The following is a 57671-nucleotide window of genomic DNA, read 5'->3' on the forward strand; positions in this document are numbered from 1 at the left end:
TTGTCGTTGTGTTCGGCCTCGGCCGGATCCCAGCCGCTCGCGAGGATCGTGATCGAGTCGTCGACGTCCCGCATCGCCGCGGCGTACTCGTCGAAGCCGATCCGCTCCTCGGAGCCGGTGGCGTACTCCGAGGCGTCGGACGTGTGGCCGAACTGCCAGCTGCCCCAGACCTCGTTGCCGACGCCCCAGTGGTCGACGTTCCACGGCTCGGGGTGGCCGTGTTCGGCCCGCAGCGCGCCCATCTCGGTGTCGGTCGAGCCGTTGACGTACTCGACCCAGTCGGCGGCGTCCTCGGGCAGGATCTGCCGTTCCGCGGCCCAGTCGTCGGGATTGTCCCACCAGCCGATCGTGATTTCGGGGGTGAGGTCGGCGACCTCACAGAGTTCGAGGTACTCGGCCGTCCCGAAGAAATTGGGCTGCATCCCCTGCCACGCGTGGTTGAACCGAGGTGTACGCTCCTCGAGGGGGCCGATCCCGTCGCGCCAGTTGTACTGGCTGGTGACGTTGCCGCCCGGCCACTTCAGCCACGTGCCGTTTTGCTCCTTCAGCAGTTCGATCGTGTACGGGTTGAACTTCCCGTTGACGGCGTCGTCGGCCGCGAGCTCGACGAAGTCGATATCGAAGTGGCCGACGTCGTCGGTCACGAACTCGAGGGCGTACCGCCCGTACGGCGTTTCGACGTCGGCGACAGCGCCGCCGACGTACTCGTCGCCGCTCTTCTCGTCGAGTTCGAGCGTCGGCTCGTGACGCGTCCACTCGGCGGAGACGTCCACCTCGGTCGACGCGAGGACGTCGCCCTCGAGGGTCGTGAGCGATGCGGTGACCGCGTCGACGTCGCCGCGAACCGAGAAGCTGAGGTCGTACCCGAGCGTCCGGTTGTCCGGAAGGACGATCCGCTGTTTGAGCCCGCCGCTGTCGGCCGCGTCGTCGACCGCGATCCGCGGATAGCCGACGGTTCCGTGCGGCGAGTCGCCGCCGGCGACGCGGTCACCGTCGGCCCGGTGCTCGAAGGTAACGCCCGAGTCGCCGACCGGTTCCCACGGGAACGGCAGCGTGTCGTGGCGCTCGACCTCGTAGAACGCGTCTATCTCGTCGCTAAACCAATAGTCGGGGACCCGCCAGAACGTCGGGTTCATCACGTGCAGCGAGTACACGCCCGGATAGATCGTCGCGTCCCCGTAGTGTTCGTTCAGCCGGCCGAACAGCGTGTCGTTGACCGGTTCCTCGGATTGGGAATCGGGGTCGACGCTCACCCTGTTCTCGATCGTCTCCTCCGGGTCCGCCGAGACGATCCCGGACCCGACTCCGACCGTCGATCCCGCGACAAGCATCGATTGTGCCGCGAGTAGTTCTCGGCGCGAAACGCCGGCGCTGCCCGGACCGTCGTCTACACTACCGTCGTTCGTTGGATCTGACGACATCCACACATGAATTATTCATAATGTTATTAAATTATTGCCTATAATTTCGGCCGCTTCGGCGACGAACTTAATTCCTGGCACGAAAATCGTAGATCTATGCTCGTCCGGCCGCGGTTACAATCTTGGAGCCCTACTGCCGAATCGGTATCCTAGTGGCTCAAGAGTTCGGTTTCGATCGATTTCCCGGTCGAAACCAGTAGCGGAACGATCTCCTCTTGCAGCCGGCGGGAATCCATCCGCGACTCGGACCCGAAGACCTCCACTGCGGCGATCCCGCGGTCGTCCGCGTTCCGAATCGGCACCGCGATCCGATAGAGCCGCTCGGTCTCGTCCTGCCGGTCGAAGGAGTGCCACCGTTTCTCGAGCACGCCGGCGTTGTACTCCAGCTGGTTGTTCGTATCTCGGTCGATGATGACGCGGTTGTTGCGCGCTTTCTCCAGATCGTCGTAGAAATTCTGTCGGTCGATATCGAACGCGGTGTCCTCGAGGACGTCGTCCACGTAGTCGCGCGATCGGTACGAGAGGAGCGCCTTCCCGCCCGTCGACGCGTGGATCGGCATCCGACTTCCCGCTTCGATCGTCTGTGCGTCGCGGGGCGAGGTGCAGTAGAGATACACCGCGTCGCCGTCCTCCTCGACGATCAGCGAGACCGTTTCGCCGATCTTCTCCGCGAGCGCGTCCAGTTCTGGCTGTGCGATCCGGTAGACCTCGTGGCGAGAGACGACGCGCTGTCCGAAATCAAAGAGGCGAAGCGACGCCGCGTACTTGCCGTCGGATTTCGTGACGTAGCCGAGGTGTCGGAGCGTATCGAGGTACTTGTAGACGGAACTCTTCGCGATCCCCGTTTGTCTCGACAGTTCGGTGACGCCCATCGCGCCCGTCTGCTCGAGCGTCTCGAGGAGGTCGAACGCTTTGACGATGGACTTGACGTGGTGGGACTCCGCCGACCGCGTCGAATCGCGCGAGCGATGGAGCCGGCGCTGCGCGTCCTGGGACGGCGAGCGGTCGCTCAGCTGTCCGTCCGACGACTGCTCGTCCGACCGGTCGCTCGAGTCGTAGTCGAACAGGGACGGCAGCGACGCCCGCGCGTACCTGATCTCGGTTTTGCCGTGGCCGTCGTAGGTCGACGTCAGCTGCAGGAGCGACGTTCCGTCCGCCGACGGGAGCAACGCGGTCGTCCAGCCGACGGAGCGGTGACCAGTTTCGAGTTCGTCCTCGTACCACAGCGGCGCGGAGATCGGTTCCCACGGCCCCCGTCCGGTGAGGTCGCTCGAGGCCAGCAGCACCGTCCCGCTCTCGGGGACCCGGTTGCGGTTCTGATCCCGGAACGTCTTTCCGGCGGCCAGAATCGTCCCGTCGTCGCCGCCGTAGGGGACCCACGTCGCGTAGGGGCCCTCGATCAACTGGCGCCCGTCCCCTGTCTGGACGGGGAATCCCGGGTCGTCGGGTGCGCCCCACTCGCGCCCGTTCGGCGACGTTTTGACGTACACGCTGCCCCCGTACTTGGGGCCGCCGATGAAGTAGGTGAGGAGGTACCGACCCGTCGGGAGTTTCGTGATCGTCGGCATCCCCGGCATCGATTCCTCGTCCGCGATCGCGACGTCGAACGTTTCGGACTCCCACGTCCGTCCACCGTCGGTCGAGACGCGGTGGCCGATGACGCGCTCGTAGCCGTCGTCGGAGTGGCGCGCATCGGAGAAGAAACAGACGAGGTTCCCGTCGGCGTCGACGGTCAACTCGGGGGCCCATACCGGCGACTCGCCGCGGGCCGGAACGGCTTTCCCGCCCGTGGCGACGGTGCTCACGTACGACCAGTTCTGACCGCCGTCTTCGCTCGCGTAGAGATCGAGGCTCGTCTGAGAGCGGTCGCTCGGAATCGAGTTGCCGACGGCGAAGACCGTCCCCGGCTCCCAGGGACCGATCCGCTGGGGGGCCTCGAAGAGCATCGGCTGGTATCGCAGCCCCCACCCGTGTTGCGTGTCTCGGATCTCGGAGAATCGGGACCAGGTTCGGCCGTCGTCGGTACTCCGGTAGATCGGGAAGTACGGCTCGTCGGTGCCGTTTTTCCCGGCCGTCTCGTAACACTCGAACGTCGCGAGGAGCGCCGGATCGCTGCTCCCGTCGTGCTCGAGGCGGGCGACCCGCGGATACATCGCCCCGGGGACCGGCGCCCACTCCGGGGGGCTGTAGAGGACGCGTCCGTCGCGGTCGTCCGTCCGCTCCCCGTCGGTCATGGTTCGCCGCCCGTTACCGCGCCGTTCGATCCCGATCGGTCCGTCGTCCGATGCCGTCTCGTCTCACACGTCGGTCCGGAGCGTCTGCGAGCTGCCAGTCCGTTGCGCGAGCGACGTCGACCGGGGCGGACCGCGCGTGCGTTCGTCATCGAATTCCCCTTCGTGCTTCGAGGGCCTTATTCGTACGGTTCCTCGCTGCCGATTCGGACGGTGCGCTTCGATCGGCCCGCGATCGACCGTCAAAGACGCCGAACGGCGATCACACAGTTCCCTTGCCCACTGTTCCTATATGGGAAACGGGATAGCCACCCCCTCACAGCCCCCGATTTCCCGCGTCTAGTCGTGTGATGTCGTACCATGCGTTACGGACGTACCCGTGTAATGTATCGGAGATAGGCCAAGTCGTTTCTCATTTCGAAATAGTACGATACCGTCCGGGCCCGATCGCGGGTCGACCCGCCGCGTCAACCCGGTACGGCCCCCGATCCCGTAATCCGGACTCGAGGCGTCTGCACCCGGCTCGAGTCGGTCGACGGCGAGACCGTTCCGAGGTTGCAGCCGCCTTCGGATCGACTCGGAACCCGATCCCGGACGAACGAGCCCGCGAGTCCGCGGAACGCGCGAAGCGGAGAGCGGTAAATTCATCCGTTATCAGCCGGATAAGCCGGTATGAACGACGACGCGTCCCTTCGACACTCCCGGTCGCTCGACGGGGAGTGGCTGTTCGAGGTCGATCCGGACGGTATCGGGATGACGGAGGGATGGCAGACGGAACTCGCGATGTGGGTCACCGAGGCCAATCCCGTCGACGTCCCCCACATCTGGCAGGAGGACGACGGCCTGCGGGGGTACGCGGGAACCGCGTGGTACAATCGGACGTTCGAGGTCGAGGCGGCGGAACTCGAGTCACACCGCGCGTTCGTCGAGTTCGGCGCCGTCGACTACTGGGCGACCGTCTGGGTCAACGGGGAGCGGGTCGGCGAACACCGCGGCGGCTACCTCCCCTTCGAGTTCGAAATTACGGACGCGATCACCGCCGGGGAGAACACCCTCACCGTCGCGGTCCACGACCCCGAGGACGTTTCCGAGATACCCCACGGAAAGCAGGGCGAGCCGTGGTTCACGCGGGTCAGCGGGATCTGGCAGTCGGTGACGCTCTCGTTCCGCCCGCCGGTCTACGTGTCGGGGGCCGCCGTGACTCCCGACCTCGAGACGGACACCGCGGCCGTCGCGCTGGACGTCGACGCGGGCGAGACCGATCCGACGGGTCTCGACGCCGTGATCCGGGCCTCGCGGGACGGCGCGGTCGAGGCGATCGCCGTGCAATCGGTCGACGAGGCAGGCGACGCCGTCCTCGAGTTCGACGACCCGGCCTACTGGTCGCCCGACTCGCCGGCGCTGTACGACCTCGAGATCACGCTCGAAGCCAACGGCGAGGTCCTCGATCGGTACGAGGATTACTTCGGGCTCCGGACCATCGAACGCGACGGCGACGGCTTCCGCCTCAACGGCGAGCCGATCCGACTCCGCGGGGTGCTCGATCAGGGGTACTATCCCAAGACGTTGTACCGGCCGCCGGACGACGATTTCTTCGAGCGCGAACTCGAGCGCGTCTCGGAACTCGGGTTCAATCTCGTTCGAAAGCACCTCAAACCGGCCCACCCCGATTTCCTCGAGGCCGCCGATCGGAAGGGGATCCTCGTCTGGGAGGAGCCGGCGAATCCGGCCCGGTACACGGATCGATCGAAGGAGGAGCTGAAAACCGAGCTCCGGCGGCTCGTCGAACGGGACTACAACCGACCGAGCGTCGTCGTCTGGAGCCTCTACCACGAGGAGTGGGGGATCGGCCACGACGAGACGGAGGAGACCCTCTGGACCGACGAGACGAAACAGTCGTACCTCGCCTCGCTGGTCGAAACGGTTCGGGAGTGGGACCCGACGCGACTCGTCTGCGACAACTCCGGGTGGGCCCACGTCGAGACCGATCTGAACGACTATCACTGGTACTGTATCAGCCCCGATCGAGCGACCGAGTGGGTCGAGAATCTGGAACACACGCTTCACCACCGGCGGGACAACTACGCCACGCAGCGGTGGACCGACGACGGCGCGCCGGTCGTGATCTCGGAGTTCGGCGCGCTGTCGTTTCCGTCGCTCTCCGCGCTCGTCGATCACTACGGTCGAGAGCCGGCGTGGTTTTCCCACGCGTTCCTCTCCGATCCGATCAAGCGGCCCAGCGGCGTTCGGGATCGGTTCGTCGAGACCGGCCTCGACGACGTCTTCGACGACCTCGAGGACCTCGCCGAATCGTGGCAACACCGCGCGGGCGTCTCGCTCGAGCACATCCTCGGGGAGTTCCGAAAGCGGGACGAGATCGCCGGCTACGTGTTGACGCAGTTGTACGACACCGAGTGGGAGGCCACCGGCCTGCTCGATTACTGCCGCAACGAGAAGGCCGTCTACGACGACGTCGCCGCGATGAACGCCGACGTGACGCTCGTCGCGACGGTCGATTCGCACGTCGCATGGGCCGGCTCGGAGCGCGACCTCGAGATCGCGCTCGTCAACGACACCGACGAGCGCGTCGTCGAAGACGTCGAACTGGAGTTCGACGGGACGACCGAAACCCGCCGACTGAGCGCGCCGGCTCACTCCGTGGCCGAACTGGATCCAGTGGGGATTACCGCGCCGCAGGTCGAGTCGGCCCGAACCGCGGACGTGACGGTTCGGGGCCGGTCCGAGACGGACCTGGCGCGGACGGTGCCGATCGTCGTCGTCCCGTCGCCGCCGAGCGAACCGCCGGAGGCACTCGTGTTCGCCGAGGGGGCGCTCGCCTCCCGGCTCGCGTCGGCGGGATTCGACGTCACGCACCGCCTCACGTCCGACGTCGACGTCGCGTTCGTCACGGACGCGACCGCCGAGGTTCGCGAGTTCGTCTCGAACGGCGGGACCGCCGTCCAGGTCCCGGACCGCCAGGGGGAGATGCGCCGGTCGGACTTTTTCGAGTTCCTGACGCTTCCGCGGACGGACAGTTGGACCAACACCGCGTCGTTTTTCTACCAGGATTCGCCGCTCGTGGCCCCGTTCTGTTCGAACCGCCACCTCGGCTGGGAGTTCGAAGACGCCTATCCGTACGAGATCGTCTCGGACGTCGACCCCGACCGAGACACCCTTCACGTCGGCTACGTCCGCGGGTGGCTGGCCGACTGGGGCAGTCCGCTCCTCGAGCGGCCCGTCGACGACGGTCGGGTCGTCGCGTGTACGTTCCGCGTTCGGGAGACCGCCGGATCGCACCCGGTCGTTACCGGGTTGCTGTTCGGGCTCGTCGAGTATCTGGCCGACGCTGACTGACGGGTTCCGGACGACGCGCTCGCGCGCTCGAGCCGATCCGATCGACCGACCCGAGTCCTAGTTCGCCTGCAACCAGACGCGCATCGGGACGCTCTCGCGGTTGTCCCACGCGTAGTACGGAATCGCGGTCAGTTGGGCCGTCGTCTCCTCGCACTCCTCGGCCGGTCGATAGAGGTCGCCGTCCCACCCCTCCCGAGCCGGAACCGTCGCGTCCCCCTCGAGGACGGTCACGCCGTCGAGCAGGTCGTCCCGATGGTCCGGTTCCAGCTCCGTCGTCGAGTCGACGTGATACTGGTGGACCGGCCGCTCGGTATCGTGTTCCTCGAGACAGTAGACGATCGGGCCGCGCTCGAGCGCGACGCGGCCGGCGTTGGCCGCGACCGCGGGGTGGCTGCGGACGACGGTGACGTCCATCTCGAACGTCGCCGCGATCCGGTCGTCGTCCCACGTGCGCTCGACGGAGACGTACCCGTCGCCGTCGACCGAAATCGGCTCGCCGTTCACCTCGATCTCGGCGTCGTCGCACCACTCGGGGACGCGAAGCGAAACCGTCGCCGACGTCGGCTCCGGCGCCTCGATGTCGATCGTCACCTCGCCGTTCCAGGGGTAGTCGGTCGTCTGGGTGATCTCGAGTTCGGTCCCGCCGACCGTCGGCGTCGCCGTGCTCCCGACGTACTGGTTGACGTAGAGCTCCCGCCCGTCGACGGCGTACAGGTACCGCTCGAGCGACGCGAACAGTCGCGCGACGTTGGGCGGACAGCACGCGCAGTCGAACCAGCCCTGCCGGCTGTGGCTCCCGTCGCTCTCGAGGCGGTTGTCGTAGAAGAACTCGGTGCCGTCGAGCGAGACGCCGGCCAGAAAGCCGTTGTAGAGCGTTCGTTCGATGAGGTCGGCGTATTTCGCGTCGCCGGTCAGTTCGAACATCCGTCGGTTCCAGAAGACGCTTCCGATCGCCGCGCAGGTCTCGGCGTAGGCCGTGTCGTTGGGCAGGTCGTAGTCCTCGGTGAACCGCTCGCCCTCGTGGGCCGAGCCGATGCCGCCGGTGACGTACAGCCGCTTCGTCGTCATGTTCCGCCAGAGCCGCTCTAAGTGCTCGAGCAGTTCGTCGTCGCCCGTCTCCGCGGCGACGTCCGCGGCGCCGGCGAAGAAGTACATCGCTCGCACGGCGTGGCCCTCGACGGCCGCCTGCTCCTCGAGCGGGGCGTGGGCTTGCGCGTACGTCCCGTCGTACTCACCGTCTTCGTAGAACGCGCCGCGGGCGCTCTCGGCGATGCCACCGTCGTCGGGGTCGTAGCCGGCGATCTCCTCGATGTTCTCGAGTTCCCGCTCGAAGCGGTCGGTCCGCCCTCGAATATCGACGAAGTACTCGGCGAGATCGACGTACCGATCCTCGCCGGTCACGCGGGCGAGTTTCACCAGCGCGAGTTCGATCTCCTGGTGACCCGGGGCGCCGTCGACCTCGTCGGGAAATACGTCATCGATGTGGTCGGCGAACCTCGTGGCCACGTCCAGCAGTGACGTCTTCCCGGTCGCACGGTAGTGGGCCACGGCCGCCTCGATGAGGTGGCCCGCGCAGTACAACTCGTGCATCATGTTGAGGTTCGTCCACTTCTTGTCCGGCTCCTCGAGCGCGAAGTACGTATCGAGGTAGCCGTCGTCCTCTTGGGCGGCGGCGATCAGGTCGATGACCTCGTCGACCCGCTCCTCGAGTTCGGGATCGTCGGTCGTCGCGAGGACGTAACTGGCGGCCTCGATCCACTTGTACGCGTCCGTATCGGCGAACCAGAACCCCTCGAAGCCGCCGTTCTCGTCGGCGGCGGCCCGCCGGAAGTTCTCGAGGCAGCCGCTCGTCTCGAGTTGCTCGTACTGGTACTCGATCGTCACCTCCCGGTTCGTTTCGATCCGCGGGCTCCAGAAGTCGTCGTCGATCGTCACGTCCGTAAGCGGGACCGAATCTGCGTTCCTCATCGTCTATTGTGTGCGAACAGTCCGCGTTGACATATAACTACTGCTGTATATTCGTCTGCGAGCGCCGAACGGCTCGTTCGGCCGTCGATCGCGGCCACCACCGACGAGGGTTCGTCGATCCGTACATTTATCATACGCTGGATAACACTGTCGAACGATCATGGCAGATCTTTTCACCCACACGAGCGGCGACTCCGACTCCCGGGCGACCGTCCGCCTCGACCCCTCGAGGCGGGGCGAGGAGGTCGCTCCGGAACTGTACAGCAAGTTCGGCGAACATCTCTACACGCCGCGGAACGTCGCGAACGTCCTCGAGGCCCAGGTGCTGTTCAACCCCACGTTCGGCTCCTGGAAGTTCGGCGACCACCAGTACGGCGCCGACGGCGGGAACGGCGAACTCACGGATTCCGACGCGATCGACGAGCGGATCGAGACCTACGCGGAGACCCATGGGCTACCGGAGGCCGAGCGGTTGCAGCGCGCGTATCACGACGGCACTGCGCTGTGGTGGTTCCCGTACGGGAACGCCGACGACGTCCGGACCAGCCCCGACGTCGGAACGGCCGACGACCGCGCACAGCGGTTCGAGACCGGGTCGACGGACGACTACGACGGCCTCGCGCAGTGGTGTTATCTTCCGATCCACCGGACGACCGAGTTCGAGGGGAAAGCCACGCTGCGCGCCGCCGAGGAGACGTCGGTTCGTCTGGCCGTCCACGAGGTCGCGGACGACGGCTCGCTCGGATCGGTGCTCGCCGAAACCGACGTGACCGCTCGGGACGCGAACCGAACGGTCTCGTTCTCGCTCGAACTGCCGACGGTCGACCGAGAGGACGAGCGACTGTTCGGCTTCAGCGTGACCACGCGGGCCGCGGACGCGAACGTCGTCGTCGACCGGATCTGCTGCTATCCCGACGATCACGTCGCGACGGCCGACCCCGAGATCGTCGACCTGCTTTCCGAGCTGAACCTCTCCGTGCTCCGGTGGCCCGGCGGGAACTTCGTCTCCGGGTATCACTGGCGGGACGGCGTCGGTCCGATCGAGGAGCGCCCGACGAAGCCGAACCCGGCGTGGGACGCCCTCGAGACGAACCTCTTTGGCACCGACGAGTTCGTCGCGCTCTGCGAGGCGGTCGGCTGCGAGCCGATGATCTGCCTGAACGCCGGCAGCGCGACGCCCGAGGAGGCGGCGCGGTGGGTGGAGTACTGCAACGGCTCGACCGACACCGAGATGGGCGCGCTGCGGGCCGAACACGGCCACCCCGAACCGTACGACGTCGCGTACTGGGAGGTCGGCAACGAGCTCTACGGCTCGTGGCAGATCGGCTGGACGACGCCCGAGGGGAACGCGGATCGATTCCGCCGATTCAAAGACGCGATGGAAGCCGTCGACGACTCGATCGACGTCTTCGCCTGCGGGAACCGGTTGACCGACTGGAACGAGCCGCTGCTCGAGGAACTCGAGGCTGACGACTGGCTCACCGACCACGTCCTCGTCGAGTGTCACGCCGACCCGACGACCGATCCGGTCGAACTGTTCAACGCCCATTCGGGCTTCGCGAGCCAACTCCGGGAGGAGTACGAGGCGGTCACGGCCGACTGTCGAGCGGCCGGACTCGAGGACGTTCGACAGGCGATCACGGAACTCCAACTGTTCACCCGGTTCGACGAGCCCGAGGATGACGCTGAATCGCCTGCAGATTCACAGAAGCACCAACTCGATCAGGAGACGCTCCCGACGAACAAGAGCATCACCGAGGTCGTCTTCGACGCCACGATCATCCACGAGTGCATCCGGAGCGGCACCGTTGAGATGGTGACCCACTCGGGCGTCGGCAACCACGGCGGCGGCCTCCGGAAGTCCAAGGGCCACGTGTGGGCCGACCCCTGTTACTACGGCCAGCAGCTCGGCTCGGGGCTCGTCGGCGGCACCCCGATCGGCGTTGACGTGACCTGCCACACCTTCTCGACGGAGACGACCTGGGGGACGGACACGAGCGAGTGGTTCGGCGAACTCGAGCCGGTGACCGACGAGCCGGCGGTCGACGCGATGGCGGTGACCGACGCCGACGAGCACGACCTCGCGATCGTCCTCGTTCACCGCGACGCCGGCGCCGACGCCATCGACGTTACGGTGTCGGGCGAGCCGCTGGCGGCCGTCGACGAGGTCACCGTCGATCGCCTCTCAGCGGAGACGATGTACGACCGGAACACGCTCGAGGAGCCCGAGCGGATCGCGCCGACGACGGACTGCGCGGCGGTCGAGGAGGATCACGTCACGGTGTCGCTCCCGCCGTACTCGATGGTTCGCCTGACCGCGGACGGCGCGTAGAAGACGGACGTGCCCGCGCTGCGAGCGAGCTAGCGGGCTACTGCTCGTCGATGAACGAGAACGGTTCCCACTCGAAGTAGAGCCCCGCTGCGGCGACGAGGATCAACACGCCCTGAATCGACAGCGTCAGCACGGACATGATGTAGCCGCCCGTCCCGGGTTCCTGGAAGGGAAACAGCGCCAGCAGAATAACCGCAAGCGTCAGGGTGATCGCGAGGAGCGCTCGGAAGATCGCTTCACTCGTATTCATTGCCCACTCGTTTCGACGGCGACGTAATAGAAGTACTGGAGAAGCGACCTGACCGCCCGTTACTGCGTCGGTTCGCTCTCGAGACGCGCGGCGTCGTCCGCTTCGTCGGGTTCGTCCGTGAGCGAGGGACTCTCCCAGTACTCGTGGTCGTCGACTTCCCGGAAGCAGGTCACCGTGTGATCGTCGTCGCCGTCGACCGACACCGCCTCGGGCGCGCTGTGCTTGCAGGCCTCACGGGCTTTCGGACAGCGGGTGTGGAACCGACAGCCCGAGGGCGGGTTCCGGGGATCTGGCACGTCGATCTTCCGGAGCGGGGATTCAGCGTCCTCGTCGACGTCGGGATCGAGGTTCGGCGTTGCCCAGACCAGCGCCTTCGTGTAGGGGTGTTTCGGATTCTCGAGCACCTCGTCGATGGGACCGAGTTCGACCAGTTCGCCGAGGTACATGATGCCGATCCGGCCGTCGGATTTCCCGGCGACGTAGCTGGCGTTCGAGAGGTTGTGGCTGATAAACAGGAAGGAGGTGTTGAACTGGCCCTGCAGCTCCAACATGAGGTCCATCATGTCGATCCGCAGGGAGACGTCCAGCGCCGAGACCGCCTCGTCGGCGAGGATGAGGTCGGGGTTCATCAACAGCGCCCGGATCAGCGCCACGCGCTGCTTCTCGCCGCCCGACAGCTGGTGCGGGAAGCGCTTGGCGTAGTCCTCGGGCGGGGACATCCCGACCCGCTCGAGCATCTCGTGGATCCGCTCCCGGCGCTCGAAGGAATCCATCTCGGGCTTGCGCAGTTTGAGCGGCGCCGCGAGCGAGTGTTGGACCGTTTTGTTGGGATTGAGCGACGCGCCCGGATCCTGTGGGATGATCTGGAGCGACTGCCGGATCTCCTCGTAGGGAATCTCGACGGTTCCCTCGCCGTCTTTCGCCTTCCAGACGTCCTGCCCTCGGTACTTCACGGAGCCGGCGGTCGGCCGCTGGACGCCGATCGCCGTCTTTCCGAGGGTCGTCTTCCCGCACCCGCTCTCGCCGACTAACGCGACGACGTCGTTCTCCGGGATCGAGAGCGAGACGCCGTCGACGGCCTTGACGATGTCCGTATCGCCCCGCAGCCGAGAGAGCATCGACGAGTCCGACTCGAAGTGGACCTCCACGTTCTCGAGGGAGACGACGTGGTCGTCACTCATTGACCTTCACCTCCTGGAGCGTCAGCGGCACCGCGTCGGGGACGTCGTCGACGTAGTGACACGCCGCGACGTGGCCGTCGTCTGCGTCCGAATCCAGCGGCGGGTCGTCGCGTTCGCAGACCGCGTCGGACAGCGGACACCGGGGATGGTAGGAACACCCGTCGGGAACCGACACCGGATCCGGCGCCGCGCCCTCGATCGGCCGCATCTGTTCGCGCGGCGTGTCGAGATTCGGCGTCGAGTTGAGCAGCGCGCGCGTGTAGGGGTGTTTCGCTGCCGTCAGCACGTCGTAGGCGGGACCGACCTCGACGAACTCGAAGGCGTACAGCACCGCGATCCGATCGGCGAGGTTCGCGACCAGCGGCAGGTCGTGCGTGATGAAGACGATCGTCAGATCCCGCTGCTCGGCGATCTCGTTGATCAGCTGAATGATCGACCGCTGCATCAGCAGGTCCAGCGCCGCCGTCGGCTCGTCCATCACCAGAACTTCGGGCTCGAGGACGAGCGAGAGGGCGATCAGCGCCCGCTGGGACATGCCTCCCGACAACTCGTGCGGGTAGGAGTCGAGCACCTGCTCGGCCTCGAGGTAGAGCTCCGAGAGGAGGTCCTCGGCGCGAGCCATCCCCTCCTCGACATCGTAGTCGTGGACGGCCAGCGTCTCCCGGAAGTGATCTCTGATCGTCATCGTCGGGTTGAACGAACTCATCGCGCCCTGGAAGACCATCGCGATCTCCTCCCAGCGGACCTGCTTGATCTCCTCGTCGGAGAGCTCGAGCAGGTCGATGGCGTCCCCCGATTCGGGATGGTAGGTGATGTCGCCGGTGAGGACGCCGGGATCGACGACCGCGTCGAGCAACGCCGAGGCGAACATCGACTTGCCGCTGCCGCTCTCCCCGACGACGCCGAGGACTTCGCCCCGTTCGATGTCGAGGGAGACCTCGTTCAGTACCTTTGATTCGCCACGTTCCATGTCGAACGATACGCTCGTGTTCCGAACCTCGAAGATCGGATCGTCGACCGACGACGTTCGTGCGTGTTGGTGGTGCATCGTTTATTCCTCGTACGGCGCGGTGTCTTCGACGGTCTCCGCGTGACGCGCCCGGATCCGCGGATTGAACAGTTTTTCAGTACCCTGTGCGAACAGTACCAGCCCGAACGAGAGCGTGACGATCGTTATCATCGGAATGAGTAGCCAGTACACCATATCGAGCGAGTAGATAGCGGCGTTCGTGTAGGCGTCGTTGAGCATGATCCCCCAGTTGTTTTCGATACTGCTCAGGAGTCCGAGATAGTACAGTCCGACCGATCCGAAGATGACCCCTCGCGCGGAGTTGACGAAGTTGATCAGTACGTACGGCATGATGTTCGGGACGACGTCGTCGACGAGAATTCGCGGCGTGGACGTCCCCATGATCCGCGAAACCTCGACGTAGGAGTGGTCCCTGATCGAAAGCACCTGCGATCTGATCGACCGCGCGAGGCCGGCCCACCCGTTGATCGAGAGTAAAATCCCGATCAGGTACGGATTTCCGGGCTCGAAGATGGCGACGAGGACGATGATCAGCGGGAGCCCGGGAATGGTCATCGCGATGTCGGTGAACGTGGTGAGGACTCTGTCGACGAAGCCGCCCTTGTAGCCCGAGACGGTCCCGATAGTCATCGCCATGATCGTCGAGAACACTGCGCCGCCCAGAATCATCTTGAGCATCGGCGGCGTCGCGTACACGATCTCCGAGAGGAGGCTCTCGCCGATGCCGTTCGTCCCGAGCGGGTACGACATGCTCTGGAAGGGAGCCACCTTATTCGGTCCCTGTCCCTGCGTCGGCTCGGGAACGAGGTAGGGACCGACCGTTCCCATCAGGACGTAAAACAGGATGATCAGGGTGCCGAGCCGCGTCCGCCAGTCGCTCCAGACGACCCGTAGCGGGGCGAGAACGGCCACGTCGAGCCACTCTTTGTACACCTCCGACCGGGTCGCCGCCGATCCGTCGCCCGTTCCGTCTCGATCCTCGGTCGCGTCGAACGTCGAATTAGTTTCAGCCATTGACAGTCACCTCTCAGTATGCCTCCTTGGATTCGCCTTCGGCGATCCGCGGATCGATCTTTCCGTAGGTGAGATCCGTGATCAGGATGCAGATTAGCACGGCCGCTGTGATGACGAGGAAGATCCCCATCATCAGCGGGTAATCGCGGCTGTGGATCCCCTGCAGGAGGTAGTACCCGAGGCCGGGGTAGGCGAAGATCTGCTCCAGGATGACCGATCCGCCGAACATGAAGCCGATGGAGATCATCAGGTTGGTGTACATCGGCAGTATGGCGTTTCGACCGACGTATCGGGTCGCGATTCGCCGTCCTGGCACGCCGCGAAGGTTCGCGACCCGAATGTAGTCTTCGCCGATCTCCTGAATCGCGTTCCCCCGCATCGTGATCGCTACCCCGCCGAAGCCGGTGATGACGAGCGACAGGATCGGGAGTGTCGCGTGGTACAGGACGTCGGAGATGAAGATGAACGACAGGGACGGGTCCAGCCCGGACGTGTAGTTCCCCGATTGCGGGAAGACATTCAGCTGGATGGAGAGGACGTACACCAGAAAGATCGCCGCGATGTAGTAGGGAACCGAGTTCAGGAACATCGAGAGGACGGTCGATCCGATGTCGAATTGGCTCCCTTCGCGGTACGCCATGATGGCCCCGAGGACGATCCCGATCGCGAACGTGAGCAGTATCGACACCGTGAGGAGAAAGATCGTCCACGGGGCGGCCTCAACGATGAGGGCGGCGACCGGCCGGTCGAACCATACCGACTGCCCGAGGTCACCCCGCAGGATGCTCGTGAGGTAATCGTAGTACTGCACGTACAGCGGCTTCGACGGGTCCATGTTCGTGTACGACTCGACCAGCGTATTGAGCTGGGACATGTCCGCACCCTGCGATCCCCGATTTCGCATTATCTCCGCCCTGATGTAGTCCGCCGGACCGCCAGGAATCGCTCGGATCAATCCGAACGTCACGGTGATGACGGCGAAAAACGTGATGACTGCTTGTCCGAGACGCTTTATTATGTACATTAATTTGAATGAGTGTGGTAGGCGTTATCCTATAATGGTTCCGCTTTCGCTGATGGTTCGAAACTCGGCGTCGCAGTCCTACTTCGCCTGTAGCTCTCCGAACCGCGGGAACCACCAGAGCGGCCACTTCGACTGGTACTTCGGCGAATCGGGCTCCGGAACCTCCCAGTCGTCTGTGTAGAACCAGACCGGATCGTTGATCTCCTGGATCTGGAGCATGGGCATCGTCTGGTTGGTGATCCACGCGAGTTCGTCGACGAGGCTAGTCGCTTTCTCCTCGTCCTGCGCGACGAGCAACTCGTCCATCAGGCCGCGGGGATCGACCGACTGGAGCTCCCCGTCGGGGTCACCCATCGGCGGCGCTTCGAGCTCTTCGGGGGAGAGGTTCATGAACTCCGTGTCGATGTTGTAGTACATGTCGAAGACGTAGTACGGACTGGATCGCTGGAGCGTCCACCCCGTCGACGCCAGTTGGAAGTCCCCGGCGAGGTAGTGGTTGGACCAGTACGCGGACTCCTCGATCTGCTGGAGTTCGGCGGCGATCCCCTCCGACTGGAGGTTGCTGACGATCGTCTCGTAGACGGGGTGCCAATCGTTGAAGCCCGAGACGGTTTTGATCGTTACCTCGAATCGGCTCCCGTCGGGACGGTACCACTTGCCGTCGTCCTTCTGGTACCCTTCCTCGCGGAGGAGTCGCCGACCCCGTTCCGGATCGTCGTACCGGTGGAGCTGGTCGGCCATCTCGTCGGAGACCTTGTTCCGCCACCGATCGCTCTGCTCGTTCTGCCCGTTGATGTTTCCGACGAGCCCGCTCGGCGCCTCCACCGGCTGTCCGAAGCGGCCGTAGTTGTTGGCGCAGGCTTCCCTGTCGATGAACTCGCAGATCGCCTGTCGGACACGCATGTTCCCGAAGTCGTCGTCCTCGTGGTTGAACGGCAGTGAATGCCCCCACAGCGCGGGCAGCTGCGAGTGCAGGAGATCGTCGGGCGCGCTCTCGAAGACGGACTCCGGTGCGGTGTAGTTCCGGATCCCGTCGACTTCGCCCCCGAGCAGCACGCTCGCGGTGTCCGTCGAGACCCGCTGCAGCTCCCAGTAGTCCCAGTTGATGTTATCCGCGTCCGGATGGTGCTCGTAGAGGCTCATCCGGAGGTAGCTGCTATCTCGCTCCTCGAACTGGAAGGGGCCGTTCCCCTTCGGCTCGTCGAACGCGTCGTTGCGGAGATCGCTCCGGATCTTTCCGATTTCCTCGTCGGTCGTCGCGTCCTCCCACCGCTCGACGTAGTCCCGGTACATCCGGTACGGCGTCTCGAGCCAGTAGTAGTTCAGCGCGTCCTTGAACAGCCGCTCGTTGATCGTTCCCTCGAGGGTGAGCTCCACGGACTTGTCACCGGCGCGCTGGATGTCCGTCCAGAGGGTCGAAATCGTGTCCCCGATGATGGCGTCGGTGACCAGCTTCGTGTAGAGGTCGTCGGCGTTGACCGGGTCGCCCGGATCGCCGTTGTGCCACGTGAGTCCGTCTCGGACCTTCAGCACTGCCGTTTCACCGCTGAACTCCTCGATGGAGACTGCGTACGACTCGAACTCCTCGTTGGCGATGTGGTATCGCTGCAACTGGTCGCTCTGCATCGCGTGCGAGAACGGGTTGGTCAGATTGAGGTGATTGAACTGCCAGTTGGTCGGCTGGGTCGTCGTCGGTTCGACGAACGTGTTCGTCCCCTCCGATCCGGTTTCGCTCCCCGCACAGCCGGCTAGCACCATCGCTCCACCCGTTGCGCCGGCGCGAAGGAGGTGCCGCCGCGAGAGAGAGCGGTGATTCGACTCCACCACGTGCTCATTGCCATGAGATGGCATAGACCTGTATTGTCAACCGGGGGTAAAAAATATTGTGGACTATCATTATCTACAGAGAGTTCAGTACCGTCCCGGTCCGATAACCCCGTTCGAGCGACGTCCGGTCGTAGACGGACTGCCATCGCGGCTTCTCGTCGGCCGAAGACCTAGCCGGTATCGGCCGTCGAACGGTCGCCGCCCCCTCCGAAACGAGGCGGACTAGCCACTCTACCGGACGCTTCGTTTGCACGGTCGGTCGCGAACCGGAGGGATACCCCTTGCCGACCGCGCTCCCCGGCCGCCGACGATCGGGTCAGCGCGACGCGATACGGCGGCTCGAGACGGATGGTCGTCCGCTGCTCGTCTTCTCCAGCCCAACTCGAGCGCGATCGCGCGGTCCGTTCCTCGTCGTTTCTCTATGGGAAACTCCTGCTCAGGATAGACGATATTTACGAATGTACCTACGTAATTCGGCTCGAGGAATACCATTGAGAATAATGGAGAATAGCGGGTGTATCCGACGAGTAGATATGTTTCTTACTAGGAAACGGAGCCCGAGACCACGAATCGAGACGGCTGCAGCGTCGCTTCGACAGTACGGACGTTCGAATCGAGAGCGACAGGGTAGCGGGGCCGACTGCGCAGCGGAATGCTGCAATATCGATTCGACGCCAGTGCGCTGTCGGTCGCGCTCTCGTCAGTCACCGACACCGCTTCCGAGCTACCGTCGGAAGGCGGTCGGTCGATCCGACGGCATCCCGTCATCACAAACGGGTGAGATTCGGGCCTGAACTCCGGGAAAACGGTCAGAAAAGAGCGACCGATCGGTGGCGTTATTCGATCGAGACGGCGGCGACGGTGGCGGGGGGAAGCTCAACTTCGATGGCGGAGCCGTCCGCCGGGACCGCGAGCTCGTCGGCGGCGAACTCGTCGGCGTTGTGCTTGGTCACCGCATAATCGGGTTCCTGGCCCGCAAACAGGATTTCGCCGGCGATATCCCCTTCATTCAGCTCGGTTCCCTCGAGGGAGAGCTCGATGGTCTGTTCGCTGCGGCAGTCGAGGTTGGTGAGGGTGACGTAGGTGGCGTCGTCGCCGACGGAGGCGGAGGCGCCGACTAGCGGGAGCTCGCGGTCGGATTCGTCGTCGACGACCTCGCGGGTGGGCGTGTCGACGGAGGTGCGGACGGCCTCGTTGCCCTTGTGCGGCGCGTAGAGGTCGAAGACGCGGTAGGTGGGGCGGGCCCAGGCGTCGTCCTCGTCGGTCTCGACGAGACACTGGAGGACGTTGACCGTCTGGGCGATGTTAGTCATCGTCACCACGTCGCTGTTGTTGTTGAAGATGTCAAGCACTGCGGCCGCCGAGAGCGCGTCGAACACCGTCCCCTCCTGCTCGAGGCCGTTGTCGGCGGTGGCTTCGGGGTGCCAGGTGCCCCACTCGTCGATGATGACGCCGATGTCGCGGGTGGTCGCGACCGCGTTGATCGCCCCGGCCATCCGCTCGATGTGCCGTTCCATCTCGAGGGCGTCGGCGAGCATGCGGTCGTACTTCTCGTCGTCGGCCTCGGCGACGTTCGTCCCGCGGCCGTAGTAGTGGTGCAAGGTGAGGTGGTCCAGCGGGAACTCCGCGCCCCACGGCGACTCGTTGATCTCCTCCAAAAACCGCCGGTTCCACTCGTGACCCTCGAACCCACAGGCGATCAACTCGAGGTCGTGATCGAACATCAGGTTCGATTGGGTGCCGACGTAGGTGGCGTATCGGCGGTACTCGCGGGCGTACTGCTCGGGACTCATCTGGCCGCCACAGCCCCAGTTCTCGTTGCCCAGGCCCCAGTACTTGACGCCGTAGGGCTCCTCGCGACCGTTCTCCCGGCGCCGATCCGCCAGTTCCGTGTCGCCGTCGTAGTTGCAGTATTCGACCCAGTTGGCCGCTTCCTGGGGACTCCCCGAGCCGACGTTCGCCGCCAGATAGGGCTCGGTCCCAATGCGCTCGCAGAGCTCGAGGAACTCGTCGGTGCCGAAGGAATTGGGTTCTTCGGGCTTCTCCTCGGGGCCCTGCGCCCAGAAGAGGTTCCGGCGGCGCGGGCGCTCCTCTTGCGGCCCGACGCCGTCTTCCCAGTGGTAGTCGTCGGCGAAACAGCCGCCCGGCCACCGCAGCACCGGCAACTCGAGGTCCTCGAGGAGAGAGACGGTGTCCTCGCGGAAGCCGTCCTCGTCAGCGCTGTCGGCGTGCCAGATGCCGCCGTAGATACACCGCCCCAGATGTTCGGCGAAGTGGCCGTGGATCTCGGGCGCGATCTCGTCGATAGTCGCTGCAGTATGGACTGTGATCTGTGCGTCAGCCATCCGCACGTTCATTTCTGATAGGGTAGTATAAGTGCCCCGATTCACATAAAATATAACACAGAATGCGAACGGTCCAGCCGGTGACGATCGAACGGCAGCGACGCTGGCCAGCGCGTTCGGTCCTCGAGACGCGAACAACGGCGAACTTCGGCCGGCCGTGACATTTCGAGGCGGGCCGCGTTTGCGACGGGGACGCGTTGCCGCCGGTGTCGAAGGCGGCGGTGGCGGTCGATCTCGGTCCGTCGATCGCAACCCCACAGAATTATAATCGTGAACGAACGATCCAGTAGCATGCGAGGACTAGCCAAGACTGCAAGAGAGCACGGAGCGATGCAACTCGTCGACCGGGAGCGACCGACACCCGAACCGGACGAGGCGCTGATCGAAGTCGACTACGCGGGTCTGTGTGGCAGCGACGCGGGCATCTACGAGTTCGAGTCGGCGTTCGAACGGATGAACCTGCCGACGGTCATCGGCCACGAGTACTCGGGTCGCGTCGTCGAGGTCGGCGACGCCGTGACGAAGTTCTCGGTCGGCGACCGAGTCGTCGAACGGCCGATCCGCGGCTGCGGCGACTGCTACCAGTGCGAGATCGGCGAATCGAACGTCTGTCAGAACGCGGTCATCACGGGCGTCGACCACAACGGTGCCTACGAGCCCTATATCGCCGTCCCCGAGGACGCGCTCCACCCCGTCCCCGACGGCGTCGAACAGCAACACGCGGCGATGGTCGAACCGACCAGCATCGGTGCTCGCGCCGTCATCCAGAACTCCCGCGTCCGGGCCGGGACGCGAGTTCTCGTCGAGGGCCCCGGTCCGATCGGACTCCTCACCGCCCAGGTCGCCCGCGCGCAGGGTGCCGAGGTCGTCGTCAGCGGCGTCGGTCAGGACGCCGACTACCGCCTCCCGCTCGCCGAAGAACTCGGCTTCGAGACGATCAACGTGGCCGACGACGATCCCGACGCCGTCCGCGACGAACTGACCGATGGCATCGGCTACGACGTCGTCTTCGACACGACGGGCCACCCGTCGGGGCTGCCGTCGGCCGTCGACGAGGTCCGGAAGGGCGGCCAGATCGTCCTCGTCGGCCAGACCGGTGAGACGACGATGCCCTACTCGCCGCTCGTCCGCTCGGAGATCGACCTGCAGTGTTCCTACGCCTCGATGTACGAGGACTTCGAGAACGCGCTGCGCCTGATCGACACGGGCGACGTCGACGCCGAGACGTTCATCGACGACCGCTTTAGCCTGCTCGAGGCCGACGACGCGTTCGAGACGTTCCTCGAGGGCGGGACCTGCAAGCCCGTCTTCGACGTGTCGGTGCTGCGCGAGTGACACTGTAGTCGATCGAACGCGAGCAGACGCGAACGCGACGGTCGCTGACTGACGATTTCTTTCGGGGAAGATACCGGCTATCCAGCCGGTTTGCTCTATGGGAGCAATTGTCGTGAGGTTTATCACTGACAAGAATCCTCGTTGAGTCATGCCGGTTCAGCACTGTCGACAGCGTCGACGACCAACTGACACCGCCCGCACGCTCCCGAACCGTGCCCGGACGATTTCTCGACGCGCACGTTCGGAGCACCGACCCCGTATTACTGCACTCGAGGACTATCGATGACGAACATCACCTTCATCGGCGCCGGGAGCGTCGTCTTCGCGACGAACCTGCTGACGGACATCTACTCGTTCGACCGCCTGCAGGACAGCACGATCACGCTGATGGACGTCGACCCGGACCGCCTCGAGCGGACCGCCGAGGTCGGCGAGGCGGTCGTCGCCCACCACGACCTTTCGGGCGAAATCCGAACCACGACGGATCGTCAGGAGGCGCTCGAGGGGGCCGACTACGTCCTCAACATGATCAACGTCGGCGGCGAGGAACCGTTCGAGAACGAGATCCGCATCCCCGAGGCGTACGGCGTGAAGCAAGCCGTCGGCGACACGCTCGGTCCCGGCGGCGTCTTCCGCGCGCTGCGGACCGCCCCGACGGTGCTGGACATCGCCCGCGATATGGAGAAGTTGTGTCCCGACGCGCTCCTGTTGAACTACACGAATCCGATGGCGATGCTCTGCTGGGCGGTCGACGAGGCGACCGACGTCGATGTCGTCGGCCTCTGTCACAGCGTCCAGCACACGACCGACGCGCTCGCTCGCTACCTCGACGTCCCGCGCGACGAACTCGAGCACTGGGTCGCCGGCATCAACCACATGGCGTGGTACCTCGAACTGGAGCGCGACGGCGAGGACTGCTATCCGGCGCTCCGCGAGGCCGCGTCCGATCCCGACGTATACGCGCAGGATCCAGTCCGATTCGACGTGATGGACCACTTCGGCGCGTTCATCACCGAATCGAGCCACCACCTGAGCGAGTACCTCCCCTACTTCCGGACGGATCAGGACGTCATCGACGATCTGACGCCCGACGAAGACTTCGGCCACTACACCGTCGAGTGGATGCCGACCGGGCGGTACCTCGAGCACTGGCGGTCCTACCAGCCGGCCCTCGAGGAGGAAGACGACTTCGAGGTCACCGAGGACGACGTCGCCCTCGAGCGCTCCGCCGACTACGGCTCTCGGCTCATCCATTCGATCGAGACCGACGACCCTCGCCGCATGAACCTCAACGTCCGAAACGACACCGGCGCGATCGCCAACCTCCCGGCCGACGCCTGCGTCGAAGTGCCGTGTCTGGTCGACGGGCGAGGCGTCCGTCCCTGCGCCGTCGGCGACCTCCCGCCGCAACTCGCGGCGCTGAACCGCTCGAACATCGCCGTCCAGGAACTCGCCGTCGAGGCGATTCTCGAGCGGGACGAAACCGCGCTGCGCCGGGCCGTCAAACTCGATCCGTTGACGGCGGCCGCGCTCGATCTCGAGGCGATCGACGAACTGGTCGACGACCTACTCGCCGCCAACGCCGAGTACCTCCCCGACTTGCATTGAGCCTCGCCGCTCACCGTCGACCTCGAGGGCGCCTCGTCCGCCCCGGCCGGAACGACCCGGTACCGGTGACGCGTACTCGGTCGAACCTGCCCGGTCCTGTAACTGACGGGTGTCTGTAACGTGTTTTTCTGGCTTCCGGCAGAGATAGTATTTCTTAATTCTATCAATACGGATGTGGTAGTTCAGAGATATAACCGAGTTGCTATCTTCACGGTATAATACGATAAGAGGCGATTTCGTCCCCTTCAGAGCTAGTTTCGCGGAGTGACGGACGAGATGACGATTTTTCGATTCCGATTCCTGCGCGATAATATGTATGTTTTATTTGAATTATTAGCGAACGATCTCCCGACGCTATATTGCATTCTCACGGATCTAAGCGAAGACAGGAGTAATTTGATCGTTCGGTAGAATAGATAAATGCCGATATATCGAACGAACGCCTTCAGATTATCTTGCACCTTAACTACAATCTTATGTGCCAATGAAATATGTTAGTAGGAGAGAAATACCACTTTCGGCTCCAACGGACGTATTGAGTTTATCGAGGTCGGTGTGCGAACCGGCGTTCGATCGTCCGCCGTATCGGCTCCGACTTCGAGGGGATGCCCGTCCCGTTGGCGGAGTGTGGTGTAGGTACGGTTTCGGCGAGTGACGAGAGCGTCGGCGATCGCTCTCGAAATCAGAGCGTGAATGTCTGCAGCCCGATACAATCGTTCAAACGAGAGCGTATCGGATAAAGACTAATCAGATAAAGAGAGTCACGCTTCCGTGAACGGTCGGTAGAGAGCGTCGATGACTACTACCGAGGAGACTCGTTCGAAACCGGACGAACGGACGCTAGTCGGTCGTCGCTCCTACCTGAAAGCGGCCGCAAGCGCGGTCGCGCTCGCTCTCACCGGCGCCGGCTCGGCGGCGGCCGCCGGCGAGGACTACGACGTCATCGAGGTCCCCGCCGGAGAGACGCACACGATCGCGCTCGGCGACGGGGACACGCTCGAGAACACGCTGATCGACATTTCGGCGCGGAACGCGACGTTCCAGATCTCGGCGCAAGGATCGGGCTGGGAAGTTCGCAACCTCGGGATTCGGGGGAACTGGGACGAGACGCAGAAAGCCGAGCCGTTCGTCGTCAGCGGCGACGGCGTCGTCGACAACTACTACTTCGCCGACGGCGCCACCGGCGACACGTATCCGAACGGCCCCACCGGGATTTACGTGGCGAACGACCACAGCGGCACGATTCGGATCAACAACGTCAACATCCAGGACTTGCCTGACAACGCGATCTACGGTAGCTCGCCGGGCGACCTGCCCCAGCACAGTCTCGGCGCCGGGGGTGGCGGCGACGTGATCATCACGAACAGCTACGCGGCCAACTGCGTCTCCTCCTCGTTCCGCGTGGGCACGGACGGCAGCCGCGTCGAGAACTGCGTCTCCGTCGGCTCCGACTGCGGGTTCTGGGCGTTCTACAACGCGCCAAAAGCCGTGAACTGCGACTTCTCCGACTCGGATCTCGGGGATGTCCGCGTCGGCGACGGTCAGTGGCAGGACGACGCCCGGCCGCGCCTCGAGAACGTCCGCTACGAGACGGACGTGGTCCACTCGGGTTCGATCGACGGTTCGTCCGCGGGCGCGCCGCAGCGTACCTCCCCCGAGGAAGTCGAGGGCGTGCCGCTCTCGGCCGAGGAAGCCGCGTCGGGCGGCGGCAGCGACGGCAGTGATACCGATAGCAGTGAGGGTACGGACGAAACCGAACCGGCGGAACGGCTGCTCGCGTTCGTCACCGAACCCGACGCGCGGTTCGCCGGCTACGAGTTTGCGGCCGACGGCCCCGTCGAGTTCGCGGAAGCGCCGTACGAGAGTCCCTCCGGCGGACGGATCGAAGGCGGAACGTACGCCGCGGAGGACTTCATCGAAGAAGCGGACGACGGCACGATCCGCGCCGGCGGCGTTACCGGCGGCGGCCACGGCGACGCGTTCCGCGTCCGAGGTCCCGTCACGTCGATCGACATCGACCAGTCGGACGCGATGTGGGTCGAACTCGACGGCGAGGAGATGACCGTCGAGGACGTCCTCGAGGCGACGAGCGCGTGAACGAAGTAGCGCTCTTATAACCGCCGGAGATGCCCTCTTGCTGACGGACGCGAACGCGAACGACCGAGTCCGTGTCCGCTTGAGAGGACGAACTCATTCGCGCTCACTAGCAGCACGTCTCAGCAGTTCCGGGAGACGAACGCCCGTGCAACCGCGTTCTGCCCACCCTGGTCGCACGCGAAGCGGCTGCCGGTAGCGTCACGCGTCGACGCCGGTTGCGACGTCGGCGTAGGGGACCGCGTCGTCGGGAACGACCCCGTCCTCCCAGCCGCGGACGTCGTAGTACTCCTCGAGCGCCGCCTCGAAATCGGGGATGTCGTAGGGGAGGTCGTCGTCGGCGGCGTCGAAGCCGCGCTGGTTGTTGAAGTGGCGTTCGAGGGTGACGATCCGATCGCCGACCGCCAGCAGCTCCTCGAAGTCGGCGCCGAACAGGGCCTCGTAGCGCTCGGGGCTCATGTAATCCCGCGAGAACTTACAGACGACGCCGGAGTCGTTGAGCGCCATCTGGTTCTCGCGCTTCGCGAGTCGCTCCGCCTTGCCGACGGTCCCCGTCGGCTCGAGGGCGTCCTCCTCGGGGACGAGCGGGTACTCGACGGAGTAGAAGACCGAGTACATGTGGTCGGCGCCCCGATTCGCGACGGCGTAGGACAGCCCCTGTCCGTGGAGGACGCGCCCCTCGTGGGCGGCGAAGTCCATCCCCTTGACCGTCCAGTTCTCGACGCCGAGCTCGTCGTGAGCGCGGTCGATCCCCTCCGCGAGCGTGTCCCCGATCCCCTCGCGGTGAGCGATCTTCTCGACGAGGTCGTGGATCAGGTCGACGTCGCCGAACGCGTCCTCAGCAGCGAGGTAGGCCGCGACCGTGTTGCCGGCCGAAATCGCGTCGAGCCCGTACCTGTCGCACAGCTCGTTGGATTTCATCACCTCGACGATGTCGTCGACGCCGGAGTTGGAGCCGAACGCCATCGCGACCTCGAACTCGGGGCCTTCCGTTTCGACGCCCCGCTCTTCGTCTCTGGTCGGGAGTTTGCAGGCGAACGCGCAGGCCGAGCAGGTCCCCTTCTTGTACTTCTTCTCCTCGACGGCGGCGCCGTTGATCCCCTCGACGCCCTCGAACTGCCGCTCGGAGAAGTAGTAGGAGGGGAGTCCCTCCATCTCGTTGGCCAGATCCATCACCGCGACCGTCCCCTGGCGCTTCATGATGTGGTCGTCGGTCGCCGCCTCGCGGTGGATCTCGTTCTGCGCCGCCGGAATCTCGATCTCGGGGGCCGAATCGCCGCCGAAGGTGACCGCCTTGACGTTCTTCGAGCCGAGCACCGCGCCGAGGCCGCCTCGGCCGAACGCGCGCTCCTCGGAGGTCATGATCGACGCGAACCGCACGGTCCGCTCGCCGGCCGGCCCGATGACGGCGGTCTGGTCCGCCGAGATTCCGCGTTCGTCCTCGAGATAGGCCGTCGTCTCGGGGACCGTCGCGTCCTCGAGTTCCGGAACGGGTTCGAACTCGACGCCGTCGTCGCGGACGTGGACGACGAGCAGGTCGTCGCTCGCGCCGACGAGTTCGACGGCGCCGTAGCCGGTATCGGCGAAGTTTCGGGACATGAAGCCGCCGGCGTTGCTCGAGAGGAGGCCGTCGGTCAGCGGCGAGACGCCGGTGCAGTTCATCCGGCCGGTGAAACTCATCCGCGAGGCCTGCATCGGCCCGGTGGTGAAGTAGAGTCGATTTGCCGGGGCGAGCGGATCGACGTCGAACGGGATGCGCTCGTGCGCGAGTCGCGTGCCGACGCCGCGCCCGCCGATGTACTCCCGATGGATCGATTCGATGTCCTCCTCCGTCGTCGTCTTCGACCCCACGTCGATCGTCAGCAGCGGTCCGCGACTGTGTAGCATACGTCATTGTTCCCGAGGCAGGTATTAGATGTTACCCATCCGGTTGCTCGAGGGATAATAGATAATATATCCGTCATGGTTCGGATAGAATTTCTTTCAGTCCAAATCCGCTTCGCTGTAAATGCAGTAGATAGTGGGGATTAAATCCGGATTTCCTATTCTGAAGTCCGGGATGAAACCACTATACTATTGGAAACATATAGTTGTAATTATTATATTTGTTATTCATATCGCCGCCGTTCTGTAACCGGTATCTGTAGATGGCCTGCATGGATTGTGTGGACAAATTATTAATATCTGTTTCACCTGGGGTGATGTATGACGGCTGGACCGCCGATCGACGACCTTCACTTCGAGGATGCACCGAACGTCGACTCCGTTCCCGGACCGAAGACCCGATCGCTGCTCGAGAAACAGGAGCGAATCGACAGCAGCGCGGTCGCGTATCCGAACGACATTCCGATCGCGTTCGAGGAGGGGAAGGGCGCGACGGTGCGCGACGCGGACGGGAACACGTACATCGACCTCTTCGCGGGGATCGGCGTGCTCAACGTCGGCCACGCGAACCCGTACGTGCTCGAGGCCGTCCACGAGCAGGCCGACAAGTTCGTCCACACCGTCGACTTCCCGACCGAGGCGCGACTCGAGCTGATCGAGAAGCTAGACGAGATCGCTCCCGACGGCCTGCAGGGCAACAACCGCGTCGTGTTCGGCGGGCCGACGGGCAGCGACGCGATCGAGGCCTCGATCAAGCTGGCCAAGTACAACACCGGCGGCGACGGGCTCATCGCGTTCCGCGGCGCCTACCACGGCGCGACGACCGGCGCGATGAGCGTCACGTCGAACAAGAAGTTCAAGGGCCACTACACGCCGCTGCTCTCGGACGTCGTTCACGCGCCGTATCCCCACCCGTTCCGCCAGGACAAGACGCCCCAGGAGGCGGTCGATCACGCCCTCGAGGAGGTCCAGGCGATCGTCGAGGATCCCTACGGCGGGCTGGCCAACCCCGCGGGGATCATCGTCGAGCCGATTCAGGGCGAAGGCGGGATCGTCACGCCGCCGGAAGGATTCCTGCAGGGGCTGCGCGACATCGCGGACGACAACGACGTCGTGCTCGTCTTCGACGAGATCCAGAGCGGGCTCGGCCGGACCGGCCAGTGGTGGGCCAGCGACTGGGCGGGCGTCACGCCCGACGCGATGACCTCCGCGAAGGCGCTGGGCGGCGTCGGCTTCCCGCTCTCGGCGACGATGTACAGGGAGGAACTCGACACGTGGGGCTCGGGCGACCACGCCGGCACCTACCGCGGCCACGTCGTCGGCATGCGCGCCGGCACCCGCGCCATCGAGTACATTCAGGAGCACGACCTGCTCGCCCACGCCCGCGACCTCGGCGAGTACATCCGGGACCGCCTTCGCGAGGCCGCCGACGGGACGGAGCGGCTGGCCGACATCCGCGGGAAGGGGCTGTTCATCGGCGCCGAGTTCGTCGACGCGGACGGCCAACCCGACGGCGATGTCGTCGACGAGATCCAGCAGTACTGCTTCGAGCACGGCGTCCTCGTCTGGACGGCCGGCCGCCACGGCAACGTGCTCCGGTTCCTTCCGCCGCTCGTGCTCACCCACGACCTGGCCGAGACGGCGCTGGACGTCGTCGTCGAGGCGATCGAACACGCGACGGCCGAGGCGAAACGGACGGCCTAAGATTCGAGGACCGATGGCAGACACCACCCCTATCGAAACCGACGGCGCACCGAGCAACGACAACCCCTACTCCCAGGGCGTCCGCGCCGGAGACACCCTCTACGTCTCCGGCTACGGTCCCGTCGATCCCGAGACCGGCGAGACCGTCGAGGGCGACATCGAAGCCCAGACCGAGCGCGTCCTCGAGAACGTCGCCGCGGTGGTCGACGAAGCCGGCGGCGACGGCCTCGCTGACGTCGTCAAGGTCACGGTCTACCTGACCGACCTCGAGGACTACGAACGGGTCAACGAGGCCTACGGCGAACGGTTCGGCGAGGAGCCGCCGGCCCGCGTCTGCGTCGAGGTGTCGCGGCTGCCCGAGGACGTTCGCGTCGAGATGGACGCGACGGCGTATCTGGGCTAGGCCGTCCGAGCGTCGCTCCGGGGGTCGCCGGCGCCGTTCGCCGCCGATCGAGCGGCTCCGTACCCTCGGCGGACGCGACCGGCTCCGAACCGACTCGCGGATTTTACACCGAACCTGCGTAATCCGAATACGATTATTGACTATCGTTAAGTAGGTCCCGCCGCTAGTAATGGGAAACGATGGCATACGAAGTGCGAAACAGGTTGCGCGAACTCCGCCGGGCGTTTCACCGGCATCCCGAACCCGGGTGGCGGGAGTTCAAGACGACGGCCCGCGTCGTCGACGAACTCGAGCGGCTCGGCGTCGACGAGATCGCCGTCGGTCGGGAGGCGCTGGCGACCGACGCGCGGATGGCCGTTCCGGACGACGACGAACTCGAATCCTGGCGCCAGCGGGCCCGGGAGGCCGGCGTTCGCGAGGACGTCCTCGAACGAACCGCCGGGGGCCACACCGGCGTCGTCGGCGTCCTCGAGCAGGGGGACGGGCCGACCGTCGGGCTCCGGGTCGACCTCGACGCGATCTCGATGGCGGAGTCGTCGGCCGACGATCACCGACCCACCGCCGAGGGGTTCCGCTCGGAACACGACGGGTACATGCACGCCTGCGGTCACGACGCCCACATCGCGATGGCGCTCGGGACGATCGAGGCCGTGCAGGACAGCGACTTCTCGGGGACGCTGAAGGTGTTCTTCCAGCCGGCCGAGGAGATCTCCGGCGGCGGAAAGGCGATGGCCGAGGGCGGCTACCTCGACGACGTCGACTACCTGCTCGCCGTGCACGTCGGCCTCGATCACCCGACCGGCGAGGTCGTCGCCGGCGTCGAGAAGCCGCTGGCGATGGCCCACCTGACGGCGACGTTCGAGGGGGCCAGCGCTCACGCCGGGAAGGCGCCAAACGAGGGGGGCAACGCCATGCAGGCGGCGGCGACGGCGATCCAGAACGCCTACGGCATCCCCCGCCACAGCGACGGGATGACCCGGGTCAACGTGGGGTACATCGAGGGCGGAACCGCGAGCAACGTCATCGCCGAGGAGATCACCGTCGAGGCCGAGGTCCGCGGCGAGACGACCGGCCTCATGGAGTACATGCGGACGGAACTCGAGCGGGTCTGCTACGCCGCGGCGGAGATGCACGACTGCGACGTCACCCCGCGGGTCATCAGCGAGTCGCCGCGGGCGGACAGCCACCCCGCGTTGCGCGACCTCGTGGCGGACGTCGCCCGCGGGGTCGACGGCGTCGACCGGGTCGTTCCGACGACGGAGTTCGGCGTCAGCGAGGACGTCACCTACCTGATGGACCGCGTGCAGGACGGCGGCGGCCTCGCATCCTACGTCCTCGTCGGGACCGATCACCCGACGAACCACCACACGCCGACGTTCGACGTCGACGAGGAGAGTCTCCAGATCGGCACGTCGGTGCTGGCGGAGACCGCGATCGAACTCTCGCAACGGCCGGTTTGAGCGCCGGGTCGACTCTCCGCCGCGCCACACCGTCACGCAAACCGTCGAGCTTGCTGTCGACTCGTGAACAGAACTGTTAATTCTCGAGAGGCATTGCGTGGTACGTATGGGACAAGACGACGTACCGGAGTCGCTGCGGACCGCGGCGGATTCGGATCGACCGCGGGGGATCCTCACGCCGTCCGATCGCGATTTCCTGCTCGGTCGGAAGACCGATTACACAGATCACTCGAAGAAGCAGAAGCGCAACCGCATCCGGCGGCGAGTTCGCAACGCGATTCTCGATTTCAGCATTCTGTTCGAGTACATGGAGGAGCGCGATCGCGAGACGGTGTTCGATCCCGACGACGACGATCGCGACGCCTACACGCAGGGAATCACCGACATGCTTGCCTTCCTCCACCTCGGAACGATGGGCTATCACACGCCGTTCAAGGACATGCTCTCGGAGGGCGTCGGCAAGGCCGAACAGCGCCTCGCCGGGTCGAACTACCGGATGGTCAACGTCGAGTTCAACGTGGAACCGGTCGGCCAGATCGACGTTGACGAGGTCATCGAGAAACTGGAAAACGAGGAGTTCGCCCAGCTCACCGACGAGGAACTCCGCGCGTTCGTTCGCCTGCTGACGATGTCCGACGCGTTCTCGCCCGAAGCGACCCGCGAGGAGATCAAAGACCGGGTCGACGAGTTCTCCGAGCGGGTCGCCGAGAGCGCCGCGGCTCGCGACGAGAACCTCGAGGAGCTGACGAACTGACGGCCCGACGGGCCGTCGTCTTCGGATTTCGTTTTCGATCGTCGTCCCGTCGATCGCGGCGCCGCGCTCGGTTCCGATCGTTCGCCGCGTCGGCTTCTCGTATTATCGATTACTGACCTCCAGATTCTTCTGAAGCAGTTGCCGACATCTCCCACATAATGTAGTATCTCTCCCGAAATGGACATCGATTCACGATCTCGACCGCCGTACTGTTTCGAATATCGCGATGTTTCTAGCGAACGTACGGTACACGCTATTCGTATATTGGCATCGATAGTGAGAAACACTTATTGTATACGCCGTCAATGGTCACGGTATGCCATCGCACGGCAGGGAGGACGGCAGGTGGAGGCATCGCCAGTCAGCGATCCGTCGCTCGAGCCGGGAGGTGAGACCGGATGAGTGACGCGGAGAAGGGAGCGATCGATACGTTCCTCGAGGAGATCGATCCGATCGTCTTCGCGTTCGGCGCGCTGTTGACCGTGGGCGTGATCGTGGCGTTTTTCGTCAGCCCGAGCACGGTCGAGAACGGGATCTCGTCGCTGAACGATTCGCTGCTGGGCGCGTTCAACTGGGCGCTGCTGTTGATCGTGTTCCTGATCGTCGTGTTCCTGCTGTTCCTGATCGTCGGGCCGTGGGGCTCGATCAGGCTCGGCGACGAGTCGCCGGAGTACAGCTTCCTGTCGTTTTTCGCGATGCTGTACTCGGCCGGGTTCGCGGCGGGCGTCGTGTTCTGGGGGCCGACCGAGGCGCTGTTCTACTACGACAGCCCCTCGCCGCTGTTCGACGTCCAGGGCGGGACGGCCGAAGCGATCCCGATCGCGATCCAGCAGACGCTGTTCCACTGGGCGCTGCCCCAGCTCGCGGTGTTTACGATCATGGGAATCGCGATCGGCTACTTCGCGTACAACTACGAGGCGGTCCCGCTGCGGGTCTCCTCGGCGTTGACGCCGATCCTCGGGAAGGAGAACCTCGACGGCCCGGCGGCCAAAGTCGTCGACATCCTCGCCGTCTTCGCGACGATTGGCGGCGTGGCGACCTCGCTGGGATTCATCGGGAGCCAGTTCGTCACCGGACTGGAGTACCAGTGGGGGATCAGTATGGGCAACATCGGCATTTTGCTGGTCGTGACGATGATGACGCTGCTGTTTACGACCTCCATGGTGCTGGGGGTCGACAAGGGGATCCGCCGACTCTCGAACTTCAACATGGTGCTGTTCGTGGTCCTCATGCTGGCGACGTTCATCGTCGGGCCGACGCTGTTCCTCCTGCTCGTGGGCACGCAGGCCTTCGGCGGCATGCTCACCAACTTCGTCGACATGAGCCTCTTCACCGGCGCCGGGGCCTTCGGCGGGGGCAATCCGGAGGCCACGAACTGGATGAACGCCTGGACCGTCTTCTACTGGGCGTGGGCGCTCTCGTGGTCCCCCTTCGCGGGCCTGTTCATCGCCCGCATCTCCAAGGGTCGGACCGTCCGCGAGGTCGCGTTCACCGGAATCGTCGCGACGTCGGCGGCCACCATCCCGTGGTTCACCTTTATCGGCGGCACCTCCGTCTGGGCCCACCACAACAACGTCGCTGACTTCAGCGCCGTCATCGCCGGCGAGGCCGGCGCGGAGGTCTCCGGCTTCATCCTCTTCGAGGCGTTCCCCCTGGGATCGGTCTTCATGCTGGCGTTCATGGTCCTCGTGACGACGTTCTTCGTCACGTCGGCCGACTCCTCGACGCTGGCCGTCTCCATGATGACGACCGGCGGGAAGGCCCGACCGTCGACCATCAACCGGATCTTCTGGGGCGTCGTCCTCGGCATGACCGCCGCGATCCTGATGATCCTCGGCGGGACGGGCAGCGCGAACACGCTCCAGCAGGCGGCGATCATCACCGGCACGCCCTTCGCCTTCGTCTGCTTCCTCGCGATGCTCTCTCTGATCAAGGACTTCGGCTCGCGGTACGGCCGCGTGCTCCTTCAGGACGAGACCGTCCTCGTCGGCTCGAGCGGCGCGTCGGAACCCGAATCGCCGCCCGCAGGTCCCGGCGGCCCCGTTGAGTCCGACGACGACTGAACCGCCTCGCCCGCCCCCTCGCCGGGCGAGAATCCGACTCGCCGCCACGTTCCACCGTTTTTCTGCAACGGACGACCCTTCGTTACTTCATAACAAGATTTAATGTACGGTGTACACATAAACTGTGTATGAACAGGGACACAGCCGAACCGAACGTGGACGCCTTCCCCGGCCCCAACGCACAGCGGTGGGTCGACTTTCACCAGTCGCACTCGGCACCGAGCGAGTACTCCCACGAATTCGTCTGGGACGTCACCCGCGAGGCCGACGGCCCGTTCGTGACCGACGTCGACGGCAACGTGTTGCTCGATTTCACCTGTCACATCGGCGCCGCGCCGCTCGGGTACAACAACGAGAAGATCACCGGGAAGCTCGAGGAGTTCGACCTCGTCGAACCGATGAAGATCGCCGGACAGGACATGTACTTCGGCGCCGGTCCGACGCCCGAGGAGTCGTCGGTTCCCGGCTCGAGCCACCTCATGGAGGCGCTCACCGAAGTCTCGAGCCAGTACGGGATGGACACGGTCTTCCTCTCGAACTCCGGCGCGGAGGCCATGGAGAACGCGATGAAGATCACCAACGACTACCGGGCGCCCGCGAAGTACGGCGTCGCCTTCGCCGGGAGCTTCCACGGTCGAACGCTCGGCACCCTCTCGATCACGAAGTCCAAGGAGGTCTACACCCGCCACTATCCGCAGATCAGCGGCGTCGAGACCGTGCCGTTCTGCGACGACAGGGGCTGCGACGGGCCCGGCGACACCTGCGACTGCGGGTTCTTCGCCGGCGAGGGCTCCCAGCTCCGATCGATGCTCGCGCCGGAGGGCGGCCACATCGATCCCGACGAGATCGCCTTCCTCACCCTCGAGCCGATCCAGGGCGTCGGCGGCTACCGGTTCCCCAGCGAGGCCTTCATGCAGGAGGTCGCCGACGTCACCGCGGAGTACGACATCCCGCTGGTCGTCGACGAGATCCAGTCGGGGATCGGCCGCACCGGCGAAATCTGGGCCTCGGACCACTATCCGATCGAACCCGACGTGATCTCCGCTGCAAAGGCGCTGCGCGTCGGTGCGACCATCTCCCGGTCGGAGGTCTTCCCCGACGAGAAGAACCGACTCGGCTCGACCTTCGGCGGCGGCGACATCCTCGGCGCGATGATGGGCACCTTCACCCTCGAGGCGATCCGGGAACACGACCTGCTCGAGAACGCGACCGAGCGCGGCCGGCAGGCCAAAGAACTCCTGCGCGACGATGCGCCCGACTACGTCGAGGACGTCCGCGGCAAGGGGCTGATGCTGGCCGTCGAGTTCGACACCGCGGAACGGCGCAACGCCGTCGTGAAAGAGTCCCTGAAGCGGGGCCTGTTGACGCTGGGCTGCGGGAAGAAGACCATCCGCCTGCTCCCGCCGCTTGACTCGAGCGAGCGCGAGATCGAACTCGGGGTCGGCATCTTCTGTGAGGCGATCGAAGCGGTCGGTGCGAGCGTCACGGTCGCCGACTAACGCCCGCCGGTTTTGCTCGTCGTTTCCCGCCGGCTCGAGGCGGGCGACGATCGCGTCGAAGACCCGGCGTAAACGAATACCGTTCTTGGAACCCGTTCCGGATCGACGCAATTCGGTCGAGCGGCTTTTCCCGCCGCTGCGAAACCGTCGCCCCGGAGCCCGCGGTGAAACGGTTGCTGTGATCGGTCCCTCCAGAGGACGCCTCGCCCCGCAGGTTACTGTCGCCGACGGACGAGGGTCGCGCCGGCGACGCCGACGAGACCGATTCCGACGGCGGCAACGCCTGCAGCGCCGAAGCCGGCTTCCGACAGCCGATTCGCGGACTGAGTTTCGCTATCGCCGTCCGCAGTCTGGGACCCGTTCGCCGGGTATTCGAGGTCGGCGCGATCGTGAACCTCCTTCTCGAAGTGGGTGTGGACCTCGGCGTCTTCGATGCTGCCCTCGAGGTGGACGACGTACGCCCCGGGTTCCGTGAAGACGACCGGTGCCTCGTACACGCCGTCTTCGCCGTGCTTTTCGCTGAGGGTGAGTTCGCCTCGGTCATGGCCCTCGATCTGGACGGCCGCGTTCAGCGAATCCGCCTGTCCCGTAACCGGCTCGCCGGTTTCGTTGTCGACGATCTCGAACTCCAGCCACATCCGCTCGCCGGTGATCAGCGGTTCCTCCGCTCCCCCGAACGTGATATCGTAGCCGTCGACGCTCTGGGTCTCGTGTGCGGCGACCGGACCGGCGGTGCCGGCCAGTAGCAGTCCGATCACTGCGAGTACGACCAACCGATTGCCGTGTGATACCATACGGCACTATTCGGCGGACGACCCAATGAACGGTCTGGTCCTTCTCTCGAAACACGGACGTAGCACCGCTCAGAATCGTAACCGGAGATTCGAGTCGCTCCCAGCGGGTGCGATCACGCGAGCGAGCGCTCGAGCACCGACACGCCCTCGAGCGCGTCCAGTTCCTCGAGCACGCCGTCGAGGTGGTCAGGGCCGCTCCCCTCGAGGCCGACGGTGACCGGTACTCGGTTCGGATCGTCGACCGCGGTGCGCCGGGCGCGCTCGAGGACGTCGAGTTCCGCGCCTTCGGCTTCCACGACGTCCGCGACGTCGCCGACGGTTCCCGGCCAGCCCGCGACGGCCAGTCGGGCCTCGACGTAGCGCTCGAGTTCGTGGAGGCCGGTTCGGGTCAGTTCGGCGTGCTCAGTGAGGTTGACGTTCCCGCCGGAGATCACGACGGCGACCCGTTCTCCCTCGAGATCCGTCTCGTCGGACAGGGCCGCCGCCAGCGGGGCCGCGCCGGCGCCCTCCGCCACCGTCTTCGCGCGCTCGGCCAGCAGCGCCACGGCGGTCGCGATCTCGCGGTCGCTGACGGCGACGACGTCGTCGACGACCTCGCAGGCGATCTCGAAGGTGGTCTCGAGCATTCGGGTGTCGGCGATCCCCTCCGCGACGGTGTCGACGTCCGTGAGTTCGCGGATCTCGCCCGCCTCGAGCGACGGTTTCGCGTGGGCCGCCCCCTCGGGTTGGACGCCGACGACGCGGATATCGGGATCGGACGCCTTCAGCACCGTTCCGATTCCCGAGATCAGCCCACCGCCGCCGATCGCGACGAGGACGGTATCGAGGTCGGGGGACTGCTCGAGCAACTCGAGCCCGATCGTTCCCTGGCCGGCCACGATCGCCTCGTCGTCGAACGGGTGAACGAACGTCTCGCCGGTCTCGGCGGCGCGCTCGGTGGCGTACTCGTAGGAGCGCTCGTAGATGTCGCCCTCGACCACGACCTCGGCGCCGTAGCCGCGGGTGGCCTCGATCTTCGCCGCGGGCGTGACCTCGGGGACGACGATCGTGGTCTCGATATCCAGCAACTGGCCGGCCAGCGCGACGCCCTGGGCGTGGTTGCCCGCGCTCGAGGAGATGACGCCCGCTTCGCGTTCCGCTGCGGAGAGCTGGCTCATTTTGTTGTACGCGCCGCGGATCTTGAACGAGCCCGTCCGCTGGACGTTCTCGAGTTTCAACCCCACGGAAGCCGCGCCGCTCAGCTCGGCGAAGGTCCGTGAGGTGTCCAGCGGCGTGCGGTGGACGACGTCGGCGATGCGCTCGCGGGCTGCTTCGACGTCCGCGAGGGTGACGCGGTCCGCGGTCATGTTTCGACGGCCGCGGACTCGCGCGCGACCGGATGGCGCCGCTCGAGTTCCCGGATCGTCTCCGCGAGCACCTCGACGCCGTGGGCGAGGCTGGCCTCGTCCACGTCGAACGTCGACGTGTGGTGGCTCGTCGGGTGATCGGTGCCGACGATGAGGTAGGTCGCGAGGCCGCCCTCCTCCTGCACGCGGTCCATCAGGAAGGTCGCGTCCTCGCTGGCGCCGAAGTCGGCCGACCGGACGACGCGGTCGACGCCGTCGACCCCGCTCGCGACGTCGCTCACGAGGGCCTGTAGCTCTGCGTCGCTGTCGGCCCGCGGGGATTCGCTGACGACGTCGAACTCGGCCCGACAGCCGTGCATGCGCGCGGCCGACTGCATCGTCCGCTCGAGGCGGTCTTTCATGTACTCCATCAGCTCGGTCGTCTCGCCGCGGGCCTCGGCCTTCATCTGCGCCCGCTCGGCGATGACGTTGCTCGTCGTCCCCGCTTCGGCGCGGCCGACGTTGACGCGGGTCATCCCGTCGCTGTGGCGGGGGATGCCGTAGGCGTTCTCGATCGCCGTCGCCATCGCGTGCATCGCGTTGTCGCCCTCGTTGGGCGCCTTCCCGGCGTGGGCCGAGGTCCCCTCGATCGTCACGTCGACGTGGCACATCGCCAGCGGCTTCTCGATGCCGGCGACGACCTCGCCGGTCGGGTGATCGAGGCCGACGTGGACGGCGAGCAGGTAGTCCAGGTCGGCGGCGAACTCGCTTTCGGCCATCGGATGCCCGCCGCCGCTTTCCTCCTCCGCGGGCTGGAAGAAAACCACGAGCCGGCCCGCGAAGTCGCTCTCCTTGATCGCCTCGAGGACGGCCAGCCCCCACGTCATGTGGGCGTCGTGGCCGCAGGCGTGCATCGTCCCGTCGATCTCCGAGCGGAACCCTTCGCTCGCGGGGGCGTGGTGGTCGTCGGTCGACTCCTCGATGAACAGCCCGTCGATGTCGACCCGGAGGCCGACCGCGGGACCGTCGCCCCGCTCGAGGACGGCGACGGCGCCGGTGTTGCCGCCGCTCATCCGCTCTAAGAGGGCCTCGTCCGCGCCGCGCTCGCGTGCGCGTTCGATCCACGGTTCGATCTCCTCGTCGTCGGGGACGGCCATCCGATCCGCGGGGTCGTAGGCGTCGGGGCCGACGGCCAGTTCGTCGACCCCGATAGCCCGGATCTCCTCGACGAGGCGCGCGGTCGTGTAGAACTCGCGCCACGCGGGTTCGGGGTGGCGGTGCAGGCTCCGTCGGAGGCTTCCAAGGCGGTCGCGTACGGGTGAGTCCATGCGAGTCACTGACGCGCCCCGGGGACTTAATTATACACAATCTGTGTTGACGACGACTACACAAAAAGGATAAGAGAACCCGTGACAACCGTAGGGGTAACGCGTCGCGAGACGCAGATCACCATGCACACGAATCCAGACGTCGTCGTCCTCCGCGAGGGGACGGAAGGGCTGTCGATGGAATCGTACGCGGAGACCCTCCGAGAGCGGTTGCCCGATCACACCGTCGCGCTCGCGCGTACGCCGAAGGAAGAACGCGAGCTCGTCCCGCAGGCGCGGGTCGTCACCGGGATCACGATCGACGAGGCGCTGCTCGAGGACGCGGACCGACTCGAGCTGTTCGCCTGCACGTTCGCCGGCACCGACCACGTCCCGATGGACGCGCTGGCCGAGCACGAGGTCGCCGTGACGAACGCGGGCGGGATCCACGCGCCCGGCATCGCCGAGCAGACGATCGCCAACATGCTCGTCTTCGCGCGGAACCTCCACGAGGGATGGCGGCGCAAGCAAAACGGTGAGTGGCGCCACTTCCAGTCCCACGAGTTCACCGACAGCACCGTCACGGTCGTCGGCCTCGGCTCCATCGGCCAGGCGGTCGTCCAGCGCCTCGAGGGGTTCGAGGTGGAGACGATCGGCATCCGGTACACCCCCGAGAAGGGCGGACCCACGGACGAGGTGCTCGGGTTCGACGAGGACGACATCCACGAGGCGTTTTCCCGCAGCGACTACGTCGTTCTCGCCTGTCCGCTGAACGATCTCACGCGCGGGCTCGTCGACGAGGACGCACTGGCCACGCTGCCGCCGAACGCCGTGCTCGTCAACGCGGCCCGCGGCGGCATCGTCGACACCGACGCACTCGTCGAGGCGCTGCAGTTCGAGGGGATCCGCGGGGCGGCGCTGGACGTCACCGATCCCGAACCGCTGCCCAACGACCACGAGCTCTGGGATCTCGAGAACTGTCTGCTCACGCCCCACACCGGCGGTCACACGCCGAAACACTGGGACCGGCTGGCCGACATCGTCGCGACCAACGTGGCCGCGCTGGAAGCCGACGAGGGCGAGGCGCTCGAGAACGTCGTCTACCGACCGGAGTCGAACTGACGAGTCACGATGGCTACGGAATACCCGGACTCGACGTCCGACCGCGGTGACCGGAGGTCGACGGCCGACCACGGTGATCGGACGTCGACGCCCGACGGGACCGACTTCGGTCCACCCGCCGATCCGCGGACCGACGATCCGGCGGCGGATCCGCGAGCCGACTACGACTACGTCGGCGGGGAGATCGACCGCCCCGACCTCGTCGCGGCGCTGCGCGAGCGCGTCGACGGCGAGGTCCGGTTCGACGACTACTCCCGGCAACTGTACGCGACCGACGCCAGCGCCTACGAGCAGACGCCCGTCGGCGTCGTCTTACCGCGGTCGACGGCCGACGTCGCGAGCGTCGTCGCCTACTGCGCCGACGAGGGAATCCCCGTGCTCCCCCGCGGCGGCGGCACCAGCCTCGCCGGCCAGGCGGTCAACGAGGCCGTCGTGCTCGATTTCACGGCGCACATGGGCGACGTGCTCGAGGTCGAGCCCGACGACCGGCGGGCGACCGTCGAGGCGGGCGCGGTGCTGGCCGACCTCAACGACGACCTCGAGCCTCACGGACTGAAGTTCGCGCCGGATCCCGCCGCCGGCGATCGCAGCACCGTCGGGGGCGCGATCGGCAACAACTCCACGGGCGCTCACTCCCTGCAGTACGGGAAAACCGACGCGTACGTCGAGGCCTGCGAGGTCGTCCTCGCCGACGGCTCCGTCGCGCACTTCGGCGAAGTGACCGTCCGCGAACTCCGCGAGCGAGCCGATCCGGACGGCGACCTCCTCGAGCGGATCTACGCGGCACTGGCCCGCGTCGTCGACGAGGAGTCCGAGGCGGTCGCCGACGCCTTCCCGCAGCTAAAGCGCAACGTCTCCGGTTACAACCTCGATCGGCTGGTCGCCGAAGCGTACGGTCAGCCGGACGCCTTCGACGAGAGCCGGGAGGGATCGATCGAGATCGACGGCGAGTCCGCGCCCGATCCCGACGCGACCGTCAACCTCGCCCGCGTCTTCGCCGGCAGCGAGGGCACCCTCGGCGTCGTCACGGAGGCGACGGTCTCGCTCGAGCCCGTCCCCGAGACGACGTCCGTGGCGCTGTTGACCTACCGCGACCTGCTCGAGGCGATGGCCGACGTCGACACCATCGTCCGGACCCACGATCCGGCCGCCGTCGAGGCGATCGACGACGTCCTGCTCGACCTCGCGCGGGAGACCGAGGAGTTCGCCGACCTCGTCGAACGCCTTCCCGAGGGCACCGAGACGGCGCTGCTCGTCGAGTTCTACGCCGAAGACGACGACCACGGGCGCGAGCAGGTCGCGGACCTGCTGGCCGATCGGCTACCTGAGAACGCCCATCAGGATCCCGATACCGTCAACGCCGACGGCGAAGCGCCGGTCCGAGCCTTCGACGCCCTCGAGGCCCACGACCCCGAGGGGATCGCCGAACTCTGGAAGCTCCGCAAGAGCGCGGCGCCCATTCTGCTCTCGCGAACGTCCGACGAGAAGCACATCTCGTTCATCGAGGACACCGCGGTCCCCACCGAGAACCTCGCGGACTACGTCGCCGACTTCCGCGAGGTGCTCGCGGATTACGACACGTTCGCGAGCTTCTACGCCCACGCCGGCCCGGGCTGTATGCACATGCGGCCGCTCGTGAACACGAAGACCGAGGCGGGACTTGAGGACTTCGAGTCGCTGGCCGACGACGTGACCGACCTCGTCGTCCGCTACGGCGGATCGGTCTCTGGCGAACACGGCGACGGCCGGGCCCGCACCCAGTGGAATCACAAACTCTACGGCGACGACGTCTGGGAGCTGTTCCGCGAACTGAAGACGGCCTTCGACCCCGACTGGCTCCTGAACCCGGGCACCGTCTGCGGCGATCACAGCATGACCGAGCACCTGCGGTTCGATCCCGGCTACGAGTTCGACCCGTCGCTCGAGCCGACCCTCGAGTGGGACACCGACAACGGCTTCCAGGGCATGGTCGAACTCTGCCACGGCTGCGCCGGCTGCCGCGGCGAGCAGGAGACCACCGGCGGCGTGATGTGTCCGACCTACCGCGCGGCCGAGGAGGAGGGGCTCAGCACCCGCGGCCGGGCGAACATGCTCCGGGCCGCGATGAGCGGCGACCTCGAGACCGACGCCACCGACGAGGAGTTCCTGGCGGAGGTGCTGGACCTCTGTATCGGCTGTAAAGGCTGCGCTCGGGACTGCCCGAGCGAGGTCGACATGGCGAAGCTCAAGGCCGAAGTCGAGCACGCGGCCCACCGGAAACACGGTGCGAGTCTCCGCGACCGACTGTTCGCGAACGTCGACCGACTGAACGCCGTCGGCGCCGCGCTCGCGCCGCTGTCGAACTGGGCCGCGTCGCTTCCCGGCGCCGACCTGCTCGCCGAGAAAGCCCTCGGCATCGCCCGCGAGCGCGACCTGCCGACCTTTGCGAGCGAGAGTTTCGAGGACTGGTTCGAATCCCGGGGCGGCTCCCGAATTCCGCTCGAGGAGGCCAACCGCAAGGTGCTGCTGTTCCCCGACACGTACACGAACTACAACCACCCGCGGGCCGGGAAGGCGGCCGTGCAGGTCCTCGAGACGGCCAGCGTGCACGTCCGGATTCCGGACGGCGTCGCGTCGACGGGCCGGCCGGCCCACTCGAAGGGCTTCCTCGACGTCTCCCGCAAACGGGCGCGGACGAACGTCGAGGCGCTGGCGCCGTTCGTCGAGGACGGCTGGGAGGTCGTCCTCGTCGAGCCCTCGGACGCCGTCATGTTCCAGTCGGACTATCTGGACTTACTCTCGGGACCCGACGTAGAACGGCTCGCCGCGAATACTTACGGCGTCTGCGAGTACCTCGACCGGTTCGACCTCGCCGCAGAGTTGCCGGCGGGCCGCCGCGACCTCGCAGAGACCCTGACCTACCACGGCCACTGCCACCAGAAGGCCACCAAGAAGGACGGCCACGCGGCGGCGGTCCTCGAGGCGGTCGGCTACGAGGTCGACGCCCTCGATTCGGGCTGTTGCGGGATGGCCGGCTCGTTCGGCTACGAGGCCGAACACTACTCGCTGAGCCGACGGATCGGCGAGATCCTGTTCGATCAGATCGACTCGAGCGACGGCGACCGGGTCGTCGCGCCCGGCGCGTCCTGCCGGACCCAGCTATCGGCGTACGACGGCTGCGACGATCCGCCGCATCCGATCGAAGCGGTTGCCGCCGCGCTCTCGCGGTAGCCTCGAGAGCGGCGTTTGGACGGCATCTCGTTTTTTGCACCGCGAACGATAGGTGGGGGGCTCGAGAGCATTCGGCTAACTTGGGTCGTACAGGTTCGTCGCCGTACCAAGCAGCCGACGCTACCGAACTGATAAATCGGTGGACAGAATCCGCGAGTACCCCTACCCGACCGTCCACCGTCTCTCCTGAGACGTGTGCTGTGTGGAGAATATACTTTGTGGTAACAAACCGGGGTCCGCCCGAGTAGTGGGGTCGTGCTACCGAGTCATGCTCCCTCGAGTTCGTCGGCGAGTTCGTGGAAGCTCTCGATCGTGAGGTCGGGTTCCGTCTCGTAGGGGCCCCACAGGGTGTCCTGTCGGTCGACCCAGACCCCCTGCATCCCGGCGTTGATCCCGCCCGGAACGTCCCACCAGCCCGCCGCGACGAACGCGATCTCCTCGATGGGCGTGCCGATACGATCGGCGGCGTGGCGATACAGTTCCGGCTCCGGCTTGAACTGGGAGATCTCGTCGGCGCTGATCGTCTCCTCGAGGAGGTCGCCGAGATCCCCGTGATCGACCATCGACTCGAGCATCTCCTCGTTCCCGTTCGAAACGACGTACAGCTCGTATCCGGCGTCGTGCAACCGCTCCAGGCCGGGACGGACGTCGTCGAACAGCGGGAGCTCGTGGTACGTCGAGAGGAGCGCCTCGCGCTCGTCGTCGTCGACGTCGGCGCCGACCGTCTCGAGGGCGTACCGAAGCGCGTGGCGATTCATCTCGTAGAACGAATCGTACTCGTCGATCGCGTTGCCGACCATCGCGTACGCCAGCGAGCGCTCTCGCCACAGCTTCGAGACGAGTTCGGGCTCGTCGACGTACTCCGAGAGCGGCTCCGTGACGGCCGTCACGTCGACGAGCGTCCCGTAGGAGTCGAACGCGAGCGTCTCGACGGCATCGGGATCGAAGGACATTACGCGGTATTCCCACGCGGTCGCGGAAAAAACTACGCCCGCGTCCGGCTTTCGGTCGCTCGTCACGGCCGCGGCCCCGCTGACCGCTACGGCCAGAGCCCGCGGGTCGCTTTCGCCTCGGCGATCCGAGAGAGCGCGACCACGTAGGCGGCGTCGCGCCACGTCAGATCCTTCGCGTCGACCTGTTCGCGGACGTCTTCCCAGGCCGCGAGCATCTTCGTCTCGAGCTCCTCGTTGACCCGCTCGAGCGACCACTGGCGGCGGTTGATGTCCTGGAGCCACTCGAAGTAGCTCACCGTGACGCCGCCGGCGTTCGCGAGGATGTCGGGGATCACCGCGACGTCGCGCTCCTCGAGGATGGCGTCGGCGGCGAAGGTCGTTGGGCCGTTGGCCCCTTCGACGACGATATCGGCCTCGATCGCGTCGGCGTTGTCGGCGGTGATGACGTTGCCCACGGCCGCCGGAATCAGCACGTCGACGTCGAGTTCGAGAATCTCCTCGTTGGTGAGCGTCTCGGGGGCGTCGTGCTCGAGGACGGCCTCCGGTTTCTCCTCGTGGGTCGGGATCGCGCGGGTGTCGAGCCCGTCGGGGTCGTAGACCGCGCCGTTGACGTCGCTCACCGCGACGACGGTCGCGCCCCAGTCGTCGAGCAGGCGCGCCGCGTTGGCGCCGACGCTGCCGAACCCCTGGACGGCGACGGTCGTCTCGGCGAGGTCGCGGCCGTCGTACTCGATCGCCTCGCGGGCGATGATGGCGGTCGAGCGGCCGGGCGCCTCCTCGCGGCCGTAGGAGCCGCCGACGACGGGCGGTTTGCCGGTGACGACGCCGGGGATCGTCTCGCCCTGTTGCATCGAGTAGGCGTCCATGAACCAGGCCATCGTCTGAGCGTCGGTGCCCATGTCGGGCGCGGGGACGTCCTGTTTCGGGCCGACGACGTCGCGGATCTCCTCGGCGAACCGGCGGGTGAGCCGCTCGGTCTCAGCCTCGGAGAGGGATTTCGGATCGACGGCGATGCCGCCCTTCCCGCCGCCGAAGGGGATGTCCATCACGGCGCACTTCCAGGTCATCCACATCGAGAGGCCGATACACTCCTCGGCGGTAACCCCCGGATGGTACCGCAGCCCGCCCTTGTAGGGGCCGCGAACGTCGTCGTGTTGCGCCCGGTAGCCGGTGAACACCTCGACGGAGCCGTCGTCTCGCTCGAGGGGTACCGATACCTGCTGGACCTTCGTCGGGTGCTTCAACCGCTCGACGACGCCGGCGTCGACGTCGATGTGCGCCGCTGCGCGCTCGAGTTGTCGGCGCGCGGTGATCAGCGCCGAGTCCGGTTCGTCGTCCGCCGATTCGGTGTCGGCCGCCTGCGTCGGTGGTGTCGTGGTCATGTGGTGGGTCGGAGGGTCGAAAGTACGGTGAAGGTCGGATATCGAGTCGATTACGTCGTGAACAGCCGTCGCGGGAAGTCAGCCAGCGTCTCGGCGCCGCCGCCGGTGACGCGGAACGTCTCGCTGATCTCCATGCCGATCTCGTCGGTCCAGATGCCGGGGATCATGTGGAACGTCATGTCCTCCTCGAGGACGGTCTCGTCGCCCGGCCGGATGCTCGCGGTGTGCTCGCCCCAGTCCGGCGGGTAGCCCAGACCCATCGAGTAGCCGATCCGGTCCTCCTTCTCGAGGCCGTACTGGGCGATGGTCTCGCGCCAGGCCTCCTCGACGGCCTCGCAGGTGACGCCCGGCTCGACGGCGTCGAGCGCGGCCTCGATCCCCTCGACGACGATGTCCGCGGTCTCCTGCAGTTCTGCAGGCGGGTCGCCGACGAACGTCGTCCGGGCCAGCGGCGAGTGGTAGCGGTGCCGGCAGCCCGAGAGTTCGATGATGACCGGGTCGCCCTCCTCGAACTCGCGGTCGGTCCAGGTCAGGTGCGGCGTCCCCGTGTGATCGCCCGAGGGCATCAGCGGCACGATCGAGGGGTAGTCGCCGCCGTACTCCTCGGTGCCTCTGACGAGTTGCTCGTAGATCGCGGCCGCCGCCTCGTACTCCGGCACCCCGGCCTCGATCGCGTCGAGGCCCGCCTGCATGGCGTTCTCGGAGATGCGCGCGGCCTCGCGCATGTACTCGAGTTCCTGCTCGGACTTCTTGATCCGGACCCAGCCGACCAGCAGCGTCGCGTCCTCGAAATCGGCCTCCGGGAGGTTCTCCTGCAGCCGCGTGTAGGACTTGGCGGTGAAGTACGACGCGTCCATCTCGAGGCCGATCCGGCCGTCCGCGACCTCGAGTTCCTCGAGGACGCCCGCGACGTAGTCCATCGGGTGGAGGTCGTACGGGGAGTGGACGTGGTCGTCGCTGTACGACCGGATGCTATCCTCGTCGAGGACGGTCGTCGCCCGCGCGCCGTTCGCGTCCATCTCGCGGCCGACCCAGACGGGCTCGTCGCGGTCGGCGGTGACGATCACCGCCTGGTGGACGTAGAACGACCAGCCGTCGTACCCGGTGAGGTAGTTCATGTTGGCCGGGTCGGCGACCACGATCGCGTCGAGGTTCTCCTCGCGCAACCGCTCTTTCGTCCGGTCGACCCGGCGTTCGTATTCGCTCTCGTCGAAAACGTTGCGAGACATGGTGGCGGACTCTGTGGTGAGAATCATTTACCATCATTAAAAGTTTTTCGTGTACTATGGTTACAGATACTGTTTACAAACTCGGACGAAGCCGACGGTCCCGACGAAGGGTCCGGTCGGTCCCGAAGTGAAACACTGTTAGAAACGAGTAGGGTGCGTACACCGCCAAACCGATACCGGAGGCCGAACGCGACCGATTCGCGAAGCGCAGCTACTATCTGTTCCTCGCCTATCGACGACGTTCGTTACGAGATCCGGTGCTGAACGATCGCTTCCGAACCGCACTCGGGACAGCCGTCGGCAGTCTCGTCGACGGTGGTTCCGCAGCGCCGACACTCGTACACGATTTCGTGCGGAGTCAGCAGGGACAGCAGCCGGTCCATTCCGTTACACAGCATCCGAGAGGATCACTCCGGGGTCACGACGGCGATATTCTGAGAACACGGCGTGTACGTCGCTCCAGTTTCCGGCTCGCGCTCGAGGATCAGCATCCGGAGGTATCTCCTCGACGTGGCGACTCAGGGACGGACCAAGAGATGGCGAAGGTACGGGACGCATGAATCGTTGAAGGTGGTGTGGAGGGAGCGCGTGACTGCGATAGGCCGATGGTGGTTCGGTGTGGTGTGGTCGCCCCCTCTATCTCCAGCGTTGGGTCCGAGAGTGTAAATATCCGATCCAACCGGAGTGAAACTGAAACTAGTCGGCTCGAGCGGCGACCGCCGCCGCGGCATGACGCGTGCGACCGGCTCGACGCGGATGCCGCCGAGAAGATCACGTGCCAATCTGGGTGAAAGGCGAAGGGTCCGGCATTATTGCCCTCGAGAACCATTCGTATCCGTATGACGCGCACAGCGGTCATCGCTGGTGTCGGTCCGGGGCTGGGCGAATCGATCGCACGAACGTTCGCGGCGGAGGGGTGTCGCGTCGCCCTGTTCGCCCGCTCGGCGGACTACATCGAGGAACTCGCCGACGATCTCCCCGACCCGGGCGAGGGGATCGCGGTCCCGACCGACCTCACCGAGGTCGACCAGATCCGCGACGGGTTCGACGCGGTCCGCGACGAATTCGGCCCGGTCGACGTGCTTGTCAATCACGCGAGTGCAGCCTCTTGGAAGGGGCTCATGGACACGAGCGTTGCGGAGTTTGAACGGGCGTGGGAAGTCAACGGCCGGGGCGCGTTCGTCTGTTCGCAGGAGGCCGTCGACGACATGCTTGAGGCCGGCGGTGGGACGGTCATCTTCACCGGTGCGACCTCGTCGGTGCGGAGCCTCGGCGGCGCGATCGGATTCACGGCCGCGAAGTTCGCCGCCCGCGGGATGGCGATGGACATGGCTCAGGAGTTCGGTCCCGACGGGATTCACGTCGCACACGTCGTCATCGACGGCCAGATCGAGACGCCGGCGGTTCGCGAGCGGACGGACGACCGCGACGACGACACCCTCCTCGACCCCGACGAGTTGGCCGAGACCTACTGGCATCTCGTCGAACGGGACGACGTCAGCACTCAGCCGTTCGAGGTACACGTCACGAACGGGCCGCAGAATTCCGAGTTCATCTGACGAGCGCCGTGTCGCCGACGCCGCGTTCACACGCGGGTGACGGCGCCGTTCGATAGGGCAGATGTACTTATCAGTGCAGACGGTGTACTGATCTCCATGCCCGAAGAAGTGCTCTTCAAATCCGAGAGCGACCAATCACGAGCGGAGGTCGCGTCGTACCTTCGCAGCGTCGCCGACAAACTCGAACAGGGCGAGACGGTCACGCTCAAGTCCGGCTCGGAATCCGTGACGATGGATCCGCCGGCCCGTCCCACGTTCGAGGTCAAGGCCGAACGTGAGGGGCCGACGGACGGCCCCGGCGAGCTGAGTCTTGAGTTCGAACTCGAGTGGGACGAGGACGGCGGCGAGGAGACCGAGGAGAGTGGCCAGTTAGAGATCGAGTGATCGTGGGTTCGACCGGTAGTTCGGTCGACGACAGCCGCTTCTGAGGTTCCGGTCCCAGTCGTGGATACCGTTATACCGCTAGAACTCCTCCGAAGTAACGATTGAGCGGATGAAGACCCAATATTTCACGGCGACGAGTATCGACGGGTACATCGCCGACGACGACGGTTCGCTGGACTGGCTCTTCCAGTTCGGAGAGATCGAAGAAACCGAGGGGATACGGGACGACTACCCGCGGTTCGTAGACGGGGTCGGTGCCGCGGCCATGGGCTCGACGACCTACGAGTGGCTGATCGAACGGGAGAATCTGCTCGAGAATCCCGAAAAGTGGCCATACGACGTCCCAACCTGGGTGTTTAGCAGTCGGGAACTGCCGGCGGTCGACGGCGCGAACGTTCGCTTTGTGCGGGGGAACGTCGCGCCCGTCCACGCGGAGATGGTGGAAGCCGCAGCCGGTGAGAACGTATGGCTGGTCGGTGGCGGTGACCTCGTCGGGCAGTTCTACGATCAGGGGCTACTCGACGAACTCATTCTCAGCGTTGCGCCCGTCACGCTCGGTTCGGGTGCGCCGCTTCTGCCGCGCAGGATCACCGCTCCGCCCCTGAAACTGACTGCCGTCCGGAACTACGGCGACGTATTCGTGGCTCTCACCTACGAAGTTCAGTGACTCAGCAGCGGGGTTCACCGGGTAGCCAATGAAGACGAACGCGAGTCCGTTGATTACAATGAGAAGCGACGGGCGAAGCGTCCGCCTCGAGGACGCCAGTCGAGGGGGCAGAGACAGGGTTAACCGTGTACGGATCGGAACGCGGGTACCGAACCCGATTATCCACTACCGCTATGCTCACACCAACGGTCATCGAGGAGTTCGACGCGCAGGCACCAGACACTACCGAAACGGCGACCTTCGGCCTCGGCTGTTTCTGGGGTCCCGACGCGTCGGCCGGTGCGCTGAACGGCGTCGTTCGAACGCGGGTCGGATACGCCGGCGGGACGACGGCCGATCCCTCCTACGAGGTCGTCGGCGACCACACGGAGGTCGTCCAGCTCGAGTACGACCCCAACCGGCTGTCGTTCGCCGACCTCCTCGAGTGGGCATTCGCGGAACACCGTCCGTACCGGCAGCCGAAGAAACGCCAGTACCAGCACGTCGTCTTCACCGAGACGGCCGATCAACGGGACCAGCTGCGAGCGTATCTGGCCGACTCCGAGTACGACCGCGAGAGGATCGAGACGCGGCTCGAACCGCTCGAGGACGTTTACGTGGCGGAGGCGTACCACCAGAAATTCCAGCTCCGGGGCAAACGCTGGATCACGGACGCCTTCGACGCCGCGGGCTACGACGCCGCTGCCGTGCGGGAGTCGCCCGCCGCGGCGAAACTGAACGCGCACGTCGCCGGCCACGACGTCGACGTCCCCTTCGTCCGCCCGTCGTTCGACCGGCGTTCAGCGTAGCGTGACAGTTCGTTCCAATGCTATTTGGCCGCAGTCTCTTTGGAGTCGCTGCACTACGTCCCAGCACACTCGCGGGGACCCACTCGACGACTGCGCTCCGATCATCGCCCTTCCCTCTCCCGGCCATGTGTCAGCGGCACCCCCGCGAGTGTTCTGCCCTCGCCTCGAGACGCCGTCGTCTAGCCGATCCGTCCCGCTACTCAAACGCGACTCCACGCGGCGGTCCGATCGATGCGAGCGACGCGGGTCCGTCCGTTCTTTAAGTGGTTCTGGTCACAAGGTGGAGCTATGACGGGACGTCGCTTCTCCCGAGATACCGTCTCTCCGTAGCGGTGGCGACTCGCCGCCCTCGAGTCGACTCGTTCAGTTATCGACGGCTTCGTATTGCTGGCGGCAGATCCGTTAGATACCGCACCATGGAACTGCTCACGTTCGACGGCGAACTCGTCGCGGGGCGGGTCGTGGACCGGCCGAACCGATTCGTCGTCCGCGTTCGGTTCGACGACGACCCCGAACGGGCGTTCCTGGGCGATCCCGGCGCGCTCGAGGGGATCCTCGAGCCCGGCCGGGAGATTCTCTGCTCGCCCGTCGACGATCCCGACCGCTCGACCGACTACGACGCGATCGCGATCGACGTCGACGGGACCTACGTGAGCCTCCGCGCGGCGCTCGCGAACGACCTCTTCGAGGCGATTCTGGCGACCGATGCTATCCCCGCTTTTGGGAAGTACGAACTCCGCGAGCGGGAACCGCAACTCCCCGATCACGGCCGGGCCGACTTCCTCCTTCACGACCGGTCCGACTCGCCCGCGTACGTCGAGGTCAAGTCCTGTACGCACGTCGAAGGCGGCGTCGCGAAGTTCCCCGACCGACAGACCGAACGCGGCCGTCGGCACCTCCGCAGCCTCGAGTCGCTCGTCGACGACGGGACCGATGCACACGTCGTGTTCGTCGTGCAACGGCCCGACGTCGATCGCTTCCGGCCGTACCGCGACGTCGATCCCGACTTCGCCGAGTTGCTCGCACGGGTACGCGACGCCGGCGTGTCGGTCCACGCGCTCGCGACCGCATTCGACCCGCCGCACTATCGGCTTCGAGACGCAGCCCTGCCGATCGATCTCGAGACGTAACGGTCCTGGCTCAGGTGAGAAGGGGTAGTACGGCGCGAAAAACGGGTCGCGAAGGCGTCTAGGGACGGGGGACAGACTCAGCGAGTGGACGGTGCCTTGGGTGGGTGCGTGGGTGGATCGGCTTCGAACGCGGTCGCTGCCTGACCGCATCCGTCGTTTGGCCGGAGTGGATAATAAAGCGGGGAACGCGCTCCTACATTCTGAGAATGGGCCGTCGATACGAAAACGGCGACGATCGCGGCCAGCGCCTCTCGAGCGGAGAGTTGAAGTCGGTACGAAATCGATCCCCCGGCGCGGAGCATGAGCGATGACGCCGATCGATCCGGGGGACCGTACGCTGCTGGCCGCGAATCGAGCGACCTGGTGCGCACTGCGGGCGGTGCGGTGTTCGAGTTCACCGCGACGCGCTGGCAGCGATTCGTCCGCCCGATGAGTCCGGTTTTCGAAGGGGCTGCGATCGGCGTCGTCGGCACTGCCGTATCGGCCGCGTTGACGGCGAGCGTCGGCGCCGGCCCGCTCTGCTACACGCTCACGGCGCTCGCGATCGTTTCGCTGTACCTTAAATACCGCCTGTAGTGGCATTCGCGGTCCCGTCCGAGCGTTCGGCTTCTCACGCGATCTCGAGTTCGGTCACCGGCGCCTCGACGACGGCGAGGTCGTACGCCGGAATCGGTTCCGAGCCCACCACCACCGACGCGGCGGACGGGAGCGAGAGGCGTCGTTCCTCGTCGGTAAAGTTCAGGACCCACGAGTAGCCCTCCCGCTCGACGACGCGGACGTTCGCCGGTAACGGTTCGGGGGTCGTGGCCACGTTCGCGTCCGCGAGCAGGTCGGTCACCAGCGCGTCCGCCAGCGCGTCTTCCGGCCAGACGCCGCAGTATCGGACGCGCCCGTCGCCGACGTCGTTCGTCGTGATCGCGGGGGTCCCGGCCGGGGTTCCGGACCGGTGGGTTCCGGCTACGGTCGCCGTGTCGGGCTCGAGTCGCTCGTCCCAGACGCGGTAGGCGAACGATTCGCCGCCGTACTCGAGCGTGCGCTCCTGCTTCGGATGGGGCGCCTCGTGGTCGTCGACCGTCGCGCCGACGAGGTCCGCGAGCGGACCGGGTGCCGGTTCGTTCAGTAGTTGGTTCGCCCGATCCTTGACGCCGGATCGCATCGTCAACAGCAGGTTCCCGCCCGCTTCGACGTACTCGGTCAGCCGCGTCGCGAGCGCGTCGTCAACCAAGTGCAGCGTCGGCGCGACGACGGCGGCGTAGGAGTCGAGGTCGCGGGTCGGCGGCACGATATCGACCGTCACGCCGCGCTCGCGAAGCGCCCGATAGTAGGTCTCGAGGTGGGTCCAGTAGTCGAACTCCGGGGCGTGGGGCTGGATGCTCAGCGCCCAGAGGTTGTCGTACTCATGGAGGATAGCAACCGACGCGTCGGGTTTTTCGAGGTCGGGGAGCGCCTCGAGGTCGGCCGCGGCGTCGGTGGCGTCGGCGTAGCCGCGGTCTGGACTCCCGTCGGCCTCGAGGAGTCCGGCGTGGTACTGCTCTTGGCCCTGTCGGCAGCGGCGCCAACGGAAGTAGACGACGCTGTCGGCGCCGTGCGCGACGGCGTGGTGGGCCCAGAGCCGCATCGCTCCCTCGGCGGGCTGGGGCGAGTAGGGCGGCCAGTTGATGTCGCCGGGCTGCTGCTCCATCACCCAGAACGGCGCGTCCGCGGCGGAGCGGTAGAGGTCGTGATCGAGACCGGTGACGTCGGGACTGCCCGCGAGCAGTTCGTCGGTCGAGGGCTCGCCCGTCCGGTCTTGGACGTGGCCAGTCGGGTAGGAGTCCCACGCGGCGAAATCGAGGCTCTCGCTGACGTCGTAGGCGTCGAGCGAGCCGAAGTGGCTCATGAAGTTGTGCGTGACGAACCAGTCGTCGTCGGCCTCGCGCAGGATGTCGACCTGCCGCTCGTTGTACTCGACGGCGCTGTCGCTGCTGAAGCGGTAGTAATCGAGCACCAGCGACGGGTGCTGGCTGGCCGCGGAGTGGCGCGGCGGCTGGATCTGATCGAAGTCGTCGTACCGCTGGCTCCAGAACGACGTCCCCCACGCCTCATTGAGCGTCTCGACGTCGCCGTACCGGTCGCGAAGCCACTCGCTGAACGCCGCCGAGCAGTCGTCGCAGTAACACCGAATCGTTCCGTGACAGCCGTACTCGTTGTCAGTCTGCCAGCCGGCGACGACGGGATGGTCGGCGAACCGCTCCGCCAGCCGCGAAACGATCCGATCCGTCTCCAGCGCGTACGCCTCGGAGTTGAAGCAGTAGTGGCGACGACTGCCGAACTCGCGCGTCGTCCCGTCCGGCTCCTCCTGCAGCATGTCCGGATGGTCGTCAACGAGCCACCGCGGCGGCGTCGCCGTCGGCGTACACAGCACGGCTTGCAGTCCGTGGTCACCGATGTACTCGAGGGCCGTCTCAAGCCACTCGACGTCGAACTCGCCGCGCTCGGGTTCCAACCGCGACCACGCGAACTCGCCCATTCGGACGTACTCGAGACCCGCGTCGGCCATCTGCCGGACGTCCGCCTCCCATCGTTCGCGCGGCCAGTGTTCCGGAAAGTAACACGTTCCGATTGACATACGCTATCAAGCATGTCCGTTCGTCTTATGTGTTGTTGTGACGACCCATTCTCGCGAATCGCCGCGACCTGACGTACGTGGTCGAGATTCGCCGACCCGAAGGCGCATGAGGATGACGGGACGGTTCTCTTTTCGAACAATCCGCTAATGAGGGCGTCGTGATCCCGGAATTCCAGTTCCGCGACGCCGTCTCGACGAAGCAGACGAACATCTCCGAAATGATGACTCCTGGTCGGAGTCGCCGGGAATGTGAACTCTGTCGGACGCGAAAGCTCACGACGGAGGAGTACGGAATGCACGTCTGCGGCGCGTGCAAGCAAACGTACCTTCCCTGACGGCACACGCCGACCGAAGCTCGACCGGCGACGGTTTGCCCCGGACACGCGCAAACCGTTTTGTCGGCGAACCGGCAGCACAGCACGGGTTTCGCCCATTCCCAGAGTGTGGGAGCGCGTTCCCCCGTTTATTATGTTCACCCGCCAAACGACGGGTGCGGTCAGGAACAGTGGCCGCACCCTCAGCCGATTCACGCACCACACCACCTTCCACCCACCGTCAACCCACCTGCCGTGGTCTGTCCCACGCGTTTGCGAACACGCCTTCGCAACTCGCTTTCCATCTCCGTCGTTTTCGAGTAATTGAGTCCCCTCGAGCAGTCAGTTTCGACGCCGAGGACGCGCTGATGACGGCGAGATGAACCGCCGCGCAGTACTCCCTGACGTGCCGGTAGTCGACGGCCTCGGTGCGCGAGGAAGCGGTCTTACGACTCTCGCGTCGCGTCGTCTCGCTCGTGATCGGTTCCGTCGGTCCCGTCGATCGGTTTCGTACACCAGTGACAGAACTCGAGGTCGGGATCGAGGTCCTTCCCGCAGTGGGGACAGGAGATCGACTCGTCTGGGTCAGGGTCGGCGTCGTCGGCGTCGTCGCCGCCCTCGACGGGCGAACGAGAGCGAGCAGCGGTGTCGCGAGCGAGGAGGTAGGCGTCGATAGCGCTGAGTCCGATGACGAACAACGAGGGCGCGACGCCGAGCAGCGCGTCGCGGTTCATGGTGCCGGTCGCGATTTCGTCGAGCGCCGCCGGATCGACGAAGAGCGCGGTGACGGCGACCGAAAGGGCGAGCCACCCGACCGCACGTCGCAGTCGCCGAAGGTACAGATGCCCGAGTCCGGTAACGAGTACAGCGAGAAGCGCTGCGAGCCACGGTCGCTTCCGCGAGACCGAGCGAGGCATACGCTGACTAACCGTTCAGTAGGAATAAATCTTCGTCTCGAGCGGCCGATCCGCGACCGTCGGGGATGCGTCCCTGCGATTCGGCCGTGGACGTCACCGCGAACGCTCGACTCGCTATCGACGCGCTACCGGCCGTCGCGGCCCGCAGGTGGCGTGTCCGCTCCGTTCCGCCGACGGTGATCGAACATTCAATCAGTTTTTATGGCCAGCGACCGTATTCGGTAGTCGTCATGACGGGAACGAGGGGAGCGGACTGGAATCACCGGAAAGTCACCGTCAAACCGCCGGAACCGAGCGGCGGCCGATCACCACGACGCAACTGCTGCCGTTCCTCGAGGAGACGATCCGGGCCGGTATCGAAGCGGGGACGTCCCGGGAGGTCGATCCGGCGGAACCGGCGGCGCTGTTCGCGGTCGTGACAACCGGATCGACGGTCCAGCGCGCGACCGGGTCCGACGAGGTGCTCGCGGATGCGGCCGCCGCGTTCGATCAGTACGTCCAGACGCACCTGCTCGAATCCGACGAGTCGCCCTCCGGCTGATCGACCGCAGGTTGGTATCTCCGGCACGCACTTCAGTGTCGGCGAACTAATGTAACTCAAATAACGTAACTGTCACACCTATGGTAGCAATACAGGTCGACGACCTCACCAAAACGTTCGGGGAAACGACCGCCGTCGACGGCCTCTCCTTTCGCGTCGAGGACGGGGAACTGTTCGGCCTGCTCGGGCCGAACGGTGCGGGGAAATCGACGCTCATCAACATGCTCGTCACGCTACTCCGGCCGACCGCCGGAACCGCGACGGTCGACGGCCACGACATCACCGAGGAGACCGCGGCCGTCCGCAACAGCCTCGGTATCGTCTTCCAGGAACCCGCGCTCGACGAAGAGTTGACCGGCGAGGAGAACCTGGCCTTCCACGCGCGGCTGTACGGCATGGACGGCGCCGCGCGGCGCCGGCGAATCGACGAGATACTCGAGCTCGTCGGCCTCGAGGCCGAACGCGACCAGCCCGTCGGCTCGTACTCCGGGGGGATGAAGCGACGGCTCGAGATCGGCCGCGGGCTGCTTCACGAGCCGTCGGTGCTCTTCCTCGACGAACCCACCGTCGGGCTCGATGCGCGGACCCGCCGCGACACCTGGGAGTACATCCAGCGGATGAACGAGGAGGCCGGCGTCTCGATCGTGCTGACGACCCACTACATCGAGGAGGCCGAACAGCTCTGCGACCGCGTCGCCGTCGTCGACGACGGGGACATCGCGGCCATCGATACGCCGGCCGCGCTCAAGGAGTCGCTCGGCGGCGACGTGGTCTCGCTGACCGTCGACGGGTCGGCCGCGGCGTTCTGCCGACGACTCGAGGACCGGCCGTGGGTCGCCGAGTATGCGACCGACGACGATGCCGACGTCGTCCGGGTCACCGTCGATCGCGGTGCCGAGCGCATCGCCGACCTCGTGCGGCTGGCGGACGAGGCCGGCGCGCCGATCGCCTCGATCGACGTTCACCGGCCGAACCTCGAGACCGTGTTCCTCTCGCTGACGGGGTCGACGATCGGCGACGGCTCGTCGGCGTCGGGTGCGGACAGCGAAGCGACTGTCAGCCCCGACGACGCTGGCGAGCGAGACGGATCAACGGGTCGACGACCGCACACTGCCGCGACGGAGGACGACCGATGAAACTCGTCGACGCACGCAGCGTCTACGCGCTCTGGCTGCGGGATGTCAAGCGATTTCTCCGGTCGCCCTCGCAGATCGTCGGCTCGATCGCGATGCCGCTGTTGTTCCTGGTCTTTCTCGGCTTCGGGTTCGGCGGCGCCGCCATCCCCGGGCTCCCGGCGGAGGTCGACTACCTCGAGTACCTCGTGCCCGGGATGGTCGGGTTCACGATGCTCTTTGGCGCGTCCTTCGCCGGCCTGTCGATCCTCTCGGATCAGGACGTCGGTTTCTTAAAAGAGATCCTCGTCGCCCCCGTCAGCCGCACGTCGATCGTCCTCGGGCGGATCGCCGGCGGGTCGACGACGGCGCTCGTGCAGGCGACGCTGATCCTCCTGCTGTCGATCCCGCTCGGATTCCCCGTTAGCAGCCTGCTATCGATCCCGCTGGCCGTGGTGTTCATGGTGTTGATCGCGGTCACGTTCGTCGGGTTCGGCGTGGCGCTGGCCTCGCAGTTCAACGACAGCGAGGGGTTCGGACTGGTCGTCCAGTTCGTCATCTTTCCGCTGTTTTTCCTCTCGGGCGCGCTCTTTCCGCTCGAGAGTCTCCCGGACCCGGTGCAACTGCTCGCGCTCGCGAACCCGCTAACCTACGGCGTCGACGGCTTGCGCGCCGTCTTGGTCGGAACCTCGACGTACCCCGTCGCCGTCGACCTCGGCGCCCTCGTCGTTTCGTCGGCGATCACGGTCGCCGTCGGGACATACCTCTTCGAGCGCGTCGAAGCGGTCTGAGCGCACTCTCGAGTCGCTCGAGATTCCGCCGCCGTATTCACTACAATCGTCCCGTCTACGATTTGAGGCAGATATTGTAGGCGCACACAACATTCATGTGAATGAGTCACACTCCAGATAATGTGAAAAATTAGCATAGCTACGGTCCAGAGAGGAGCGCACCGACAGAGACAGACGCGGCGAACGAGGACATCGTGTTACCACACAACTCAGAGCCGGTACGACGTAGTATCGAGGTCGAATACTGGGTAATCGACGAGGAGGGCCACCTCGTCGAGCCGAGCGACCACATGGTGGCGGCGCCGGGCACCGAGCGAGAGTTCGTCGAGCCGATCCTCGAGATCAAGACGACCCCGTGTGAGACGACCGACGGGTTACGTGCCGAGCTATTCGAACGGGTCGGCGAGGCCCTAGAGCGCGCCGCGATGGACGGTAAACGGCTGGTTCCGCTGGCCACGCCGTTGAACGAGGATCGGGTCCAGGAACTGGAGAGCGACCGGACACGAGTACAGAATCAAGTCGTCGGTGGAGACTTCTCGTACGTTCGTCACTGCGCGGGAACACACGTCCACGTCGAGCAAGTGCCGGGTCACGAGGCCGATCTGGTAAACGCACTCGTCGCACTCGATCCAGCGCTCGCCCTGGTTAATTCGTCCCCCTACTATCAGGGGCGACACCTGGCGGCCGGTGCCAGGTCGAAGCTCTACCGCTGGATGGCATACGACGACGTTCCACACCAGGGGTGGCTCTGGCCGTA

Annotated in this window: 42 protein-coding genes (2 of these 42 only partly in view); 23 read left to right on the top strand and 19 right to left on the bottom strand. The window is 65.7% G+C overall.

Features of this window, described 5'->3' with window-relative positions; all coding sequences use genetic code 11:
• Both ACYQ26_RS06615 and ACYQ26_RS06620 read right to left on the bottom strand, forming a co-directional pair.
• Positions 1 to 1331 carry the 5' portion of an alpha-L-arabinofuranosidase gene (locus tag ACYQ26_RS06615; RefSeq protein ID WP_459808076.1) on the bottom strand. Its footprint begins 1054 nt before the window's first position, so 1331 of the gene's 2385 nt are visible here — the first part of the coding sequence; the start codon lies at positions 1329 to 1331; the stop codon falls past the left edge of the window.
• Positions 1332 to 1570: 239 nt separating this feature from the next.
• Positions 1571 to 3655, bottom strand: coding sequence for an IclR family transcriptional regulator domain-containing protein (locus tag ACYQ26_RS06620; protein WP_459808077.1), 2085 nt, complete (start codon positions 3653 to 3655; stop codon positions 1571 to 1573).
• Positions 3656 to 4324: 669 nt separating this feature from the next.
• Between ACYQ26_RS06620 and ACYQ26_RS06625 the strand changes: the two genes are divergently transcribed.
• Complete coding sequence (locus tag ACYQ26_RS06625) at positions 4325 to 7006, top strand: glycoside hydrolase family 2 protein (RefSeq protein ID WP_459808078.1); 2682 nt, start codon at positions 4325 to 4327, stop codon at positions 7004 to 7006.
• A 57-nt stretch (positions 7007 to 7063) separates the two neighbouring features.
• Here the strand turns inward: ACYQ26_RS06625 and ACYQ26_RS06630 are convergent, their stop codons facing one another.
• Positions 7064 to 8974, bottom strand: a complete 1911-nt coding sequence (locus ACYQ26_RS06630) for a glycoside hydrolase family 127 protein (RefSeq protein ID WP_459808079.1) — start codon at positions 8972 to 8974, stop codon at positions 7064 to 7066.
• Positions 8975 to 9134: 160 nt separating this feature from the next.
• Here ACYQ26_RS06630 and ACYQ26_RS06635 point away from each other — a divergent pair, with 160 nt between their 5' ends.
• Positions 9135 to 11306: an alpha-L-arabinofuranosidase C-terminal domain-containing protein gene (locus tag ACYQ26_RS06635; RefSeq protein WP_459808080.1), complete on the top strand. Its 2172-nt coding sequence runs from the start codon at positions 9135 to 9137 to the stop codon at positions 11304 to 11306.
• 37 nt (positions 11307 to 11343) lie between these two features.
• Here the strand turns inward: ACYQ26_RS06635 and ACYQ26_RS06640 are convergent, their stop codons facing one another.
• The 7 genes from ACYQ26_RS06640 to ACYQ26_RS06670 all read right to left on the bottom strand — a co-directional run bounded on the left by ACYQ26_RS06640 (position 11344) and on the right by ACYQ26_RS06670 (position 19977).
• Positions 11344 to 11556 carry a hypothetical protein gene (locus ACYQ26_RS06640; protein WP_459808081.1) on the bottom strand — a complete coding sequence of 71 codons (213 nt, stop codon included), beginning with the start codon at positions 11554 to 11556 and terminating at the stop codon, positions 11344 to 11346.
• A 59-nt stretch (positions 11557 to 11615) separates the two neighbouring features.
• On the bottom strand, positions 11616 to 12737 hold the full coding sequence (locus ACYQ26_RS06645) for an ABC transporter ATP-binding protein (RefSeq protein ID WP_459808082.1): 1122 nt from the start codon (positions 12735 to 12737) through the stop codon (positions 11616 to 11618).
• Complete coding sequence (locus ACYQ26_RS06650; protein ID WP_459808083.1) at positions 12730 to 13785, bottom strand: ABC transporter ATP-binding protein; 1056 nt, start codon at positions 13783 to 13785, stop codon at positions 12730 to 12732. The genes ACYQ26_RS06645 and ACYQ26_RS06650 overlap by 8 nt, the downstream gene beginning before the upstream one ends.
• A 3-nt stretch (positions 13786 to 13788) precedes the next feature.
• Positions 13789 to 14781, bottom strand: coding sequence for an ABC transporter permease (locus ACYQ26_RS06655; RefSeq protein ID WP_459808084.1), 993 nt, complete (start codon positions 14779 to 14781; stop codon positions 13789 to 13791).
• Between the two features lie 13 nt (positions 14782 to 14794).
• Positions 14795 to 15805, bottom strand: coding sequence for an ABC transporter permease (locus tag ACYQ26_RS06660; RefSeq protein WP_459808085.1), 1011 nt, complete (start codon positions 15803 to 15805; stop codon positions 14795 to 14797).
• A 78-nt stretch (positions 15806 to 15883) separates the two neighbouring features.
• Positions 15884 to 17563, bottom strand: coding sequence for an ABC transporter substrate-binding protein (locus tag ACYQ26_RS06665; protein WP_459808086.1), 1680 nt, complete (start codon positions 17561 to 17563; stop codon positions 15884 to 15886).
• Positions 17564 to 18468: 905 nt separating this feature from the next.
• The gene (locus tag ACYQ26_RS06670) at positions 18469 to 19977 is read right to left on the bottom strand and encodes an alpha-N-arabinofuranosidase (RefSeq protein WP_459808087.1); all 1509 of its coding nucleotides are present in this window, start codon (positions 19975 to 19977) and stop codon (positions 18469 to 18471) included.
• Positions 19978 to 20268: 291 nt separating this feature from the next.
• Here ACYQ26_RS06670 and ACYQ26_RS06675 point away from each other — a divergent pair, with 291 nt between their 5' ends.
• From ACYQ26_RS06675 to ACYQ26_RS06685, 3 genes are all read left to right on the top strand, one after another.
• Complete coding sequence (locus ACYQ26_RS06675) at positions 20269 to 21312, top strand: zinc-dependent alcohol dehydrogenase (protein WP_459808088.1); 1044 nt, start codon at positions 20269 to 20271, stop codon at positions 21310 to 21312.
• Positions 21313 to 21594: 282 nt separating this feature from the next.
• Positions 21595 to 22920 (top strand): alpha-galactosidase, encoded by a 1326-nt coding sequence (gene melA / locus ACYQ26_RS06680; protein WP_459808089.1) that lies wholly within the window; start codon positions 21595 to 21597, stop codon positions 22918 to 22920.
• 795 nt (positions 22921 to 23715) lie between these two features.
• Positions 23716 to 25017 (top strand): right-handed parallel beta-helix repeat-containing protein, encoded by a 1302-nt coding sequence (locus ACYQ26_RS06685; RefSeq protein WP_459808091.1) that lies wholly within the window; start codon positions 23716 to 23718, stop codon positions 25015 to 25017.
• 198 nt (positions 25018 to 25215) lie between these two features.
• Here ACYQ26_RS06685 and ACYQ26_RS06690 read toward each other — a convergent pair whose 3' ends face one another.
• Positions 25216 to 26901, bottom strand: coding sequence for an aldehyde ferredoxin oxidoreductase family protein (locus ACYQ26_RS06690; RefSeq protein WP_459808092.1), 1686 nt, complete (start codon positions 26899 to 26901; stop codon positions 25216 to 25218).
• A gap of 318 nt (positions 26902 to 27219) precedes the next feature.
• On the opposite strand from ACYQ26_RS06690, the gene ACYQ26_RS06695 reads away from it, so the two are divergent.
• The 6 genes from ACYQ26_RS06695 (at position 27220) to ACYQ26_RS06720 (ending at position 34781) form a co-directional block, all read left to right on the top strand.
• Positions 27220 to 28602, top strand: coding sequence for an aspartate aminotransferase family protein (locus ACYQ26_RS06695; RefSeq protein WP_459808093.1), 1383 nt, complete (start codon positions 27220 to 27222; stop codon positions 28600 to 28602).
• A 13-nt stretch (positions 28603 to 28615) separates the two neighbouring features.
• Complete coding sequence (locus ACYQ26_RS06700; RefSeq protein WP_459808094.1) at positions 28616 to 29005, top strand: Rid family detoxifying hydrolase; 390 nt, start codon at positions 28616 to 28618, stop codon at positions 29003 to 29005.
• Between the two features lie 179 nt (positions 29006 to 29184).
• Positions 29185 to 30465: an amidohydrolase gene (locus ACYQ26_RS06705; protein ID WP_459808095.1), complete on the top strand. Its 1281-nt coding sequence runs from the start codon at positions 29185 to 29187 to the stop codon at positions 30463 to 30465.
• Positions 30466 to 30571: 106 nt separating this feature from the next.
• Entirely contained in the window at positions 30572 to 31219 is a 648-nt protein-coding gene (locus ACYQ26_RS06710; protein ID WP_459808096.1) for a DUF8102 family protein, read from the top strand.
• A 398-nt stretch (positions 31220 to 31617) separates the two neighbouring features.
• Entirely contained in the window at positions 31618 to 33282 is a 1665-nt protein-coding gene (locus ACYQ26_RS06715; RefSeq protein ID WP_459808097.1) for a BCCT family transporter, read from the top strand.
• 128 nt (positions 33283 to 33410) lie between these two features.
• Positions 33411 to 34781 (top strand): aminotransferase class III-fold pyridoxal phosphate-dependent enzyme, encoded by a 1371-nt coding sequence (locus ACYQ26_RS06720; RefSeq protein ID WP_459808098.1) that lies wholly within the window; start codon positions 33411 to 33413, stop codon positions 34779 to 34781.
• 215 nt (positions 34782 to 34996) lie between these two features.
• Here the strand turns inward: ACYQ26_RS06720 and ACYQ26_RS06725 are convergent, their stop codons facing one another.
• From ACYQ26_RS06725 to ACYQ26_RS06735, 3 genes are all read right to left on the bottom strand, one after another.
• Positions 34997 to 35575: a FixH family protein gene (locus ACYQ26_RS06725; RefSeq protein WP_459808099.1), complete on the bottom strand. Its 579-nt coding sequence runs from the start codon at positions 35573 to 35575 to the stop codon at positions 34997 to 34999.
• A gap of 113 nt (positions 35576 to 35688) precedes the next feature.
• The gene (ilvA, locus tag ACYQ26_RS06730; RefSeq protein WP_459808100.1) at positions 35689 to 36921 is read right to left on the bottom strand and encodes a threonine ammonia-lyase; all 1233 of its coding nucleotides are present in this window, start codon (positions 36919 to 36921) and stop codon (positions 35689 to 35691) included.
• Positions 36918 to 38228 carry an amidohydrolase gene (locus tag ACYQ26_RS06735; protein ID WP_459808101.1) on the bottom strand — a complete coding sequence of 437 codons (1311 nt, stop codon included), beginning with the start codon at positions 38226 to 38228 and terminating at the stop codon, positions 36918 to 36920. Before ACYQ26_RS06735 ends, ilvA begins: the two co-directional genes overlap by 4 nt.
• A 123-nt stretch (positions 38229 to 38351) precedes the next feature.
• On the opposite strand from ACYQ26_RS06735, the gene ACYQ26_RS06740 reads away from it, so the two are divergent.
• The gene (locus ACYQ26_RS06740) at positions 38352 to 39329 is read left to right on the top strand and encodes an NAD(P)-dependent oxidoreductase (RefSeq protein ID WP_459808102.1); all 978 of its coding nucleotides are present in this window, start codon (positions 38352 to 38354) and stop codon (positions 39327 to 39329) included.
• Positions 39330 to 39338: 9 nt separating this feature from the next.
• Positions 39339 to 42539: an FAD-binding and (Fe-S)-binding domain-containing protein gene (locus ACYQ26_RS06745; RefSeq protein ID WP_459808103.1), complete on the top strand. Its 3201-nt coding sequence runs from the start codon at positions 39339 to 39341 to the stop codon at positions 42537 to 42539.
• Positions 42540 to 42805: 266 nt separating this feature from the next.
• On the opposite strand, the gene ACYQ26_RS06750 is transcribed toward ACYQ26_RS06745, so the two are convergent.
• The 3 genes from ACYQ26_RS06750 to ACYQ26_RS06760 form a co-directional block, all read right to left on the bottom strand.
• Positions 42806 to 43492 (bottom strand): haloacid dehalogenase type II, encoded by a 687-nt coding sequence (locus tag ACYQ26_RS06750; RefSeq protein ID WP_459808104.1) that lies wholly within the window; start codon positions 43490 to 43492, stop codon positions 42806 to 42808.
• A gap of 86 nt (positions 43493 to 43578) precedes the next feature.
• Positions 43579 to 44874 carry a glutamate dehydrogenase GdhB gene (gene gdhB, locus ACYQ26_RS06755; RefSeq protein ID WP_459808105.1) on the bottom strand — a complete coding sequence of 432 codons (1296 nt, stop codon included), beginning with the start codon at positions 44872 to 44874 and terminating at the stop codon, positions 43579 to 43581.
• Positions 44875 to 44924: 50 nt separating this feature from the next.
• Positions 44925 to 46103 (bottom strand): M24 family metallopeptidase, encoded by a 1179-nt coding sequence (locus ACYQ26_RS06760; RefSeq protein ID WP_459808106.1) that lies wholly within the window; start codon positions 46101 to 46103, stop codon positions 44925 to 44927.
• Between the two features lie 839 nt (positions 46104 to 46942).
• On the opposite strand from ACYQ26_RS06760, the gene ACYQ26_RS06765 reads away from it, so the two are divergent.
• From ACYQ26_RS06765 to ACYQ26_RS06790, 6 genes are all read left to right on the top strand, one after another.
• Positions 46943 to 47662 carry an SDR family NAD(P)-dependent oxidoreductase gene (locus tag ACYQ26_RS06765; protein ID WP_459808107.1) on the top strand — a complete coding sequence of 240 codons (720 nt, stop codon included), beginning with the start codon at positions 46943 to 46945 and terminating at the stop codon, positions 47660 to 47662.
• 96 nt (positions 47663 to 47758) lie between these two features.
• Positions 47759 to 48046 carry an amphi-Trp domain-containing protein gene (locus tag ACYQ26_RS06770; protein WP_459808108.1) on the top strand — a complete coding sequence of 96 codons (288 nt, stop codon included), beginning with the start codon at positions 47759 to 47761 and terminating at the stop codon, positions 48044 to 48046.
• 109 nt (positions 48047 to 48155) lie between these two features.
• On the top strand, positions 48156 to 48713 hold the full coding sequence (locus tag ACYQ26_RS06775) for a dihydrofolate reductase family protein (protein WP_459808109.1): 558 nt from the start codon (positions 48156 to 48158) through the stop codon (positions 48711 to 48713).
• A gap of 173 nt (positions 48714 to 48886) precedes the next feature.
• Entirely contained in the window at positions 48887 to 49501 is a 615-nt protein-coding gene (locus ACYQ26_RS06780; protein ID WP_459808110.1) for a peptide-methionine (S)-S-oxide reductase MsrA, read from the top strand.
• A 416-nt stretch (positions 49502 to 49917) separates the two neighbouring features.
• Positions 49918 to 50631 carry a DNA/RNA nuclease SfsA gene (gene sfsA, locus ACYQ26_RS06785; protein ID WP_459808111.1) on the top strand — a complete coding sequence of 238 codons (714 nt, stop codon included), beginning with the start codon at positions 49918 to 49920 and terminating at the stop codon, positions 50629 to 50631.
• A 384-nt stretch (positions 50632 to 51015) separates the two neighbouring features.
• Positions 51016 to 51207: a hypothetical protein gene (locus ACYQ26_RS06790; RefSeq protein WP_459808112.1), complete on the top strand. Its 192-nt coding sequence runs from the start codon at positions 51016 to 51018 to the stop codon at positions 51205 to 51207.
• A gap of 34 nt (positions 51208 to 51241) precedes the next feature.
• On the opposite strand, the gene ACYQ26_RS06795 is transcribed toward ACYQ26_RS06790, so the two are convergent.
• Complete coding sequence (locus tag ACYQ26_RS06795; protein ID WP_459808113.1) at positions 51242 to 53239, bottom strand: beta-galactosidase; 1998 nt, start codon at positions 53237 to 53239, stop codon at positions 51242 to 51244.
• A gap of 760 nt (positions 53240 to 53999) precedes the next feature.
• Positions 54000 to 54470 (bottom strand): DUF7575 domain-containing protein, encoded by a 471-nt coding sequence (locus ACYQ26_RS06800; RefSeq protein ID WP_459808114.1) that lies wholly within the window; start codon positions 54468 to 54470, stop codon positions 54000 to 54002.
• 415 nt (positions 54471 to 54885) lie between these two features.
• Between ACYQ26_RS06800 and ACYQ26_RS06805 the strand changes: the two genes are divergently transcribed.
• The 4 genes from ACYQ26_RS06805 to ACYQ26_RS06820 all read left to right on the top strand — a co-directional run.
• Positions 54886 to 55011 (top strand): hypothetical protein, encoded by a 126-nt coding sequence (locus tag ACYQ26_RS06805; RefSeq protein ID WP_459808115.1) that lies wholly within the window; start codon positions 54886 to 54888, stop codon positions 55009 to 55011.
• An 80-nt stretch (positions 55012 to 55091) separates the two neighbouring features.
• The gene (locus tag ACYQ26_RS06810; protein WP_459808116.1) at positions 55092 to 56147 is read left to right on the top strand and encodes an ATP-binding cassette domain-containing protein; all 1056 of its coding nucleotides are present in this window, start codon (positions 55092 to 55094) and stop codon (positions 56145 to 56147) included.
• Positions 56144 to 56914 (top strand): ABC transporter permease, encoded by a 771-nt coding sequence (locus ACYQ26_RS06815; protein WP_459808117.1) that lies wholly within the window; start codon positions 56144 to 56146, stop codon positions 56912 to 56914. The genes ACYQ26_RS06810 and ACYQ26_RS06815 overlap by 4 nt, the downstream gene beginning before the upstream one ends.
• Positions 56915 to 57108: 194 nt before the next feature.
• Positions 57109 to 57671: the 5' portion of a glutamate-cysteine ligase family protein gene (locus ACYQ26_RS06820; protein ID WP_459808118.1), read on the top strand. The gene runs 550 nt beyond the window's last position; only the first 563 of its 1113 coding nucleotides appear in the window; it begins with the start codon at positions 57109 to 57111; its stop codon lies beyond the right edge, outside the window.

The organism is Halopiger thermotolerans (genome assembly GCF_054654555.1).

What these genes read in the sequence shown, in the direction of transcription:
- ACYQ26_RS06620 (WP_459808077.1), bottom strand. Translation starts at nt 3,655, where the DNA reads ATGACCGACGGGGAGCGGACGGACGACCGCGACGGACGCGTCCTCTAC.
- ACYQ26_RS06625 (WP_459808078.1), top strand. Translation starts at nt 4,325, where the DNA reads ATGAACGACGACGCGTCCCTTCGACACTCCCGGTCGCTCGACGGGGAG.
- ACYQ26_RS06630 (WP_459808079.1), bottom strand. Translation starts at nt 8,974, where the DNA reads ATGAGGAACGCAGATTCGGTCCCGCTTACGGACGTGACGATCGACGAC.
- ACYQ26_RS06635 (WP_459808080.1), top strand. Translation starts at nt 9,135, where the DNA reads ATGGCAGATCTTTTCACCCACACGAGCGGCGACTCCGACTCCCGGGCG.
- ACYQ26_RS06640 (WP_459808081.1), bottom strand. Translation starts at nt 11,556, where the DNA reads ATGAATACGAGTGAAGCGATCTTCCGAGCGCTCCTCGCGATCACCCTG.
- ACYQ26_RS06645 (WP_459808082.1), bottom strand. Translation starts at nt 12,737, where the DNA reads ATGAGTGACGACCACGTCGTCTCCCTCGAGAACGTGGAGGTCCACTTC.
- ACYQ26_RS06650 (WP_459808083.1), bottom strand. Translation starts at nt 13,785, where the DNA reads ATGCACCACCAACACGCACGAACGTCGTCGGTCGACGATCCGATCTTC.
- ACYQ26_RS06655 (WP_459808084.1), bottom strand. Translation starts at nt 14,781, where the DNA reads ATGGCTGAAACTAATTCGACGTTCGACGCGACCGAGGATCGAGACGGA.
- ACYQ26_RS06660 (WP_459808085.1), bottom strand. Translation starts at nt 15,805, where the DNA reads ATGTACATAATAAAGCGTCTCGGACAAGCAGTCATCACGTTTTTCGCC.
- ACYQ26_RS06665 (WP_459808086.1), bottom strand. Translation starts at nt 17,563, where the DNA reads ATGGTGCTAGCCGGCTGTGCGGGGAGCGAAACCGGATCGGAGGGGACG.
- ACYQ26_RS06670 (WP_459808087.1), bottom strand. Translation starts at nt 19,977, where the DNA reads ATGGCTGACGCACAGATCACAGTCCATACTGCAGCGACTATCGACGAG.
- ACYQ26_RS06675 (WP_459808088.1), top strand. Translation starts at nt 20,269, where the DNA reads ATGCGAGGACTAGCCAAGACTGCAAGAGAGCACGGAGCGATGCAACTC.
- melA (WP_459808089.1), top strand. Translation starts at nt 21,595, where the DNA reads ATGACGAACATCACCTTCATCGGCGCCGGGAGCGTCGTCTTCGCGACG.
- ACYQ26_RS06685 (WP_459808091.1), top strand. Translation starts at nt 23,716, where the DNA reads ATGACTACTACCGAGGAGACTCGTTCGAAACCGGACGAACGGACGCTA.
- ACYQ26_RS06690 (WP_459808092.1), bottom strand. Translation starts at nt 26,901, where the DNA reads ATGCTACACAGTCGCGGACCGCTGCTGACGATCGACGTGGGGTCGAAG.
- ACYQ26_RS06695 (WP_459808093.1), top strand. Translation starts at nt 27,220, where the DNA reads ATGACGGCTGGACCGCCGATCGACGACCTTCACTTCGAGGATGCACCG.
- ACYQ26_RS06700 (WP_459808094.1), top strand. Translation starts at nt 28,616, where the DNA reads ATGGCAGACACCACCCCTATCGAAACCGACGGCGCACCGAGCAACGAC.
- ACYQ26_RS06705 (WP_459808095.1), top strand. Translation starts at nt 29,185, where the DNA reads ATGGCATACGAAGTGCGAAACAGGTTGCGCGAACTCCGCCGGGCGTTT.
- ACYQ26_RS06710 (WP_459808096.1), top strand. Translation starts at nt 30,572, where the DNA reads ATGGGACAAGACGACGTACCGGAGTCGCTGCGGACCGCGGCGGATTCG.
- ACYQ26_RS06715 (WP_459808097.1), top strand. Translation starts at nt 31,618, where the DNA reads ATGAGTGACGCGGAGAAGGGAGCGATCGATACGTTCCTCGAGGAGATC.
- ACYQ26_RS06720 (WP_459808098.1), top strand. Translation starts at nt 33,411, where the DNA reads ATGAACAGGGACACAGCCGAACCGAACGTGGACGCCTTCCCCGGCCCC.
- ACYQ26_RS06725 (WP_459808099.1), bottom strand. Translation starts at nt 35,575, where the DNA reads ATGGTATCACACGGCAATCGGTTGGTCGTACTCGCAGTGATCGGACTG.
- ilvA (WP_459808100.1), bottom strand. Translation starts at nt 36,921, where the DNA reads ATGACCGCGGACCGCGTCACCCTCGCGGACGTCGAAGCAGCCCGCGAG.
- ACYQ26_RS06735 (WP_459808101.1), bottom strand. Translation starts at nt 38,228, where the DNA reads ATGGACTCACCCGTACGCGACCGCCTTGGAAGCCTCCGACGGAGCCTG.
- ACYQ26_RS06740 (WP_459808102.1), top strand. Translation starts at nt 38,352, where the DNA reads ATGCACACGAATCCAGACGTCGTCGTCCTCCGCGAGGGGACGGAAGGG.
- ACYQ26_RS06745 (WP_459808103.1), top strand. Translation starts at nt 39,339, where the DNA reads ATGGCTACGGAATACCCGGACTCGACGTCCGACCGCGGTGACCGGAGG.
- ACYQ26_RS06750 (WP_459808104.1), bottom strand. Translation starts at nt 43,492, where the DNA reads ATGTCCTTCGATCCCGATGCCGTCGAGACGCTCGCGTTCGACTCCTAC.
- gdhB (WP_459808105.1), bottom strand. Translation starts at nt 44,874, where the DNA reads ATGACCACGACACCACCGACGCAGGCGGCCGACACCGAATCGGCGGAC.
- ACYQ26_RS06760 (WP_459808106.1), bottom strand. Translation starts at nt 46,103, where the DNA reads ATGTCTCGCAACGTTTTCGACGAGAGCGAATACGAACGCCGGGTCGAC.
- ACYQ26_RS06765 (WP_459808107.1), top strand. Translation starts at nt 46,943, where the DNA reads ATGACGCGCACAGCGGTCATCGCTGGTGTCGGTCCGGGGCTGGGCGAA.
- ACYQ26_RS06770 (WP_459808108.1), top strand. Translation starts at nt 47,759, where the DNA reads ATGCCCGAAGAAGTGCTCTTCAAATCCGAGAGCGACCAATCACGAGCG.
- ACYQ26_RS06775 (WP_459808109.1), top strand. Translation starts at nt 48,156, where the DNA reads ATGAAGACCCAATATTTCACGGCGACGAGTATCGACGGGTACATCGCC.
- ACYQ26_RS06780 (WP_459808110.1), top strand. Translation starts at nt 48,887, where the DNA reads ATGCTCACACCAACGGTCATCGAGGAGTTCGACGCGCAGGCACCAGAC.
- sfsA (WP_459808111.1), top strand. Translation starts at nt 49,918, where the DNA reads ATGGAACTGCTCACGTTCGACGGCGAACTCGTCGCGGGGCGGGTCGTG.
- ACYQ26_RS06795 (WP_459808113.1), bottom strand. Translation starts at nt 53,239, where the DNA reads ATGTCAATCGGAACGTGTTACTTTCCGGAACACTGGCCGCGCGAACGA.
- ACYQ26_RS06800 (WP_459808114.1), bottom strand. Translation starts at nt 54,470, where the DNA reads ATGCCTCGCTCGGTCTCGCGGAAGCGACCGTGGCTCGCAGCGCTTCTC.
- ACYQ26_RS06810 (WP_459808116.1), top strand. Translation starts at nt 55,092, where the DNA reads ATGGTAGCAATACAGGTCGACGACCTCACCAAAACGTTCGGGGAAACG.
- ACYQ26_RS06815 (WP_459808117.1), top strand. Translation starts at nt 56,144, where the DNA reads ATGAAACTCGTCGACGCACGCAGCGTCTACGCGCTCTGGCTGCGGGAT.